A 57,671-nucleotide genomic window follows, 5' to 3' on the forward strand; every position below is an offset into this window, starting at 1 on the left:
AACGCCTGAAAGGCGCAAACCAATAGGGGGTCAGTTCCTCATGTCGCCGAGGGGTCAGTTCCGAATGTCGCTGGACACTGCCGATCGCGCCACAGGGCAAAGAACGCCTTCGCGTCGGCCTCGCTCAGCGACAGACGCGCCGCGACCCGGGGTGCGATGCTCCCGGCGATATCGAACAATGCGCTATAGAGATCGAATGTTACGAGCTTTTTCACGGTCGCTTGTCCCGAAGCTGCCAACTCAACGTGTGGAGCAGGATGCCCGCATCCGCACAATGGGGGAGCGTCTCAACGCATTCAAAGAACCGTTCGACGCGATTCTCGTCAAGGAGACCTTCGGCGCAATTGCGAAACTTGCCGCGAACCTCTTCGTCGCTCAACGGGTTGTGTGGACTGCCCCGATAAGCCTCGTTCGCCCAACGATTGAAGCGCCGGCCGTCTTTGGTGAAGAGTTCGACGCGCGAGCGGATGCGGTCCCAGCCCATGTCCTCGATCGCCTGATCAAAGCGGGTTTCGATCCTTTCCTGCATGGCTTGGCACTCCGCCGATAGAACGAATTCGTCGGTGAATTCGGCCTTGCCGGCCGCGCGCCGCAAAATGATCGCCGATAGCAGGAACGCGAAGGAGAACTTCCCCTCGAGCTCGCTCCTGGCGATGCGGTAGCGGATCGGCCCCAGGACGTTCTGGCCGGCATGCAGCGTCACCGCTTCCACGTCCTCGGCCGCGATGTCGTTTTCCGAAAGGAGCACGAGCATGGCGTCCATGCTCGGATGGGTCAGGACGCCGGATGGATAGGGTTTGATCGAGAGGCCGGGATCGACCATCGAGAATGGCTTGCCCAGGCGATCACGCACCAGCGAGGCATCGCCGCCGCGGCCGGCGACCGCCAGATAGCCCCACTTTCCGTCGAGCGCTTCCTCGTTGCCGGTGAATCCCTCGCGGGCTAGCAGCGCGGCGGTAACACCATTTTCCGCGGCGCGTCCCACATGCAGCGGCTTGGTCATCGTTCCGAAGCCAGCCCGCACGCCCGATGCCATCGAGGCTGCGATGCCGATCGCCTGCGCTAGGCGCACCGCGTCAAGTTCGAGGAGTTTCCCGGCGGTCACCACGGCCGCAAAGGTGCCGATGGTGCCGGAGGTGTGGAAGCCCTTCATGTAATGGTCCGGGTTGATCGCCTCGGCGATCTTGCAGGCGACCTCGAAGCCAGCGTTGAATGCGGTCAGGAAGCGGCGTCCATCGACGGGCTCTCCGGTCTCTTCGCGAACCAGGTCGCTGACGGAGAGCGCCGTGGCGAGCGGCGGCACCGTGGGGTGCATCAACAGGCCATAGGGGCGGCCGGGGCCCTCCGCCAGCTGCGTGTCGTCCCAGTCCATCGCATGACCGGCCGTGCCGTGCCAAAGGGCGGCTCTCGGAGCCGGGACGCGGACCGATGCATCGCCTAACAGCCGACTTTGTCCGGGCCCGCCTTGCGAGGCAATGAATCGCCCCAGCGGCGTCATGATCGGCTGCTCGCTGCCAGCGAGCATGACCCCACAGCCGTCAATCAGGCAACGCTTGGACAGACGCACGGCCTCATCCGGAAGGTCGGCGAAACGCAATCGTTGAACGAAGTTTACACAGGCCGTCGTCAGGCCGGTAAGATCGTCATCATCCGCCGTCATCGCTTCCATGACCGTCATGGGAATACTCTCCTCCAAAGTCTTTCACGATGTCGGTCGATCGCGAGGACATCGGTCGCCTGGCCGTTTCAGGAATAGCGGGCCCGCAGCTGAGGGTCGCGGTTGCGACGTGATCCGGCCATCACGTCGCGGTTTTGTCCTGAGGCGCTCGGTCGCCGTCGCCCGGCTCTTCCAGTGTCGACAGGAAGCGCAGCTTGGCGCGCTGAACGTGACGGAAAAATGCCTCATGCGCTCGGCTCAAATTGCCGGATGCGAGCGCATCGACCATCTCGCGATGCTCATAATTCGAGACCGAAAGCCCCTTTGCCTGTACCAGGGTGCGAGTGCGGCAAAGATGCAGACGGTCGACAAAGCTCTGATACTCGCGCACCAGCGTACGGTTGCCGGTCGAGGTGACGAGAAACGCGTGGAACGCCAGATTGACCGGGTAGTAGGCGTCGAAGTCGCCGTTCGCGGCATGCTCGTCCATCGTTTTCAGGAAGCCTTTCAGCTTCGATAGCATCTCGTCGGTCAGCTTGTCCGCCAGCAAGCGACCAGCCAGGCCGAAGATCGCGGAGCGCAGATCGTAGATTTCCAGCGCCTCGTCGACCGGAATTTCTCGCACGAATACACCCCGATTGCGGACGACGTCGACGAGCCCCTTGGCGTTGAGGCTTCGCATCGCCTCCCGCAATGGTCCACGGCTCATGCCGAAGCGGTTGGCGAGCTGGAACTCGTTAAGCCGTTCGCCGGGTCGCAACTTGCCGCCGAGGATCAGGCGTTCGATCTCCTTCTCAACGACGCTGGTCAGGGACGACGTCTTCAGGGTCACGAGTTCGCTGCTCTCGCCTGGATCTTCGGTTACCGACATGGCTTCAACTTCCCTGATTGTCTTCGCTTCGCCGCCTTCTACGCGAAATCAACGCGACTTCACAAAGAATCGGCGACTTTAAGCGGACAATTGCCGACAATTTCTGCCGTATCGGCTCGGTCCAAGCGCTGCGTGAAATTTCACGAGGCGGCCGCTTTTGCCTGGATGGTGGCGATTATGGCATCGATCATTTCGCGCTGCGTTCCTGTGCCCCGGATATCCCGCGTGCGGGTCGGCGGGGCCGACAGGGCATGGTCGATGCCTTGCTTCATCAACGCCGCCGCTGCGATGGCGGCCGGAATGTCGCGGCGCCGGCCGAGCCAGTCCAACAGCATCCGTGTCGATTCGATCATGGCGAAGGGGTTGGCGATTCCCTTCCCGGCGATGTCGGGTGCCGAGCCGTGGGTCGCCTGTGCCATCGCGATCGAGCCTCGGCCAATGCAAAGGCCAGGGGCCATGCCGAGACCGCCGACCAGACCCGCCGCCTCGTCGGTCAAGATATCGCCAAACATGTTGGTGGTGACGACGACATCGAAACTCTGCGGATCGCGAACGAGACGCATCGCCATGGTGTCGACGATGACCTCGTCGACCGCGACGTCGGGGTATTCCTCGGCGACTTCATAGCAACTGTCGACGAACATGCCGCAGCCGAGCTTGAAGACCGTGTTCTTGTGCACCAGCGTCAGGCGCTTCTTGCGGGATCGGGCGATCTCCAGCGCCGCCCGCGCCACCTTGCGGCTCCCCTCCTTGCTGATCACCCGAACGGAGATCGTCAGATCCTCCGTGGGGCGGAACTCGCCCGACCCCATGACGACGTTGCGGTCCGGCTGAAACCCCTCGTTGTTCTCGCGCACGATGACGAGGTCGATGTCGTCGCGGAGGCACCCGATATCGGGAAAGGAGCGGGTCGGGCGCACGTTGGCGAAGAGATCGAAGTGCTTGCGCAGGATCGGATGCGGATTGATGGCCTCGGGCACCTTCGGATAGTCGCGGTGACCGATCGGGCCGAGGATCCAGCCATCAAGCCCGCCTAGCGTTTCCAGTGTCCCTTCGGGCATGGTGTGACCGCACGTGTCGAGCGCGCGCCGGCCGATCGGCACAGCGGTCCAGTTGATGGGGAGGCCGGCAGCTTCGGCTGCGGCGCGGGCACCCTCGACGGCGGCGGGCACGATTTCGTGGCCGATGTCGTCGCCTTCGAGGATGCCGATCTTGAGGGTCTGGCCCATGGCAAACAACTCCTCGGTTACTCGGCGGCCGAGCGAACCGGACCGACGGCGGCCCGGCGGGCGACATCGGCCGCGTCGGCCAGGGTTTCGATCCGCCAGGCGGCATCGAGGATTTCGCCGGTTTTCGCCTCGCCGACGACCAGTTCCGACTGACGCGTGAACTTGTCGTTGAGCTGCTCGTCCGTCAGGGGGACGTCGCGGCTACCGATGGCGCGCTGGATGTGTTTGCGCAGGGTCGAACCGTCCTCGAAGGTCACATCAATGACAACGGACGCCTCGTGGATGCTCGGATCCGAAGCGGCCTTCACCTTGTCGCGAAGGGCAATGATGTCGGCACGGTTGACCAAGGCGTCGGTGAAAGCCGTCGGCGAACCGTCACGCTCAATAAGAGCGCTGGCGGCGGCGTGGTAGACGCTGAACTTGCTCTCGAGCCCGGTCTTCGGGCTTGTCTTGCCGGTCAGCTCCAGCACGAGGGGATGCGTCGTCAGTTGCACCGAGCGAATAGCGCCGACCTTGTCGCCGATCTCGTCGCGGATCTGCTGGCAGCCGTCGATGGTCGGGTGGATGACGATGCCGCATGCGAACGGCTTGTAGCTGTTGAGCGCGGCCTCCCACCGGGTGCCAAGGTCATCGAGAATCTCGCCGTAGTCCTGCTTGTCGGACAGGACATTGGCGAAACCGCGCGGCGCCTCGATCCCCTGCAACGAACTGTCGAAGCCGGCTTCGGCCAGAAACGCGGACATTGCGCCATTTTGCGCTGCCCGGCCCGGATGGAAGCTCTTGGTCATCGTGCCGAACATCTCGCGCAGCCCCGAAGACTGTGTCGCCGCCAAGCCCAAGGCCCACTGCATCTGCGTCGTATTCAGGCCGATGGCATGTCCGACCGCCGCCGCGGCGCCGAAGACGCCAGTCGTTCCGGTAATATGCCAGCCGCGGTCATAATGCTGCGGGTAGACGCAGTTGCCGATGCGGCATTCGACCTCGATGCCCACGAGCATCGAGGTGATCAGTTCACGTCCGCCCATCGGCCGCGTCTCGGCCAACGCGAGGAGGGCGGAGGCTACCGGGCCAGCGGGGTGGATGATGGTTTTCAGGTGGGTATCATCATAATCGAGGACGTGCGAGGAGATGCCATTCACCAGCGCGGCATGGAGGACGTCGAGCCTTTCCTCGCGCCCTAGGACGCCCGAGGTGCGCGGACCCGAGAACGCATCGACCGCCTTCAGCGCGGCGTCGACGGTCTCGTGCCGGGCGCCTCCGACGGCGCAGCCGACCCAATTGACGAAGGTTCGCACACCCTCTCGGCGTACCTCCTCGGGAATATCGTCATCTTGGACGGCCACGATCCATTCGGCCAGGATGCTGGTGACTTTGGGTGCGGTCATTGCTTCGGTCTCCGTAAGAATGCTTGCCGGCGGCGTTTGGACGTCCGGCGATGTGAGTGACTTTAGAGCAGCCCTTTGGCGATGCCGCCGTCGACATTGATGGCTTGTCCGGTGACATAGGAGGCGAGGGGGCTGGCGAGCCATGTGACCATGATCGCGACCTCGTCTGGATCCGCAAAGCGGCCGAGCGGAATCTCGTCGGAAAATTCTTTCAGGATCGTCGCCCGATCGGTTCCGCGCTCGGTGGCCATCTTGTCGGCCCGCTTCGTCCAGAGCGGCGTCAAGGTGCGGCCGGGCGCGACGCAATTGATGCGAATGCCGATGTCTGCGAATTCGCTGGCGAGCGTTTTGGTTAGGCCGAGAAGCCCTGCCTTGTGGACGTTCGAGACGATTTGGTGCGCATAGGGCATCTTCGAGGCGGCGGCGCCGAGCGTCACGATCGCGGGTTTGTCGCCAGCCGCGATCAGTGGACGCAATGCGCGGATTGCGCGGACCGTGGAGAGGATGTTGAAACTGTAGTTCTGCAGCCAGTCCTCGTCGGTGAGATCGGCGAAAGGCGAGCGGATGCTGCCGCCGACCGCGGTCACGAGAACGTCGACTGCCGGCCAGAGTGAGCTGGCGGCCTGGGCGATGATCTCGCCGGCCTCCGGTTCGGTGACGTCGACCGCGACGGTTTCGGCGCGCCGTCCGGAGCGCGCCTCGATTGCGCTGGCCGCTTCCGCCAGATTGTCGGCGCTGCGCGAGGCGATCAGGACATGTGCGCCTTCCGCCGCCATCTGCGTCGCGGCCGCACGACCAATTCCATAGGTGCCGCCGACCACCACGACGCGGCGGCCTTTAAAGCCGAGGTTCATGCTTGCTCCCCGTGAATTTCATGTAAAATCCGAAAACCGTGAGAATGGTCGAGGAGACGATGGCGATCCGCATGATGTGGAAGCCGGTAACCAATTCGGCGTCGAGATGCATGTATTGCGCGGTCAGCACCATCTCGGTCACCGCCGCCGGCGCCAGAGCCAGGAATCCGGTGGTGTAGGGAAGTCCCGTTGACGCGGACAGCGCCAGCGCGCCCAGCGCCGCGGCCGCGATCATGAAGAGCGACACCACAAATCCCGCCGCCGCGACCCTCGGAAGCCTCACGAGAATTTCGCGCTTGAACTGGCAGCCCAGCCAGGTCCCGATGGCGATCTGCGCCAGGACGATCAGTAATGGCGGTATCGCGAGGCTGAGGACACCGGACGCGCTGAGGATAAGGCCGAGGAAGATGGGGCCGACAAGCCAGGGATTGGGAAGCGGTGTCCGCTTGAGCGCGCGAGCGACCAGATAGCCCGCGCCGAGCATGGCGAGGACGAGTGGCAGGCTGTGGGTCATTTCGTCCGCTTGCGCTGCGAGAGTGCCCTGCGAACCGAACATGACCGCGAGGATCGGAACGAGGGATACGACACTCGACACACGCAGCGCGTGGACGATGGCGACCGCGTTCGGATTGCCGCCCTTTTCCTGCGCGACGACGGCCATATCCGCGACGCCCCCGGCCGCCGTGGCGAAGAACGCAGTGGTCGTGTCGACCGCCGCGAGGCGCTGGAAGATCACCGCCGCCACCATGGTGAAGACGACCACATAAAGCGTCGCGAGTACCATCGCGGGCAGTAGCGTAAGCAATGCCGCGAGGATCACGGGCGTGAACCGCATGCCGACGGAGATGCCAATCGCCACCTGGCCGATTTCCCTTCCCATCGGAACGAACGCCAGACGTACGCCTGCCGCCGAGATTGCCCCGCACACGAAGAACGGCCCGAGCATCCAAGGCAACGGTAGGTGGACAAGGACGGCGAAATACCCCGCGACCGCTGCGAGGATATAGGTGACGAGTATCCGAAGCCAGCTCCCGCCGGCCCGCCAGGGCGCACCCAACCACTTGCGAGGATGACTGCGAAACGAAACCCTGCTGGGCTGTTCGTCAAGTTTCACGAGGTCATTCACCGCGGGCTCAATCCAGTCGTATCGGACCGAAAGTTTGACCATCTTGTGCTTGCATGAGCCGCGCCGGCACCGAGACCGGACAGGATCCTAAAATCTGCCGGAGAAAGAAACCAGTCATCTGATGAATGCACATCAGTCGTCCTGTCGTTTGCGCCGCGAACCAGGACACCTCGCGCCTCATAGGCAAATCGGCGTCCTTGGAAATCCCATAGAAAGGCGCTGACAAAAATTGTCAACAGATTGCAGGATGGAGACGGGAGCGGATTCCCGCCCGTTTCTCCGTTTATTGCCGGACTTTTCAACAGAAATACAGATTCAGAGGATTATCGGAATTTCCATATGTGTCGACCCATCGGGATATTGTTGACAGTTCGTTCGGATGCCCCGTAAAGATAGAGGGACGCTGGCATTCGGCGTCGACCTTTTGGGACCGCTCAGGGAGGAGTCATGTCCACCAAATTCACACGTCGCGATACGCTGCGTCTGGCCGCTGGAGGGGCCATCGCAACAACCGCGCTCGCCGCACCGGCTATCGTCAGGGCGCAGTCGTCCTATCCCGATCAGCCGATCAACGTCGTCGTGCCATTCGACACCGGCGGCTACAATGACCGGCTGGCTCGCGCCTTCACCCCGTTCCTGCAGGAGCGTCTGGGCCAACCGCTGGTCGTCGTGAATCGTGGCGGCGCGGGCGCGCTGCTCGGACACACCTATTTTCTGCAGCAGCCCGACGATGGCTACAGCATCCTTTGCACCTCGGCAGCGCCCTACATACCGCTGAACATCCTGATCCAGGACGCACCCTTCAAGGTGTCGGACTTCCAGATGATCAACCTGCCGTCGCGCGACTACACGTTGATGGCGACGGAGGCGGGCAGCGATCTCGACTCCGTCGAAACCGTCATTGAAAAACTGAAGGCGGATCCGGGCAGCCTCAGCATCGGCGTCCAGCCGGCGTCGGCCGACTTCGTCAACCTGATGCTGTTCGCGGACGCCAATGGCATCGACCGCGAAGGTCTGCGCACCGTGACTTACGACGGTGGTGGCCCGGCCCGCAACGCGACCGCCGGAGGCGTCGTCGATATTGGGCTCGTTGGCGGGCAGGGTTTCCTGCCGCTCGCGGAAAAAATCCGTCCGCTGATGGTCTTCGACGACGAGAAGCGCGATGCGTGGGACGCACCGGCCTCGGCCGAGAAGGGGATGAGCGAGCACGTCGCCGGTTCGCAGCGGGGCTGGGCGGTTCAGTCCAGCATGACCGAAAGCCATCCCGATCGCTATCAGGTGCTCGTCGACGCGATCGAGGAAACATCCAAGGACCCGAAGGTCATTGAGACGCTGAAGAACCAGCAACTCGCCTGGGAGTGGTTCGGTCCCGAGGCATCGCAGGAAGCTCTGCGGCGGACCGCCGAAGTGATGGAGACGCATGTCGAGTTGCTGAAGGGCAGCTAAGAGGCCCTGCGACATAATCGGGCCGCAGCCGCTTCGGTGGTTGCGGCCGTTCTTTCACTTGAAAGCAGGGAGAGCGCGCGATGCGCAACGGCGCAACACGACGCGTCGTCGATTGGGGCCATCTCGGCTTTCTGGCTTTTATCGGCGGCGTCGTCCTCACCTATCTGTTCGACGCCAGGGCGGTTTCGCTAAAAATCAACAATCTCCTGCTTGTTCAGCCGGCGGCGATCATTGCGCTGGTATTGATTGCCTGCGTTCTGCCCCAGTGCTTCAAACGGCGATCCCTCGACGATGGTCGGATGACCTCCGATGCTAGAGCGCGGGAGAACGATCCGGCCATCGATCCGGATGCCGCCGGGCAACGGCGCGGCCTGATCAAAGTGGCCGCTCTGGCGGCACTACTGGGCATCTTCACCTATTTTCTCGAGGCGATCGGTTTCGACGTCGCGACCTTCCTGTTCATGGCTTTCGGCCTGGTGCTTTGCGGTGAACGCAAGTGGTGGGTGGTACTGCTGTTCAGCGCGGCATTCACGCTGTTCGTCGTCTACGGCTACAGCACCCTCGTGCCGTACCCGTTCCCAATGCGAATTCTTTGAGGCCGGCCGATGCTTGAGATGGATGCTCTGCAGTCGGCATTCGTTATCCTGACCTCGTCGTGGTCGGCGTGGGGGTGGCTCCTGCCGGGACTCTTGATCGGCCTGTTCTTCGGGGCGATGCCGGGGATCTCGATCACCATGGCCATGGCGATCTTCCTGCCCTTGACGCTCTACATGGATTTTCTGCCGGCGATCATCTTCCTGACCTCGATCTATACCGGGGCCGGCTTCGGGGGGTCGGTGCCGGCCATTCTGATGAACATTCCCGGCACATCCTCGGCGGTCGCGACGACTTTCGACGGCTATCCGATGGCGCGCCAGGGACGCCACAACGAGGCGCTGGGCGTGGCGCTTGCCGCGTCGGTCATCGGGACATTGTCGAGCTATGTCCTGCTCGCCTTCCTGATCGCGCCGGTTTCCATGCTGGTTCTCAAGATGGGCCCGCTGGAGATGTTCGTCGTCGCCGTCTGGGGGATGTTGCTGCTTGGATCGCTGGCCGGAACCTCGATCGCCCGCGGACTTCTGGCGGGCGTTTTCGGCGTTCTTCTGGGCACGATCGGCATGAACACCGCCGGCTTCATCCGCGGCACAATGGGGGTTCCCTGGCTACTCGACGGCATTCCGACCATCCCGGCAATGATGGGGCTGTTGGCGGCGAGCCAGCTCCTCAACCTCGTCAACGTGCACTATCTGATCGAGGACGAGGGCGCTCGCACGATCAGCTTCGCCCGCATCATCGCCGGCGTGAAGCTCGCGTTGCGCTACCCGACCATCATCGGCCGCGGCGCTACGATCGGCGTCCTCGTCGGTGCCGTGCCCGGCGTGGGTTCCTCGATCTCGAACCTGATTTCCTATTCCGAGACCAAGCGGAATGCCTCGGATGGCGATACGTTCGGCAAGGGCAACCCCAAAGGCGTGATCGCCGCAGAAGCCGCCAACTCGAGCTCCGAGGGTGGCGCGATGGCGACGATGCTGGCGCTTGGGATCCCGGGCGGCGGCGCCACGGCGATCCTTCTGGCCGCGTTCGCGATGCACAACATCGTCGGGGGGCCGAGCTTCATCGGCCAGAACAAGGATATCGTGTACGCGATCATCTTCTCGAACTTCGCCCAGGCAGTCCTGCTTCTCTTCGTCGGTCTCGGCTTCGTCTATCTCGCCAGCTCGATCGTCCGCGTGCCGTTACGCTTTCTGATCCCCAGCGTGCTGGTCGTTTCCGTCTTCGGCAGCTACGCGCTCACCGGTTCGTCGTCCGGGCCGATCACCCTGTTCTTGTTCGCCGTCATCGGCTGGGTCATGCTGCGCTATGATTACCCGGTCGCTGCGACGGTGGTGGGTCTGCTGCTCGGCCGGCTTTTGGAGACAAACCTCCTGCGCTCGTGGCAGATCAGTGGCGGTGACCCCGCCTATGTCCTTGAGCGTCCGGGCGCGGCGATAATTCTGGCGCTGATGCTGCTGTCGATCGGGCTAACGGGGCTGACGCGGTTCCGCCGCCGGCGCACGGCGGCGGTCACGCCGGAGGTCGGTTCCTGACACGGTCGGGGTCCGCGAGCCGAAACTCACGACGCTCGGCTTCGTCGAGTTGCGCGACGAGGCCCATCTCCCAGGCCAGATATTGGCGGGATGCATCGAGATTGCCGTCGTGTCGATCGTGGACGAAGCGGAGGAAGTCGATCGCCTCGTCGTCGCTGGGGATGGAAGGCGATGCCACCTCTCGCGCGCCCGCATCTAGGAGGGCCTGGTGGCCGCCGCCGACCACCGCTGAATCCGCGCGACCGAAGCCGGTGAGATCCCGGGCGGCTCCGGCGAGGACGGCGTCGTCGTCGGCGACCAGAAAAATCCGTCGTCTATCCTCTGCGATCGCCTGTTCCAGCCGCGCCCGCATCGCCCAGATGGCGCCCTCGACGTGGCTTTCGCGATAGGCTCGCGACTCCCGGAGGTCGATCAGCCGCGCAGTGCCGGAGTGGATCGTGTCGAGCGCTGCGCGGGCGTCCACAGCGGTTGGCGCGAACGCCGGCGACGGTTTTGGCGCGTGCCGATTTTCTACCGCGCGCAGCCCGGAATCGATCAGCGCGACCAGTGGCTCGTAGCCGAGCTGGCGCAGCCAGAACGCGGCGAGCCCGGCGCGGGCGCCGAGATCGTCGCAGAGCAGCAGCCTGGCGTGCCGGACGCCGACATACTGGTCGGTCGCCTGGACGAGCTGGCCGCTCGGCGCGTGCGACGCGAAGGCGAGCGGGTCGGCGACCGCCTCCGCCTCGGACCGCACGTCGAAGGCGAACGTCGTCCGCGCCGGATCAGCGAGGAGGTCCCGCACTTGGTCAGACGAGACCACGGGAATGCTCCACCGGTCGAGAAAGCCTGCTGCCAGCTGCCGGCTGGCGGTCCGCGATGCCTCGTCGAGCGGAACGAACGGCTCCGCCGCTACGCCGCGCTCCAGATCGAACCCTGCCAGCGCCCAGCCCTGGGTGCCGTTCTCGAGCGCGTAGACCGGTCCGGCGTGACCCATCAACTTCAACCCGATTGCGCCGACGATGCCGCGCGTTCGTCCGGCGCAGCCGACGACGATCGGCTTGTCGTCGGGCAGGCCAAGCGCCGCCAGACGATGGGCCAATTCGCCATTCGGGAGGCAGATGGCGCCCGGGACGTGCATTTTTGCGAACTCGCCCGGAGGTCTGGCGTCGAACAGCGACACGGCGTCCGCGTCGGTCCACTCAACCAGCCTTTCCGGTGCAACGACGTCCGGGCGCCATTGGTGCTCGGCCAGTTCGCCCAGTGTCTTGGAGGGCACATTGACGCCCTTGAACAGAGTGAAGCCGGCCCTGCGCCAGCCGGGCGCTCCGCCCGCCACGATCGCGATGTCGACGTAGCCGAGACCGGCAAGCCGGTCGGCGGCCGTTTTCGCGATGCCATCGCCGTCATCAATCAGGAGCAAGGGCACGTCCGTCTGCGGCACCAGACGGACCACTTCCTGCTCGAGACGGCTATAGTGACAGGGGACGGCGAAAAGCGGATGCCCCTCGCCGAACTGTCCCGCTTCGCGGATGTCGAGAAAGGCCATTTCCTTACCGGAATGGACAAGAGCTTTCGCGGCTTGAGGGTCAATAGTGCGGATCATTCGGCGTAGGGCTCCGGCTCATTGCCCTGAAAAAACGCACGGAAGGCTGGCTCGACAAGATCGGGGCGGTGCTCGGCCGGGTAATGGCCGGTCGGGATACTGTGGCCGCGAAGATCGTCGCACCACTCGCCCCAGGCTTCCAGCGGCCGGAAGTGGCGGCCGCAATGGCTGTTCGACCCCCAGAGAACGAGGACGGGACAGGCGATCTTGCGTTTGCCGTGCTCGCTCGTGTCCAACGGAAAATCGACCCCGATGGTGGCGCGATAGTCCTCGCAGACCGCGTGGATCTGTTCGGCTGTCGCACAGCGCTTGTATTCGGCGATGGCTTCCGGCGCGAAGATCGACAGCCCGACACCCTTCTTGTTGAGTTTGTAATCCATGTAGTAGCCGAGGTCGGCCGACAGCAGCTTTTCGGGGAAGGGCGCCTTCTGCGCCATGAAGAACCAGTGATAGCTCTCCATCCCCCAGCCCAGCGAGACCTTGGAGAGGACGTTGTAGGTCGGAACGATGTCGAGCGCCGCGAGCCGCGTGATCCGCTCGGGCCGGTCGAGCGCCATGCGGAAGCCGACGCGGGCACCGCGATCGTGGCCGGCGACGGCGAACGTTTCGTGGCCGAGCGCATCCATCACCTCGAAGACGTCTTCTCCCATGGCGCGGAAGCCGTAGGCCGCGTGGTCTTCGCCTCCGTCCGGCTTGGAGCTGTCGCCATACCCGCGCAGATCGAGGGCGACGACGGTGAAATCACGCGCGAGCGACCCGGCTATCCGGTGCCAGCTGAAGTGGGTGAGGGGGTTGCCATGCAGGAGGACGAGCGGCGGACCTTCGCCCGCGGTTGCGACGTTGATCTCGGCGCCCCGCGTTGCGACCCGCATATAGGAAAAGCCAGCGAGCGGGCCGTCCCTTTCCGCGTTTGCGACTGGAGGATTGGGCTCTTGCATGCAGACAAACTCCATTGTCGACAATATCGCTCGTATCAGGCCGAAGCCGCTTGCCACGAAGAGAAGTTCCGGCGACTAACTTCCTCTGAAGTCTATCGATAAGGCTATACGGCAGCTGGTGCAATTGTCGACACTTGACAATAACGAGCCGCCCGCGAATGGTGTCGATGGGAGATCGACTGGACTTGCTCCGCTCGACGAACAGGGAGGATGATGATGATCGTGAATTTGAGAGCAGCCGTGTTCGCTGCGGGCCTTGCCATGACCGTGGGCCATGCGTCGGCGCAGGACTATCCCGTTGATACGGTGACGCTGGTCACCCATTCGAGCGTCGGCGGAGGCAGTGATGTCTTCCTCCGCGAACTCGCCAAATATCTCGGTCCCGCGCTTGGGGCCAATGTCGTGGTCGACAACGTCAAGGGTGGCTCCGGCGCCAACGCGATGGCGCATTTGGCCGCGTCGCCCGCCGATGGATCGGTGCTTTACGCCACGACGCCGACCTTCATCTATACGTCGCTGCTGTCCAATCCCGAGGCGACCTACAAGGATCTGGAGCCGCTGGTGAACGTCTTCTCCGATCCCGAGGTTATCTACACGTCCGCCGACAGCGAATTTCAAAACCTCGGCGACGTGATTGCCAAGGCCAAGGACAGTCGTGGAACCTGGGGCGCGGCCAATCCCGCGTCGCTCGAGCGGCAGTTGCTGGAGCGGCTCAAGACAGCGGCCGGCGTCGATGCCGCCGTGGTGACTCACGAGGGCGGCGGCGACATGATGATCAACGTTCTCAACGGCACGCTCGACATCGGCGTCGGCGAGGTGCAGGAACTCAGCTCGCAGTTGGAGGCCGGCCAGGTTCGTATTCTCGCGACCTTCACGGAAAATCGGCTGGACAGCTATCCGGATGTGGAGACCGTCTCCGAGGCGGGTTACGATATCGTTGCCCGCAAGTTCCGCGGACTCGCCGGGCCGAAAGGCCTGCCCGACGACGTGATCGCCGCGTGGGAGAAGGCGATCCCGCAGCTTCTGGAGGACCCTGAGTACAAGGCCGCCTACAGCAAGGCCAGCCTGCGGCCGGAATACATTCCCCATGCCGACTATGTCGAATTCATCCAGACCTTCGCCAATGAGACGGAGGCCTTCCTGAAGGAATCCGGCGTCATCCAGTAACAAGACCGGTCGAGGTGGCGCTCCGCGCCGCCTCGGGCCCGCGGGCCAGGAGATTGTCTTGAATTCACGGGATTTCGTTGGCGGGATCGCGGCGATCGTGATCGGGTCCGGTTACCTGATGATGACGCTGGATATCCGGGCGAGTGCGCTCGACGATACGGTCGGACCGGCAGGGTTGCCGCGAACCCTGGCCATATTGATGATCGCGCTCGGCGTGGTTCTCTGCCTGAATGCGATCATCGTCGACCGCCGCTGGCGAAAGGCCGGCCCGGTCTCCGATGAAGGCGCTACGGCGGAGGCCGGGGGAATCGGCATCGGCGGCGTCCTCAAGGCCGGCGGACTACTTGTCATTGCCGCTGGCTATCTCGTCGCCGTACGCCCGCTTGGTTATCTGCCGAGCGTTTTCGCGCTGATCGTGGCCGCGTCGCTGTATGGCGGCGTGAGGTTGAGCTGGCGCGTTTTCGCGATCGCCGCGGGCGGCGCGATTTTCTACTGGCTGTTGTTCGTATTTGCGCTCGGTATTCCCCTTCCTGCTGGCCAATTATGGTTGCAGCTTCGCCAGTCGGTGTTGTGATGGATGTTCTTTCGCAATCGCTCGACGTGCTGCTGACGACGCCGGCTGGATTGTTCGCAATCATAGGCGTCGCATGGGGGATCCTCGGCGGCGCGCTTCCGGGCCTGTCGCCGTCGATCACCATGGCGCTGCTTTTGCCGTTCACCTACAGTCTTGACCCGGCTTCGGCGATCGTGCTGCTCGCCTCCACGTATATCGGGGCTGAATATGGCGGCTCGATACCGGCCATCCTGATCCGCACGCCCGGGACCAACGCCGCGGCGGCCACCGTCATCGACGGCTTCGAGATGAACCGCCAGGGCAAGGCTGGGCTGGCGCTTGGCATCTCACTCTATTCGGGCGTTCTGGGGAGCCTTGTCGGTCTGGTTATGCTCGTCGTGCTCAGCGAGCCACTGTCGAGTGTGGCGCTGTCATTCCGCCCACCGTCCTATTTCGCGCTCGGCATCCTCGGGCTCAGCGTCATTGCCTCGCTGTCGGGCGGTTCGCTGGTCAAGGGCCTGATCGCCGGAATCTTGGGCATGATGGTCGCAACCATCGGGACCGATCCGGTTACCGGCGGCAACCGCTTCACTTTTGGCACCGCTGATCTTCTCGGCGGCATCGAGCCGGTGCTCATCATGGTCGGGCTCTTCGCGGTGAGCGAGCTTCTGGTCCAGACGGCGCAAAGAGGCGAAAATCTGCGGGTCGAAAGTCGCGCGCGGATTCAGTTTCCCGGCCGCAAGCTCGCCGCCCGGCTCATCCCCTCGCAAATGATTGGCAGCGTCATCGGAACCTTCGAGGGCGTCATGCCGGGCGCGGGGGGAACCGTCGCCTCGTTCATGTCCTACAACGAGGCCCGGCGCTGGTCGCGGCACAAGGACGAATTCGGCAACGGCTCCCCGGAAGGCATCGCCGCGCCCGAGGCCGCCAACAACACCGTGGCGGCGACGGCGATCATCCCTCTACTGTCCTTTGGCATACCCGGATCAAACTCGACGGCGATCCTGCTCGGCGGATTCCTGATTCACGGGATCACCGTCGGACCGATGATCTTCATCAAGTCGGCGAGCACCGTCTATGGACTGTATGGCGGGATGTTCATCGCGTCCGTTTCGCTGCTGTTCATCGGCATGGCGATGATGGGGCCGTGCATCTGGCTGGTGAACAGGCCGCGCGCCTATCTCAATGCCTTCATCCTGGCGCTGATCTTCTCCGGCGTCTTCTCGATCCACCAGAGCCTTTTCGACCTCGTGATCGTGCGGGAGGCGGGCGTCGTCGGCTTCGCGATGCGCCTTCTCAAATTTCCCTTCCTGCCAACGGTGCTGGGGCTCGTCCTCGGTTATCTGGTCGAAAGCAATTATCGCCGTTCCCTCGTCCTGTCGGGTGGCGATCACGCGATCTTCCTGACCGATCCGATCTCGCTCGGCTTTCTCGTCGTCGCGGCGATCTTCATCGTCGGGTCGCTGATCAGGCCGCTGATTACATCGTGGGCCGGCCGTCGCGCGAGCGCAACGTAAGCGAGGTGGCACAGGCAGATGGTCCTTATCGAACGGAGTATGCCATGACGGACGCCACCATTTCGGAGCGTCTCGCGAACTGGGGGGCCGGGCTGTCTCTCGCCGACGTTTCCCCCACGATGATCGCGACAACCGAGGCGATTCTCGTCGACGTGGTCGGTTTGTGCCTTGCCGCGCGACGGTCGGACTACATTGGCGCGGTTTTGACATCGGCGGAGCAGGGCGATCATGTCGCCATCGGCCATGCCGGTCGCTACACCGCCGCCGATGCGGCGCTGATCAACGGGACCGCCGCCCATGGTGAGGATTTTGACGATACCTTCGAGGGGGGGCCTGTGCATTCGGGCGCTGTCATCGTCCCGGCGATCCTCGCCGTCGCGGAACGTGAGGCGCTGTCCGGTGACCAGGTCCTGCTGGGCATGGCGGCCGGAATCGAGCTGCTGTGCCGACTCGGCCTCGCGGCGCCGAAGGCGATCCATCGGGCCGGCTTCCATCCGACCGCCGTCCTCGGCTCGCTCGCCGCGGCGTTCGCGGTGGGCGTCGCGACACGGACGGACGAGGCTGGTCTTCGCAATGCGCTCGGCATTGCCGGCTCGACCGCCTCAGGGATCATCGAATATCTCGGCGACGGAAGTTGGACGAAGCGCATGCATGCCGGCTGGGCGGCACAGTCCGGCATGCGAGCAGCATCGCTTGGCCGGGCGGGGTTCGTCGGACCGCGTGCCGTGATCGAGGGAGAACACGGGTTCTTCAAGGCGTTCGCGCCGTCGATCGATCCGCTCTACGACAAGATGATGGATCAGATAGGCGAGCGCTGGGTGGCCGAGAGGATCACCTTCAAGCCATATCCCTGCGGGACGATGGTGCAGCCTTATATCGATTGCGCCATCAAGCTGCGCGAGCAAGGCGTGCCCGTCGAGCGCATCGCCAAGATCCACTGTCTGACGTCCGACGGCTATGTGCACCGGCTCTGGGAGCCGCTCGATCTGAAGCGCCGGCCGCCGACCGACTACGCGGCCAAGTTCAGTCTGCCTTTCGGTGTAGCACTCGGGCTCCAGCGCGGTCGCGCCGGCCTCGAGGACTTTTCGGAGCAGGCGATCCGGGACGAGTCGCTGCTTCGTCTCAGCCGCCTCGTAACCTACGAGATTGATCCGGAAGACCCCTATCCGGCGCGGTTCACCGGCCATGTCCGCGTCGAAACCGAGGACGGGGCGGTTTTCGAGGCAAGACAGGATCACATCCGGGGAGGCGCGGAGGCGCCGCTGAGCCGCGACGAGATCGAGGCCAAGTTCCTGGTCAATGCCCGCTATGGCGGAATGGAGGGAGCGGAGGCGATCCTTGCACATTGCGCCAACATTCTCCGGGCCACCCACAGTGCGACCGCGATCGCGCGGCTTGCCGACGTATGAGGATCAATCGACGGGGGATCAGATATGAGTGAGCGCAAGCTGGCGGGCAAAGTGGCCCTGGTGACGGGGGCATCGCGCAATATCGGCCGGGAGATCGCCGTGGCGCTCGGCCAGGCGGGCGCGTCGGTCGTCATCCACGCCGCGCGGGACCGCGCGGCTGTCGACGAGACGGTCGCCGCCGTCGAGGCCGCGGGGGGCAGGGCGACGGGGGTGACCGCCGACCTTTGCGACCCGGCGAGCGCCGCGACGATCGTCGCGGCGGCGCAGACCGCGTTCGGACGACTGGACATTCTCGTCAACAACGCGGCGATCCGGCCCGAGGCCAGGATCGACGACCTGACTTACGAGAACTGGCGACAGGTGATGGCGGTCAATCTCGACAGTGCCTTCCTGATGACCAAGGCCGCGCTGCCGCTGCTGCGTTCGAGCGATGCCGGCGTCATCTGCAATATTGGGGGGCTCACCGCCCATACGGGTGCGCCGCATCGAGCCCACGTCATCGCGGCCAAGGCCGGGCTCGTCGGTCTGACCAAGGCGCTGGCGCACGAATTGTCGCCCGAGGGCATCACCGTGAATTGCGTGTCGCCGGGCCTCATCGCGACCCAGCGGGCGGCGAGTGGCGGCGGGACGCCGAAGCATCACGAGACGCGGACCAATCTCGTCGGCCGACGGGGCCTGCCTGAAGAGATCGCCGCGGCGGTGCTTTATCTTTGCGGACCCGACGCGCGCTACGTGACGGGCGAGACCCTCCACGTCAACGGCGGCGCCTACCTTTCGTGACCATCCGTTCGTCGCTGGTCGTCGCCGGCGGCTTCGCGGCCTCCGCGGCGATGGGGTGGATCTTTCACTGGCTCGGTCTGCCGCTTGCCTGGATCTTCGGATCGATGCTGGGCGCTGCGATCTATGCCAACAGCGTGCCGGGCATCGGCCGCACGCAGCTCGTCCGGCGTGGCGGACAATTGCTGATCGGCTCGTCGGTCGCCTCCGTCCTCGACGTCGCGACGATCTACGACGTGGCGAGACTGCTGCCGGTGATGATGGGGGCGGCGCTGGCGGCGAACCTGGTGGCTGTCGCGATTTCCTTGCCGCTCGCGCGTTTTGCCGGAGTCGATCGACTGAGTGCACTGCTCGCCGCGCTGCCCGCCGGCATGGCGGAGATGTCTTCGCTCGCCGCCGACCTCAACGCCCGCGCCGACTTCGTCATGGTCGCGCACAGCCTGCGGGTGGTTCTGGTCGTGGTCACCGTGCCTCTTCTCATCGGCCTCGACGTCGATGCGGTCACCGCGGTCGCGCCGCCGGTCGGGGGAAGCAACGTGGCGCTGGCGGTCTGCTTCGTCCTGGGCGTTGGGGCGGCGTTGCTCGCGAGCCGCCTCGATCTTCTCAACCCCTGGATCATCATGCCGATGTCGGTCGGCGTCGCTTTGGTGCTGGCCGGCTACGCGCTGGCCCCGATGCCGCGGCCGCTGCTGATCCTGGCGCAGATCGCCATCGGTTTCTCGCTGGGAATGCGTCTCAGGCGGGAGGATCTGTACCGGCTGCCGCGGGCGACCCTTGCCGGGCTTGGCGCAAGCCTGACACTGGTCGTCGCCATGATGATATTGGCGGCGTTCGCCCTGCCGGTGTTCGCTGAGCTCTCGTTTCCGACGCTCGCGCTGGGCGTCGCGCCCGGCGGCCTTGGGGAGATGATCGCCACGGCGAAGGCGCTGGGCCTGGCCTCCGCGACGGTCGCCAGCTTCCAGTTCGTTCGCTCCTTCATGACCAACCTCTTGGCGCCGTTGATCATCGTGCGGCTGATGCGACGCGACGGCAGCCGCAAGTAGCCGCCACCGTCCGGATTTTGTGATCGCTTCCGCGAAAAGGGGGCAGGCGGCAGCCGGTGCGTCCTTCGTCAGGCCGCGAGCGCGGCCGCCAGCTTGCCCATGTCGGTCGCCTTTTCCAAGGTCGCGACCATGTCGATAATGGCCTCGCTCTTGTCTTGCGGCCAACGGGCGAACTCGGTGCAGCCGCGGAACTTGTCCGCCACCTCGTCGTAGCTCATCGGATTGGCCGGCGAGCCCTTGCCGAAATCGGCGCGGCCGGAAATCTTGCGTCCGTCCTTCATCTGGATGTCGAGGATCGTCGTCATCTTGGCGTAGCCGGCGGCTTCCGCATCCGGGTGATTGTGAAAATTGACACGTTCGATCATGGCCTGAACGTCGTCACGCAGCACCGTCTCGTCGGTGAATTCGGGAAGGTTCGCGCGGCCGTCCAGCAGCAGGATCGCCATGCAGAACTCCATCGAGAATTTCGCCTGCAGTTCGTTCCGCGGGCGGTGATGGATCAGGGCGTTCAGCATGTTGTGGTTGGTGCCGACGTCGACCCGCTCGACATCCTCGGCCTTGATGCCGTGCTCGGCGATCAGCGACAGCATCTCGGTCATGCCGGGATGGGTGAGCGAGCCCGACGGGTGCGGTTTGATCGAAATGCCCGGATCGGCGAAGCTCCAGGGTGCGCCGAGCTTGCCCCGAATGGCGTTAATGTCGTAGCCGCCGCCATGCGCCTGGAAGAAGCCGCGCGGCGCCTCGAGGATCTTGTCGGTCGCGCTCCAGCCCATGCCGGCGAGATCGCAGGCGACGATGCCGGATTCGGACGATCGACCGGCATGGAACGGCTTCGTCATCGTGCCGAAATTCTCGCGCAGGCCGGCGCTTTGACTGCCGGCGATGGATAGTGCGCGCTGCAGGGTTTCTTGGTCGAAGCCCCGCAGCTTGCCGGCGGCCGAGGCGGCGGCAAAGGTTCCGCAGGTGGCGGTCGCATGGAAGCCATGCTGGTAATGCCTCGGCGAGATCGCCTCGGCGATCTTGCACTCGACATCGACGCCGACCAGGTAGGCGGCGAGGAGATCGCGGCCGCTAAGAGACCGCAGTTCCGTTTCCGCGAAGGCCGCCGGCAGGCAAGGCGCCGTCGGATGGGTCAGCAGGCCATAGACGCGATCCTCGGCGACGGCGAGCTGGGTATCGTCGTAATCGTCGGCATGGATGCCGACGCCGTTGGCGAAGGCCGCGAAGCGCGACGGCACCTTGATTCCGGTGCCGATGACCGTCGCTTTTCCAGCCCCGGCAACGTCTGAGACATGCTGCTGCACATATCGACCCGACATCGCGACCGAGCCGGAAAGCGCCAGCCCGAACCCGTCGAGAATCGATTTCTTACCGAGTTCCACCACGTCGGACGGAATGGCGTCGTAATCGGTGGCGAGAACGAAAGCGGCCACTTCAGCCGTCAGCCCTTCGCCGACCGACGGATCGTTTTGCGGCGTGAAGTGGGTGGGTGTGCGCTGGTCCATGCAAATGACTCTCGGTTGGAATTCCGTGGCGATGACTTGCCTTCCCAGGGGATGGTGGGCTCCCGTCTGGCCGGCCCGGGTGGTTCGAGAAAGACGCTGGCTTCAGCTACCAAGCGCTTCTGCATATTGTCAACAATATTAGGGCAACTTCGCATACCCTGCGAAGAGGGTGGCCTGTTCGGGCTGTGCGACGTTGCCGCCAACGCGGAAATCCCCGAGAAGCAGGTGGTCAGGCGGCGGCGACGGGATTGTACTATTGTTAACAGTCCCGAGATGGGCTAACGGCCAAAGCAATGGTTAACTCGATGGGGGCGCGCGACGATGCGTCGGGCGCCGACGGAAATGGTCAAAGGTGTGAAGGCGATGAAGCACTACAGGATTGCGGCCATTCCGGGCGACGGCATCGGGGCCGAGGTGATCGGGGCCGGGATCGAAGTGCTAAAGGCGCTCGCCCGGCGTGACGGTGGTTTCGCTATGGAGTTCGAAAGCTTCGACTGGGGTTCGGACTATTATCACCAGCACGGCGTGATGATGCCGGCCGACGGTCTGGAACAGGTCGCCGATTTCGATGCGCTCTATTTCGGCGCGGTCGGCGCGCCGGACGTCCCCGATCACGTCACCCTCTGGGGCCTGCGTCTGGCGATCTGCCAGTCCTTCGACCAATACGCAAATGTGCGTCCCACGCGAATCCTGCCGGGGATCGAAGGTCCGCTGCGCGGCGTCGGACCGGACCGGCTCGACTGGGTCATCGTGCGCGAGAATTCCGAGGGCGAGTATGCGGGGCAGGGCGGCCGCTCGCATCGTGGCCTGCCGGAGGAGGTGGCGACCGAGGTCGCGATCTTTACCCGATCGGGCGTTACGCGGATCATGCGCTTCGCTTTCGAGCTGGCGCGCTCGCGGCCCCGCAAGAAGCTGACCGTCGTCACCAAGTCCAACGCCCAGCGGCACGGCATGGTGATGTGGGACGAGATCGCTGCCGAGGTGGCGGCGGAATATCCCGACGTCGAATGGGGCAAGGAGCTCGTCGACGCGATGACCATGCGCATGACGCTGCGGCCGGAGACGCTCGACACCATCGTCGCCACCAACCTTCATGCCGACATCCTATCGGATCTGGCGGCGGCGCTGGCCGGATCGCTCGGCATCGCCCCCACTTCCAACCTCAATCCCGAGCGGCGGTTTCCCTCGATGTTCGAGCCGATCCACGGCTCGGCCTTCGACATCACCGGCAAGGGGATCGCCAATCCGATCGGGACGTTCTGGACGGGGACCCTGATGCTCGACCATCTCGGTGAGCCGGAGGCGGCCACTCGATTGATGCGGGCGGTCGAACGGGTGACGGCCGACCATGCGTTCCATACGCCGGATCTTGGCGGCGAGGCGACGACGCGCAAGGTCACCGACGCGGTGGTCGCCGCTATCGATGGTGACAACGAATAGGCCGAGCGTCGCGCCGCCATCACTTTCGAAGAGAGAAAACCGATGACCAACCGCGATGACGAACGCCCGCTGATTGCCTTGGTGCCGGGCGACTGCACCGGGATCGGCCCTGAACAGACTGCCCGTATCCTGAGCGACGGCCGGATGGCGGACGTGGCGCGGCTGTTGGTTGTCGGCGACCGCCGGGTGGTCGAGCGCGGCGCCCGCCAGGCCGGCGTGACACTTGCTTTCGCCGAAGTCGATTCCCCGTCAAGGGCTCGGTTCGATCGCGGCGCGATCCCGATCGTCGATCTGAAGAACACCGACCCCGATGTGCTGCCGACCGGCGAGATGAGTCCCGAAGCCGGCCGCCTGACCGGCGAGACACTCGCCCGGGCCGTCGATTTCGCCAAGGCGGGGGAGGTCGACGCGATCAGCTTCGCACCGCTCAACAAGCAGGCCATGTACAAGGGTGGCTGGAAATTTCCCGACGAGCACAAGATGTTCGCGCATCTTCTCGCGCATGTCGGCCCATTCTCAGAGATGAATGTGCTGGAGGGGCAATGGATGACCCGCGTCACCTCGCACGTCTCGCTCCGGGAGGCGATCGACCAGATCGGCTTCGACTCGATCTGCCGGGCGCTACGGCTGGCCGACGCCACGATGCGACATGCCGGGATCGCGAAGCCCCGGATCGCCGTCGCGGCACTCAACCCGCATGCGGGTGAAGGCGGTCTGTTCGGGCGCGAGGAGATCGAAATCATCGCGCCGGCGGTGAAGGCCATGCAGGCCGAGGGCATCGACTGCAAGGGGCCTTACCCCTCGGACACCGTCTATCTGAAGGCTTTTGCCGGCGAGTTCGACAGCGTCACGGCGATGTATCACGATCAGGGCCAGATCGCGACGAAGCTGAAGGGCTTCAACAAGGGTGTCACGGTGACGGCGGGCCTGGCGACGGTCTTCACTACCCCGGCACATGGGACCGCCTATGATATCGTCGGCAAGGGTATCGCCGACGTCGGCGCTTTCGAGAGCGCGATCTCACTCGCCGCCATGCTGGCGTGTCGCCAAAAGGAAATGGGGTCGCCGGACAGGTGGTGAGTGATTTTTTTCCAGAAGATCAGCTATCGAAGGAAGGTAGCTGGTACGCCCAACGGGACGCCGCGCGGCATACAAATGCAGCTTAAAAAACAATAACTTACTCCGCTCCTGTCGCGCATTGTTATACACGATGTTATGCACATGCAAGGTCGTGAAAAGGCAATTCCGGCTGCCGCGGGTTTCTGCTCTATTCGACCCAGAATCGATAGGGGGGGTGCCGGCCGCGCATACGGCCCTGCAAAGCTTCTGTTTCGCGAAGTGGGGCGTCCGGAGCCAAGGTAGGGCGATTCGGAAAGCCGAAACTTCTTCCTTTAAGGAAAGAACCTATCGACGCAATTGCCGTTCCAAATAGCGACGTTGGAGCGAAGCTCCCGCTGCGCCAGTGCACCCGGCAAGCACCTCGCTTATCGATCCAGAGCAGACCGCTCGCACAGGCCCGTCCATTCCAGCCCGATAGTGACTCGTTCGGCTCGATTCCTGTGCCTACCAGGCAACACAAAGCGGGCCGCGAATGCGCTCACTGGCTAAGTTCCTTGCATATTCGATGGATTTCCGGTTGGTAAGGTGCGATTAGAAGGAGAATCCCATGGCGCGCCTCTCGACCGGCCTGTTGCTTTCGATTTCCATGGTTTCCGTGTCGCCGGCCTTTGCCGGGGATCTTGTCTACACGCCGATCAATCCGTCCTTCGGCGGCAGCCCGTTGAACTCCTCGCATCTCTTCGCAGTGGCGAACGCCCAGCGGGAGGCGACCGCCAGCGACGCCGATGATGATCTCACCGGGGGTGGCGGACTGACGGATCCGGGGACCGCGCGCAACGACGACGCCGACCTCTTCGTGCGACAGCTCCAGGGCCGTTTGCTGTCCGCTCTTGCCGGACAGGTGACCGACGCGATCTTCGGCGACAACCCGCAGGATCAGGGAACAGTACAGTTCGGCAGCACCACCGTCACATTCTCGCGCTCGCTGGACTCCATCCGACTGACGATTTTCGATGCGATCGACGGAACCACGACGGAGATCGTCGTTCCACAGCTTGTGACAAGTTCGAACTGATCTACAGGGGCGGATCGGTTTTCGAGGGGGATTTGATGATTGCAGAATATCCGGGGCGCGCCCGCCTCGCGCGGAGATTCGCTCTGACGCTTTGCATCGCGCCGCTCGCGGGCTGTGTGACGACGGAGTCCTACATCGACACGCTACCGGTGGTGGCGCCGGTCAGCTACCCCAACGACGCGTTGCGACGCTTGCCGCCCCCCGCCAAGAAGACCGCGGTCGCCGTCTACGATCTCGAAGATCTGACCGGCCAGTTCAAGGAGCGCGAAAACGTCCAGACGCTGTCGAGAGCGGTCACCCAGGGCGGCGCCGCGATCCTGATCAAGGCGCTGCAGGACGCCGGCGAGCGGCGCTGGTTCACCGTCCTCGAGCGCAAGGAGCTCGACGACCTCCTCAAGGAACGCCAGATCATCACCGAAATGCGGCGCCTGTATCGCGGCGAGGAGAAGATCAACGCGGATGTCCTGCCACCGCTGCTGCATGCCGGCATCATGATCCAGGGCGGCATCATCGGATACGATACCAACATCGTGACCGGCGGCGCCGGCGCCAATTTCCTCGGCATCGGCGGCGACGCTAAATACATTCAGGACGTCGTGACGGTCACCCTGCGCGCGGTCTCGACCAAGACCGGCGAAGTCCTGACCAGCGTGACGACGCGCAAGGCCGTCGCCTCCTATTCGCTGCAGGGCGGCGCGTTCCGTTATGTGAAGCTCGACGAGCTGCTGCAGGCCGAGGCCGGCACCACCTACAACGAGCCCAAGCAGATCGCCGTGCAGTCGGCGGTGGAAAAGGCGGTCGAGGCGATGATCGTCGAGGGCGCCGAGCTGGGCGTCTGGTCTTTCGCGGACCCGGCGGTCGGCCAGGCCTATATCGCCGCCTACCATGACGAAAAATACGGTTTCAGGCTGACCGCCGGCGCGGTCTCTCCGTCGCGACCACAAACCGCGAATGCCGGCGATGTTGTCGATACGGTGCCGGCGCGGCCGGTGCGGGTGACGCAGCGAACGGTGCGCCGCGCGCCGGCGCGGGCGGCGCCGGTGGTCACGCGCACGGTGACGCAGCCGCAGGCCCAGCCCGCGGTCCGGCGGATTCCTCAGAGCGATGCGCAGCCGGTGCAGCGCCGGCCCGAAGACGAGGCGCCGCGCGATTTGCCGCCGGCACCGACGCCGGACGAGCCCGCGGTCGGCTCGAACGACAGCGGCGAGCGAGACGCGCCGCGCACGCTGATCGGCATGCTGTTCCGCTAGGAGCGGCCGCGGCCCGACGCAATCTCGTCGCGTCGCGCTCGTGCGGCGGCGTCCGCCGCTTCTCAGCCTGCACGTGTCCGCCCCTGTGGACGCGCCGTGCGCGGTCGTCCGTCCTCCCTCCCTTTCAAAAACCGACATCCGTCTCTGACGAGAGTAGCGTCTTCGGCCGCATGGCCCAAGAGCCGAGGCCCGGTGCGGAGGCCAAACCCCGATCGTGTCAATTTGAGACAAAGCCGAGCATTAATTATCAATGCGTTAGGTAATATAATAAGCGTCGAGGCGATTGACGCTGTGTAAGACTGAGGTATAGTCCGTACGTCTCGTTAACGGTTCGTTGACCACGGTGGCGAAACCGGAACGTGCGTGGCTGGGGGAATCTCAACCACTTCCGAGAAACTGTTCGAACGCGGACGGCCGGATACGGCATCCGCATCGACGGAATTCTTTTGCCCGAGAGTGCCGGCCTATGTCCGGGCTGCCAGGGCTTTGCGGTGGGGGCGCCGCCTCGAAAGCGGGCTTGGCACGCGCTGTGCCGGGCGTGGAAAAGTGTGCCCGTAAAGCGGGTGGACGGGCCTCTCCCCCGCCGGGGATGAGAAGCGACTATGCAACCGCAAGCTTGCCCGAGGCTGCAATCTCGACGGACAAGTGATCAACAGGGAGAATTTACAATGGCATCTGTTAAGAAAATCCTAATGGCCGCAACCGCGCTGACATTTATGTCGGGCGTGGCGTATTCGGCCGATGGCAACGAGCAATACAGCGACCAGAGCGGTACCAATAACTCTATCATTGTTGAACAGAGCGGCTCTAATAACCAGGCAGGCTCGTCTACGACTGAGATGACGCAGCAGGGGTTCCGCAATCAGCTAAGCATCACGCAATCTGGCGATAACAATGACATCGGCCTAAATAGCAACGCGAACGGCGGTGCCGCCGGCATCTTCCAGAATTCGAACAGAACGGGTGCTGATGCCAACCAGATCACCATCGAGCAATCCTCGGATGGTAACGTGGTTGGCGCGATTTCGCAGAACTCGGGCGGCACTAACACCTTCTTAGGTCGAAATATCGTGGATATTACCCAGGGCGGAGCAGGCGCTAACACGATCGGCAGCATGACACAGAGCAGAGGTTCCAGTTCAGGTAATACCGCAGATATCACCCAGACCGGAACATTGAACAATATTGCTCGTGTGTATCAGCGCACGACTCAGGGTGGGAATCAGACGAACCGCCTAACGGTCAACATGTCCGGCGACAATAACGGGAACGGCGTGCTTTCAGGCGCGGCGTCCGTATCCGGGGCACAATCGTCAACGCTAATTCAGGGCGATTTGACGGGCCAAGCCCGGGACAGCTTTGCGGACCTGTCCATCAGCGGCGACAACAATCAGTTCGGCGTCAGCCAATATGGGCAGTCCAATACGGTGGGCAATCTTGTCATTTCTGGCAACGCAAATCAGTTGGGTGTGAACCAGAATGGGTCCCGCAACGCCCTAGCCTTGTCAACAATTAGCGGGAACAACAACAACATCGGTCTCGATCAAGACGGCCAGGATAACATGGCCACCATCAATATAAGTGGTGACTTTAATGGCGGCGGTACACTCGCGGGAGCAGCCGGAACGCTTGCTGCGGCCAATGGACTGGTAAGCGGATTGATTAAACAGGATGGATTGAACAATCAGTCCAGCCTTGCAATCACCTCCAGCGATAATAACCAGTTCGCGTTTCTCCAGGATGGTAATGATAACGTCATTGTGGGCAATGTGAGTGGAGCGGGCAGCAATAGCGCGACGATGGTCCAGATCGGCGGCAATAACACATCGAATTTCAGCCAGTCGGGCGCCGGGAACATGGTTTCCGTTAACCAGTAAGGGACGGGTGGTAGGTTGATCTACCCGCTACCTAAAACGCGGTCGGAGCAGGTACCTGCTCCGACCGCGTTCTCTTGGGTTCCTTTAGCGCTTAAGCAGCAATAAACGGCAAGGGTTTCTGCCGGAAAATTGGAGCCGAACCGTGCGACCCGCATCTTTGCTCTCCTTTCTCACGATCGCCAGCTTTCTCGCTGATTCGGGAATTGCCTTCGCTCAGACCAACGAGGTGTATGTCGGCCAGACCGGCGAGACCAACCGGATTCGCATCGACCAGAACGGCAACGGCAACGTCGTCGGCGGCAATGCCGATACACTGCGCCTCACCCAGGACGGGCTCGGCAATGTCATCGCCATCGACCAGACCGGGTTCGGCAACAAGGTCGCGACCAACAGCCGCGACGGGGTTCGCCCCAGCCTCGGGCTCATCGAGATCGGCACCGGCCAGAGCGGCAACCGCAACCAGATCATCATCGAGCAGATCAGCGAGTTCACGGACGCAGCGTCCAACGTGCTGGAGGCGGTCCGGCAAGTGGCGAGCGCAAGCTTCGGCCGATTCTCGCCCTTTCTCTCCAACAGCCTCACGCTGCGTCAGACTGTTGCTGCTGGGCCAGACGACGCCACCCAGGCGGTCGGCCAGGTGATCCAGATCAACGATTCCGCCGCGCCCTTCGCCGGCGTCACCAATGTCGTCTCGATCACGCAGGAGGGCGACGGCTCGGGCGCCGGCAACGTGCTCGTGACCGCGTTTCAGGAGGGTTCCGGCAACAGCCTGACGACCACGCAGTCGGAGGGCGGCAACCGGATCGAGACGTCGCGGCAGAACGGCACGTCCAACACCCTGACCATCGGGCAGTCGCTGGGCGACCGCAACATCGTCGTCGCCGTCGATCAGGCCGGCCACCGCAACCGGGCCGACCTGACGCAGGCCGGCACGGAGAATTTCATCGAGAATGTCGTTCAAGGTACAGCCGGAATCGCCAGCACCGGCAATCTGATCACCTTGACGCTCGCCGGCGACGGCAATGGCGGCGACGGGCGGAACGGGGCCGGGCGGTTCGCACTGGCGCCGGCCAGTTTCGGCGTCCTGCAAGCGTCGATCTCGCAGTTCGGCGACGGCAACATGATCTCCTACGTCACCGGCGCCAACAGCGATGGCAACCTGTTCGGGTTCCTGCAGGATGGCGCCGGCAACGCCATCACCGGCGTCGTCGAGGGAGCCGCCAACGAGGCGGTCGCGCGGCAGGAGGGCGAGGACAACGCGTTGGTGTTCGAGCAGTCCGGCGATCGCAATGCCCTTTCCGCGCGGTTCGACGGACGGCGCAACGCTTCGGCGTTGGGGCAGCAGGGCATTGACACCCTCGTCCGGCTGGAGATCGACGGAGACGATAATAACACGAGCCGCTCCGGCGGCTTCGGCAACGACGCCCTCGCCGTCGCGAGCGCCGTCGCCGGACTGGCTGCCGGAGAGATCCGGCAGGAGGGTACTCTCAACGGGATCGACTTCCTCGTCTCCGGCAACCGCAACGCCTTCGCGGTGTTGCAGTCGGGCGCTCGCAACTTGGTGACGGCGGTCGTCACCGGCAGCGCCAACCGGTCGGTGGTCATTCAGGACGGCAACGGCAACATCGCCGGTTTCAGCCAGACCGGCGACGGCAACCGGCTGTTGGTCCGACAATAGTCATCAGACGATGTCCGGGTTCGTATCCGGCTCGCAGATTAAGACGACATTCGAGCGATTTGGAAACGTGGATTTAAGGTATTTCTGCGATCGTCCGGAAACCGCAGCGGTTCCGGAGCCATCGCATGTTCTTCCCACGCCACGTCCTTTTCGTCACGACCCTTCTCGTCGCATCGTCGGCGACGGCCGAGAATCTCCTGGTCATCACGGACGGATCGGATGCCCGCAACGCGGTGTCCTACACGCTCGATGGGGACGACAACCGCCTGGAAGTGCTGCAGGAGGCGAGCGCCGGCGGTTCGCTGAACAACGCGATTGCCCTCAGTATCGAGGGCGACGGCAATGGCGGTCCGGCGGGCAGCGCCTTCACCGGCGCGCCGCTTGCCACGGGGCTGTTGCCCGGCCAGCTTCGCCAGCGCGGCGAGGGCAATGCCATGGAGGTCGCCATCACTGGCAGCTCCAATATGTTCGCCATGGCTCAGCTTGGCGACGGCAACGCCATGACCGTTGCCGTCAGCGGCCGCTCCAATTTGTTCGCGCTGGCCCAGAACGGCGACGGCAACGCCGTCACCGCGTCGATCCGGGGGACCGGCAATCAGGCCGCAGTTCAACAGTTCGGCAATAACAATATGGCGGTCTTTTCACAGGCGGGAAATGCGAATAGTGTGAGCATCACGCAACGTTCGTATTAGCAACGCGATTCTCGTCCAACGACGGGATGGTTCTGTGGAAAGCGATCGACATGTTCAGAGCCCTTCTTCTCTCGACGACGACGGGCTTGACGTTTGCTCTCTTGGCAGCGCAAGCCTCGGCCCAGCAGAACACGCTGACGATCGAGCAATCCGGCGACGGCAATTCGCTCTTCGTCGACCAGTCGCTGGCATCCAACAGCCGTGTCGGAGGCTTGAAGGTCGACGGCTTCGGCGATCTGCCGAATCTGGATGCCGGGGTGCCGATCTCGCTCACCGACACGGCGATCCAGTCAGGCGGCAACAATCGCGCGAGGATCACCATCCGGAACGACGGTGGCGGCGTGTTTCTCGACCAGCGCAACAATGGCGCCGGCGTCAACGAGGCGAATGTGACCTCGACCAACGGCGGCGTTGGGGTCGTGGCGCAGAACGGAACCGGCAACTTCGCCGAGCTCCAGGTGGATGGCGATCTGCCTTCAGACTTGTCGCTCCCGTTCACGCGCCCTCTGCTCGGCGGGACGACAGAGACCGGAGCGATCAATGGAGCCGTTATCCAGAATGGCGACAATAACAGTGCCAGCCTCGCCACCGGCCTTCAAACGAGTGGCGCCATCGTGCAGAACGGAAGCGGCAGCAATGCCAGCCTTGACCTCACCCTTTCAAACCCTGGCTCATCCGTCATCTACAGCCAGAACGGTAGCAACCTTCAGTCGCTCACGGATTTGCAGGTGATCACCAACGCTCTCGGCCCGGTGACGGTGACACAGACGAACTCCGCCGGCGTGACGACACGCGGCGCCGTCACCATCAACCAGACGACACCCTGACCACCATGACCTCTCCGAAGAAGAAGCGTTGGGCAGCGATTGCTGGCTTTATCTCGCTCCTGCTGGGACTCACCATGACCAATGCCGCAATGGCGCAGGGGATCGCCAAGGCCGCCGCGCTCGGCTCGATCGTGGTCACGACGAGTGAAACAGGCGTGAAACTCACAGGTCGCGCTGCCGCGCTGAGCGACGTCGAAGTCGACGCCCTGATGTCTATCGAGAAAAGCGGCGCCTCCGGACGCATGTCGACCAGCCAGGGCGGCTCGTTCTCACTGAAGGCCGGCGAGAGCGCCGACGTCGCGACGGTCGGCATCTCGCTGACGCCGGGCGACAAGCTGTCGGTGGAACTGACGCTGAAATCCAACGACAGAGAACTCTCCTCGAGCACCTTGTCGGTCGGCCAATGAGAATCATGGAACATCGGGGCGCGGAGGGTGATCTCCGGCGGACTATTGGCAATTTAAAGGATTACAGGATGCGCCGAGCGGCAATTGTCTTGTGCGTAGCACTCTCTGGCTTCGTCGGATGGAGCGGGTCGGCCCTGGCGCAGAGCGAAACTGCATTCGTAGCCGCCTTCAGCGGAACTTGGCAGACGCTGGACCCAGCCTTTTCGGGCGACGGCGCCTGCAGGATTGTGTTGTCCGGCGCTCGAAACAATGAACAGTACGCGTTGGAATCCTCGAACTGCGCCGGGCCGATGGCCTCGCTCCAAGGGTGGGCGATCGTCGACAACCAGCTCGGCCTCCTCGGCCCGGAGCGGGCCGTAATCGCTAGGCTTGGCGGCAACCAGAACCGGATGAGTGGACAGACGGCGTCGGGCTCCACGGTGGTCTTCGAGCGTATTACCGAGGAAGCGGCCGCCGCCCCGGCGCCGGTGGACGCCTCTCAGGCGACCGGCTGTGTTTTCTATGGCTATACTGCGACCTGCGCGACGCCGGAGGATCTCGCCAGGCCGACAGCCGCGAGCGAGGACGTCAAGCCAATGGCGGAGGTTCTGGTACGCCTCAACGCCCGTTCGGAGGCGCGTCCGGACGCATCGGTGGTGGCGACTATCCCACCGAACACCTGCGTCGTCATCGACGAATGCACGACCGCCTCCGATGGCAACTGGTGCAAGGCTCGCATCTCGGATGTGTCGGGTTGGATTCGTCAACAAGCCGTCCGAAAAAACCGTTGGCCAATCGTCACCTACACCGGAAAATGCGGCTAATACCAACGGGCGCTGATCAAGACCCATGCGCCCAATCTCGCATTCCGATGGAGATGATTTTCCAGGGCCGATCGACGAGCTTGTTCCAGGCAGCGCAGCAGTGGGCGACGATGTCGTCGTAGTCGGTGAAGATGCGGTTCGATAGCCAGTTGTCGCGCATGAACTGCCAGACATTCTCGACCGGGTTCAATTCCGGCGCTTTGGACGGCAGGAACATCAGCGTGATGTTGGCGGGCACCGTCAGCTTTGGCGTGGTGTGCCAGCCGGCTTGGTCGAGGATGAGCACGGCATGAGCGCCGGGATCGACGGCGAGGCTGATCTCCTTCAGATGCTTGTTCATGGCGCCTGTGTCGCAATAGGGCAGGACGAGGCCGGCGCCCTTGCCCTTCTTCGGGCAGATGGCGCCGAAAATGTAGGCCCACATGGTCCGCTGATCGCTTGGTGCCGAAGGCCTTGTGCCGCGGCGAGCCCAACGCCGGGTGATCTTGTTCTTCTGCCCTATCCGGGCTTCGTCGGCCCACCAGAGTTCGATTTCGGTGCCTTCGGGGAGCTTCCCCTGGATGGCTGCCAACTCGGTCGGAAACTCTTTTTAAAAGCGTCCAGTTCGAACTCGTTCTGCGTATGATGGCGAGGACGAACTGACAACTTGGCAAAGCCCATCGCCCGAAGTTCACGCCCGACCGTCGTCTCGTCGACCTCGATGCGGAATTCCTCCAAGAGCCAGCGTGCGAGATCCTTACGCCGCCAGCGAACCACGTCGTGGATCGCTGGGATCGGCCCTTTCTCGACGATCGCCGCCAGAGCCCGGCGCTGTTCGTCGTTCAGTTTCGGCCGGTTGCCCGGCGCCTTGCCGCTGATCAGGCCGGCGGGGCCGCGGGCGTTGAAGCGCAGAACCCAGTCGCGGATGATCTGCAAGGTGACACCGCCGATCCGAGACGCGTCACTGCGCGAGCCGCCATCGTAGATCTCGGCCAGCGCCAGCAAGCGCCGAGCCTGAGCCGCATCCTTCGTTACCTTCGCCGACCTTCTCAGCGTTGGGCCGTCGAAATCCGTGCGAAGGGGAACCGGTGCTGCCATGACAAACCTCCGTTTGCCATCATGATTCAGACTTTCCGCGATTTGGGAATCCCCGAAGAGTCAGCCTTCGCTCCCGCTGGTATAAGCTTGATCACGGGCGAAGAGATCGATTGAGATTGGTTGGAGGCATGGCCTAATCGCCATTGATTCCGACCTCCGGTGATAAGAACCCATTGGATTGGCGATTCCTCGCATCTTGACCCCGATGCACGGCGAGGAGCGGCGACGACGCGCCATACGGCGCATCGAACTGTGCGTCGCTTCTGGCTCGACGGACCCTTTCAGCGTCAACCAATAGGTCCTCACCGCTGGTTGGTTTGGTTCGCCAGGTAGCTTGACTGCGAGGCGAGCCAAGCGCTGGTGCTCGGTTACGGCGACGCGCATCGCGCTTGTGCTTTTCCATAGCGATCGATGTGATTCGCAGTCGTCTCCCCTTCTTTCAAATCCGTCGGCGTTAACCGCTGGAGGCTCCACTGCGACGGCGATGCTTCACGTTTGCCTCACGTGCTGCAGGTGTGCCACAGCCGTGCCTCATTTTATGCCACACATTTTGAGCTTCACACCCGACGCACTGAAGCTGCTCGACGGCACGCTCCGCCCAATATTCGGCTTTTGGCGCCGTCATGTGGCGCAGACCTGCAGGACCCTTCAAATTGCTTCGAGACGCTTCGAAGTGCTTCAATTTGCTCCATTCACACCTGTGCACCTGCGGCCTGCATGGTTTCGTGCGATGGCACCGCTTGTTCGCGCGCTATTGAGGGCGTGCTCCTCCGCGGCGCCCGCGTCGAGTCGTCCCCGGTAGCGATAGCGGCTGCGCGAATGTCCTTCAGAAACGGCCAGGACAGTGTCTGGATGGCTTCGTTCAGCCTGACGATGTCGACCGGCTTGGGTGCCTTTTTGGTCCCGTAGCGGCCCGTCATGCCCGTGTCGGCATGCCCCATCAGCGCCTTCTTGACCTCCTCGCCGTAGCCGGCTCGTCCGATCCGGTCCTGAAAGCCGTGCCGGAACGAATAAAGGCTCAGGCCGGGCTCCGTGATCGTCAGGTCCTTCCTCAGGATATTACCGAAGAAGGTGGACGCGTAGTTCGAAATGCGCGCCAGCGTCTTGCCGTCCTTGTCCATCGCCGGCCAGAGCCACGGCCGATCCTCGGCGCGCGCCCGCTCCACCAGATCGCGAAGACCAAGATCCAGCAGCTCGTGGCGGATGGGAACCCAGCGGCGGCGCGCCAGCGTCTTGGTGGTTCGGCCGCCGGCGTTGGTCACCGAAAAGCACAGGATCTCTGGATATTCGTCGTGCGGCAGGACGGTGTCCGGCCCGAGCTGCAAGATTTCCGAGGAGATCATGCCATGCATGCAGGCGATCAGCGGCAACCAGAACTGCAGCTCCCCGCACGCCTTCACGGACGAAGAGCGGTAACCGCTCTTGAAAATGCGGTGTGAGAAGATCGCCGTAAGCTGCGGGTCGGTGAGCGCCTCACGCGTGCCTTCGTCGCCAGGGACCCGCAAAAAGACCTTGCTGCCGATCTCCCGATCGATCCAACCGGCATTCAGTGCCGTCGACAAGAGGCTGGTAATGTAGCTGACCTTCTTGTTCACGGTCGCCGTCTTGTAGTCCGGCCGCGAATTCAATTGATCGCGGAAGGCGAGAACATGCCTGCGGGTGATCAGGCCGATGTCGCGAATACCTGTATGGGCCTCGAATGCCGCGACGGTCTTGCGCATGTCGCTGAGGTGATGGTCCCGAACGGCCTGCTTCGCCGATCGCCGGTTGCTCACCCACTTGTCGATGCAGTGCGTAAGCGTCTTGCCGGCCCATCCCGCCACGGATGCCGGCGCCGTTGGTGACAGGACCACCCCGCTCGAAGCGTCGGTAGAAGCGCCACCCTGAAAGGGTGCTGCCTCATGCGGATACGACGCTCGCCGCTGCCGCCAAGGTCCTTCGATCGCATCGGGATGCGTATTGCCGATGCCGCCCTGTCGAGACTCCCGCAGCCTGAACAGGTCGAGATAGGAAAGCTCGGCTGCATGGCAGGCAGCGATAAAGCGAAGGAAGTTCGGATCGGATCGCGTCAGGGCCACGCCAAGCCGCCGGATGTAGCTCCGCACGAAAGAGGCGCGCGTCTCGCCATACTGCGAAACCGACATCGACCGCAGCAGCTTCTCACGGTCGATGTGCTCGCGCGCTATGACATCGTCGCGCCAGGGGATGCGGGAGAAATCGGCGCCCTTCGACAGCACCGGGCCGGTCATGGTCAGAAGGCGGGCCTGCCAGTCCTCCTCGGCAAGGCTCGCCTCGAACCAGCCCGCGAGCGCTTCCCAATCCGGCCACGCCCATTCCTCCGTGCGGATCGAGGGCAGTTCGCCAGTATTGCTGACGAGACCTTTGCGCTCGCGCGCTTCGGCAAAGCGCCCATCCCACAGCCGGTCGAGGTCGAGGGCCGCCTCGCGAGCGCGCCGTTCCACTTCGGTTCGCAGGGACTTTTGAACCCGCGTGAAAGGGAAAACGTCCCGCAAATCCTCGGGCACGCGCCGGACATACTGCCAGACGCCATTGCGTCTGGTGAGATGATTCGAGATCGCCACTTCAACCGCCATGTTGCACATGATGTTATGCAGCAGCCTGACAAGCAAGCCACATTAGCGGTGGTAAGCGATTGTTTTTACAGAAAACCAGCGCTCGAAAGAGGAGAGCTGGTACGCCCAACGGGAATCGAACCCGTGTTTCCGCCGTGAAAGGGCGGCGTCCTAGACCGCTAGACGATGGGCGCGGCGTCGGGGTGTATACGGGGGTTCGCTGGGGATCGCAAGACGTCGGAACAGAGTTTTTCGTTCTTCCAGGGAGGTCATCTTACTCCGTCGGCAGGGTGAATGAAGCCGAGGCGTCCAGACAGGGATAACAGGTCTTGCTTCACTTGCTCCTGCAGCGCCAATTCCAGTCGCGCTTGGGGCCGACGTCGACGTGGATCGCTGCCGTGTGGCAGTAGGTGCCCACGCCGCCTCGCCCCGGCAGCGAGCGGACATACGCCGCGACAGCGAACCGATCGACATCCGGCACGACAATGTCGGCCGCCTTGCAACCCATATGCTGGGAGCGGCGAGCGCCGTTGACGCGACGGTTGTGTCTTGGGCTGCGGTAACCGGAAGTGACGACGATCTTCTTGCCGAAACGCCGCTCGATCGCCCGCAGGGTTCCAACCAACTTCGCGGGGAAGCAATTCGTCTGGACGCTCTCGCGCTGGACACGGAGACCATTGGGCGCGACGCGGGCAAAACCGGTGAGTGACGCCACCTGATAGCTACCGCTGGCCTCTTCGAGGATCTCTTCGTCATCCGCCGAGGCGCGCTGGCCGATCTCGAACAGCGAGGATGGATCAACCCCGGGCAGGGCATCGCCACCGCCCGAGCTTGGGGCGCCGTCTCGTTGCAGAACGACACGGCGGCTTTTGCCTTTTTCGGCGTTGGCGATGGGCGTGCGTGCGGCGGAGCGGGCAAAAAGCGAAGCGAAAAGCGAGCGGTCGGCCTCGCGGCCGCCCTGGGCTGACGTCGTCCTGTCGCCTTCGCTGACGCTGCCTCCCGCGTAAGCGGCAATCGCCTTGTCGCCGGCGTCGAGAATGCTGGGGGAAGCAGGGGGAGGGGCTTCCGCCACGCCTGCGACCGGCGCTTCCTGACTGACTGTCGAAGCGTCTACCGTGGCGCTGGCCGAAACCTCATCGTCGATGGTGGCGCTCGCCGTAACCTCGCCGTCGGCGACGACAAGGTCTGAGCCGGCCTGCTGCTCCGCACCTAGGATGTCTTCGGACGGCACCGCGCCGGCAAAGCCGAACGCCGTCGTATCGTCAAGCGCCGAAACGCATGCGCCCACCAGCGGAAGGGTCGAGAGCACCGCCGCGGCTAGAATATGCCGCCGCAGCGGCCAGCGGCGCACGGTCCGGATATTCGTCGTCAAAATTATCCACCCTCTCAACAGCGGGCCGTCATGGTCCACCTTTTCGAGCCACCGCCGACGCGGCAGACGTCGCAAGCTTCGTCGTGATATCCCCCGCCGACTGCCTGCATCAGGACGGTCGGCATCGAAGCCTGTCCAGTAAAACCTATTTTGGCGCATATGGCCAGAATACGGCAGCACGATGATCGTCGACGGCCCGTGGGCCGCCGACATCAGGTCCGGGCAATTTTACCAGCTGCCGGTGTTCTGCATCGAGGCCCACGGCGCGGCCGAAGCCTTGGCTTCGCCTTTCTGCAGAAGTTCGAACGAAATATTGTCGGGGGATTTGATGAACGCCATGTATCCGTCACGCGGTGGCCGGTTGATCGTCACGCCCTTGTCCATCAGGTCTTGGCAAGTCGCGTAAATGTCGTCGACCTCGAAGGCGAGATGGCCGAAATTGCGTCCACCGTCGTATGCCTCGGGATCCCAATTATAGGTCAGTTCCAGCAGCGGGGCCTTCGATTCTCTCGCGCCAGGGAGGTCGTCGGGCGCGGCGAGGAATATCAGCGTGAACCGTCCCTTTTCGTTCTCGATGCGACGCGTTTCCACAAGCCCCAGCTTGTTGCAGTAGAAATCGAGGGACTCGTCGATATCGCTGACGCGGACCATCGTGTGCAGATAACGCATGCGCATGTCTCCATTGATGAGGTGGCAAGGACGGTAGGGCACGGCTTCGGCCGGCCAACCCCCCGCCATCGACAAAGCCGTCCTTGCGGCAAAAAATCTCGGTTCCCCGAAGGGCAGCTTATGGCAGGACTCCGGCGGCCTGGCGGACGCCTGGATCAATCGGACGTGGCTGCGGGAGGGCCACGGGACCGGGAAACCTCGCAGGGACCCGCAAGAACGCCAAGGTGGCCGAAACCTGTGTGCAAGAGGACGCATTATCGCACAAATGCCGTAGCGGGCCTTGCTCGAAACCGGAGGGTTGATGCTATGTTCGACGGGGCCGATTCGGTTGGCGTAAGAGGCGGGACCCCCCGAATGTCGGAGAGAACCTCTGCAGACGTGCATGGTGAAGACGAATCTTCGGGCGGTAGCGACGTCCAGCTGACGGTCGTGTCCGGCCATATCAAGTGGTTCGACGTTGCCAAGGGATTCGGGTTCATCGTTCCCGACGATCAGGGCGCCGACGTGTTGTTGCATGTGACCTGTCTGCGCCGCGACGGCTATACCACCGCCATCGAAGGGGCACGTCTCGTCTGCGAGGTGCAAAAAGGCGAGCGCGGCCTTCAGGCGTTCCGAATCCTTTCCATGGATCAATCGACGGCGGTCCATCCCTCGCAATTGCCGCCGTCGCGTACCCACGTCACTGTGGTGCCGAGCAGCGATCTCGTCCGCGCCGTGGTGAAATGGTTCAATCGGACCAAGGGCTATGGATTCTTGACGCAGGGCGAGGGGACAGAGGATATTTTCATCCACATGGAAACACTGCGGCGCTACGGCATGATGGAGCTGCGCCCGGGGCAGGAAGTGCTGGTGCGGTTTGGCGACGGCGCGAAGGGTCTCATGGCCGCCGAAATCCATCCCGGGACCGGACCCGTCCAGCCATCGTCCCACTGACCGCGGGGTCCCGGCCGTCATGCTTCGCAAACCGACTCTCGTCGCCGGCTTCGCGGTCTTCGCTTTCCTTGCCGCAGCCTATTTCGCCATCGCGGCGGGCGACCTGTCGTCCGCGACGCTCGTTACCCGCTCTGGCGAGCACGAGATCGATGTCGAACTCGCACTGACGCCGAAGGACCGCGAAGTCGGCTTGATGAATCGCACTTCCATGCCAGCGGGGCAGGGCATGCTGTTCTCCTTCGATACGGTCCGCCCGGTGACCATGTGGATGAAGAACACGCTCATCCCTCTTGATATGCTGTTCCTCGACGAGGCCGGCACGGTCACCCATATCAAGACGAACGCACAGCCCCTGTCGCTCGATCTGATTCCTTCCGGCGGACCGGTCAGGTACGTGTTGGAACTGAACGGCGGCGCGGCGGCGCGCTACGGTGCGCAAGTCGGCGACCGGCTGAAGCACGAGATCATACCGGCATCGTGACCGGACCGGGTGCCGTCAATGTTTCGAACGGATGTTTTCACAGGCAGGATGGCGCCGGTTCCCCACCGAACGGGAGAGTTTGACGGATGTCCGTTGCGGCGGCCGGCGCCGCCGGCGCGACCTGATCGCGCGTCGGCCTTGACTTATTCCCGGCCACCCTGCAAACCCCCGTCCACAGGCGGATCATGGCATCCGGAGCGTAGCGCAGCCTGGTAGCGCATCTGGTTTGGGACCAGAGGGTCGCAGGTTCGAATCCTGCCGCTCCGACCATCGCGATCCGTCGGTGCATCGACGCGTATTCCGTGCTTCCGACGAGGCCATGATGGTTGCGAGAATCTACCGTCCGTCCCGAACCGCCATGCAGTCCGGCAAAGCCAAGACCCGCGACTGGGTGCTCGTCTATGAGCCGGAGGAGCCCAAGCGAATCGAGCCGCTGATGGGCTATACGTCATCGGGCGACATGAATTCTCAGCTCCGGCTCTCCTTCCCCACGAAAGAGCTGGCGATTGAATATGCGGAGCGCCACGATATTCCGTTCCGGGCCGAGGAGCCCCACCTCGCAAAGCGGTCCAGAGTGGCTTATGCCGACAACTTCCGGTACGACCGAAATCAGCCTTGGACTCATTGACGCTTCGGCGTTTCTGATCGGGGCAGTATCGGGTTGCACGACCACTCGGTCAACGCCGGCCCCGTAGCTCAGTGGATAGAGCACCGGCCTTCTAAGCCGATGGTCGCAGGTTCGAATCCTGCCGGGGTCGCCATTTTATCCGGGTACAGCCCGAAGACATAGGTGACGGACCGTACCTGAATCTCCGGGTCGGACACAATTCAGGATGGCGGAGAGGAAGGGATTCGAACCCTCGATACGGTCTCCCGTATACTCCCTTAGCAGGGGAGCGCCTTCGACCACTCGGCCACCTCTCCGGGTCCGGTCTCTATCTTCACGAGGGCTATGTTTCAAGGGCATTTCGACACTTTCATCCTTCGACTGATCGCGCCCCGAGTTACGCGCGCTGGCGAGACCAGACGCGAGCTTACGTCGTTGTCAGCCTACTTCCCGTGGAGTCTGCTCCCGTTTCGCTCCCGACGCGCAATCGGCGCCGCCATGCGCCCTCGCCAAGCTCAGGCGTGCCGAGTTTCACGTGTCTCCTTCATACGTCTGACAGCCGTCCACGGACCAGAACGTTGCGAGGGCCCGGGGGGCGCGGATTCGGCCAGCGCACCCGCAAGGTCGCCGTGATCATGGCATCGGCCTGCCTCGGCACGAAAAAATGGAAGCCCCGCTGGGTACCGGCGCTACTTCAAAGCCGCTGGATATGCCTCGTCGAGGTGGCCGGATTCGATGCCGTGGAGCGCTGCATCATCGGGATGGATGACGATATGCGGCCAGGGCCAGCGTCTCGCCAGATAGGGCTTTCGACCTCGCCCCAGCCTGCGGCGGGCAGAACGATATCGGCCAGTTAAGTATTGAGCGGATCGACCGGACAGATGTCGCTGTCGACCAGAACCATGCCACTCGAATCCACCCGCGCCTCGAAGACCTCGACAAGATGATCCTTGTCGAGGACGTTCATCAGAACGGCGGCCGTTAACAGGTCGAGAGATAAGCGCCCCTGAGAAAATGCTTCCGGGCCCTCTGGCGCTGATGCCGATTAGCCATCGACAACCCGTTCTGCGCGAGGTGGTCACCCTTGTCTCAGGTGCGATCTGTCCCCCATGTCTCCGGGCTGTACCAATTCATGGATGGCGGATGGGGTGGGATTCGAACCCACGAGACGGTCTCCCGCCTGCCGGTTTTCAAGACCGGTGCCTTCAACCGCTCGGCCACCCATCCCGCTCCGCCCGCTTAATGGCGATGGCTGCGGGAGGCAAGGCGACTCGGCGCCCGGAATGCATCCCGCTCCGCTCGGGACAGCCCGCGCCAGCCCTGTGGATATCCGCCTTGCCGGTCCGCTCGGGTTTACGGGCGAGAATTGTAACAATTCGTGACCGAATTCCGGACAAGGCGGAACCATGGCGGAAACTTGGCGAATGCAAGGCAGCCGCGGGGGGCGATTCCCGACTTCGTTCCTCCCCCCAAGGGAAAGTCGGGAGCGCCGCACACCGTTTCCGCCTGTCGGGGCAGTGTCTTACCCCTTCCACGATACGGTTCGCGCGGGCCGACGCAGGGCAATTCGCGTCCGGCCTGCTGTCATCGTGGCCGTTGCCCGGCACCCTGGCACCGGCAGGTCAGGTTCGCGGCATGGCGGCGATGTCAGGATCATTCGGCCGGAATGCGTTGATTCGCGCGTTCGGCGGTTGTTAAGTCTTTGTCTGCATGGGTGCGCGGCGCTGGGGAGCGCCTTTTCGCACCCTCGATGACAGATGCATGGAAGAGGGGGTGCCGCATGGGCTATGCCATTGCGGAGAAGAAACGAAGTGTGGTCCTGACGGCTATGCTCGTCACGGTCGGACTTCTGGTCTCGGGCTGCCAGGGGGCGCGATCTCCGGTCCAGGAAATGGCCGACATCAGCACGACCGTGAAGTTCGATTCCAAGACCTTCGGCGTTCCAGCCAGTCCGCGGGTGACGACATCGAGAAACATCCGCAAGGGCGGTGGCCGATCCCAGGTCGGCAAACCCTACAAGGTGCGCGGCAAATGGTACTATCCCAAGGATGATCCGGGTTATGTGAACACCGGTATCTCCTCCTGGTACGGACCGAACTTTCACGGGCGCCTGACCGCCAACGGCGAAGTCTACGACATGTATGGCCTGTCGGCCGCCCACAAGACCTTTCCGCTGCCATCCTATGCGATGGTCACCAATCTGGAGAACGGCAACCGCGTGATGGTGCGGGTCAACGATCGCGGACCCTACGCCCACGGCCGGGAAATCGACGTCTCGTCGCAGGCCGCCGACCTCCTCGACTTCAAGACCGCCGGCACGGCCAAGGTCAAGGTCGAATATGTCGGCCGGGCGCCGCTCGAAGGCGATGACACCCAGATGCTGATGGCCAGCTTCGAGCGCGGCGGCGGATGGGGTGCCGATGCCGAGGCCGTCATGGTGGCGGCGGCCGAACAGCCGCGCTCGGCCTTGTACCGCCCCGCGGATGTAGCCTTCGGCGCCGAACACCAACAGCTGCCCGGCGTGCGCCCGCTCGACCAGATGGCCGAGGAACAGCCCGGCCCAGCGCCTTATCTCGGCCAGTCCGTGCCGATCCCGACGTCTCCGGCCTTCACGTCGTCCTATGCATCGTCGCCGGCGGCGGCGGGCGCCGCAATGGCGCTGGAGGGAATCGCCGACACGTCCGAGCGCATCGTGATCGGTGTTGTGGATGGCCTCCTTGTGGAGCGGTTTCGTCGCCTCGGCCGTGCATACGGCCGTTTGAGCGAAGAGACGGTGCCTGAAACCGGCCTGGTTTCGATGAGCCTCGTCGTCGCACCCGGGCAGGACACCGACACCGTCCTTCGGCAGCTCTGGCAAGCCGGCGCCGACGAGGCCTTCGTCGTTCGGAACTGATCGCGGCCGGCATCCACTGGCCATCCGGCGCGAATTCTTGCGATCGAAACACCCGATAGCCTAGTTTGGGGTCGAGCGCGGCGTCGGGCGCGTTCGCGACGGCCTCCGGGGAAGATGGTGTCCATGATTCGATCAGGTTTCCTCAAGACGCGAATTCTGTTCGCCGCATGTATTCTGGCGGCGACGGTCGCATCGAATCCGGGATTTTCGCAGGAACCTGCTGCGGAATTGCGGATCGAAACGGCGGCAAAGCAGGCGCTCCTGGTCGACGGCGAAACGGGGACGGTGCTGTTTCAGAAAGATCCCGACGCGCCCTTTCCCCCCGCATCCCTCGCCAAGATGATGACGATGGAGATCGTGTTCGCGGCATTGCGTGCCGGCGAGTTGCGCCTGGATACGGAGTTTCCGATCAGCGAACACGCCTGGCGCACCGGCGGCGCCCCGTCGGGGTCTTCCACCATGTTTGCCAAGCTGAACTCCCGCGTTCCGGTCGAGGCTTTGATCCGCGGCACCATCGTCCAGTCGGCGAACGACGCGGCAATCGCCATTGCGGAGGGGATGGAGGGGTCCGAGGAGGCCTTTGCGAAGAGGATGAACGAGCGCGCCGCGGAATTGGGAATGACTGCCTCGCATTTCGTCAATCCGACCGGGCTTCCGGCTGACGGACAAGAGGTCACCGTGCGCGACCTTCTGACTTTGGCGCGCCATATCCGCGGGACATATCCCGAGTTGTACAAGATCTACGCCGAGCCCGCCTTCGAGTGGAACGGAATTTTCCAGCGCAACCGCAATCCGCTATTGGCGATGGAACTCGGCGCCGACGGCATGGAGACCGGCTATACGGAAGCGTCGGGTTATGCCCTGGTCGGCGTGACGGAGAAGGACGGGCGGGTGACCTTGCTGGCGATGAGCGGCTTGGAGAAATCCAAGGAACGCGCCGAGGAGGCCCGGCGGTTGCTGACCTGGGCAGCAGATGCCTTCGAGCCCCGCACCCTGTTCGAGAGCGGCGCGAGCATTGGCACCGCGAGCGTCTTCGGCGGCAGTTCGGGCAGCGTCCCGCTCGCCGTCCGCCAACCTGTCAAGCTGATGGTTCCGGTCGATGCGCCGGATCGTGTCTCGGCGCAAATCCGCTACAATGGACCGCTGATCGCGCCGATCGAGGCAGGCGACAGGGTTGCTTCGCTGGAAATCCGCGTCGATGAGCAGATTGTGCTGACCCAGGCACTGTATGCTGGCACATCCGTTTTCGCCGGGGACTTTGCCGACCGCGCGATGGGAGCGGTCAAGGAACTGGCCGTCGGCTGGCTCCGCGCCTTTTGATCTGAAAGATTCGGACGCCCATTGACCAGTTTTTTCATCACATTCGAAGGCGGCGAGGGCAGCGGCAAGACGACGCAGATCGCCCGTCTTGCCCGCCATCTGGAAGCCCAGGGCCGTATCGTGGTGACCACACGCGAACCCGGCGGTTCGCCCGGCGCCGACGCGATCCGGCACATCATTCTGTCGGGCGCGGCCGAGGAACTCGGGCCAGAAGTTGAGGCCATTCTGTTCGCCGCGGCGCGAGCCGATCATGTGGCGGCCGTGGTGCGACCGGCGCTCGAGCGCGGCGAAGTCGTTCTGTGCGATCGGTTTCATGATTCCACGCGCGTCTATCAATTCCTCGACTCCTCCCTCGACCGTCACCTGATGAAGCGTCTCGAACAGGCGGCGACCGCGGGGCTCTATCCGGATCTGACGATCATCCTCGACGTTCCAGCCGGCATCGGGGCGGAGCGCGCCCGCGAGCGACGAAAAGGCGACACGGCCGACCGGTTCGAGAAGGAGGACGAGGCGCTGCACGAGCGCCGGCGGGAGGCCTTCCTGGATATCGCCGCCGAGGAACCGGATCGCTGCGTCGTCGTCGATGGAACCCGTCCGGAGGGTGTGGTCGCCACGGAAATCGCCGCCATCGTCGACGACCGGCTGGAAGCGGCACGGTTTGACGCAATTTGCCAATCTCTCAACGCGGGGCAGGGCACGTCATGAACGACCTGTCGCTCGAAACGCCGGAAGCCCACGACGATCTCGACGGCGTGCCGCCGCCGCCGGCGACGCTGACACTGTCGGGCCATGAGAACGAATGGCGGGAACTCGTCGCGGCCGGGGCCAGCGGGCGTCTGCACCACGCATGGCTTTTCCAGGGGCCGCGAGGCATCGGCAAGGCGACGGCGGCCTTTGCCTTTGCGCGGCATCTGCTGGCCGGGCCGCGGCCGGGCCAGCCGGAAGCGGCCACGCCGGTGTTCTCGCCTGACGACGCGACCGTCCGTCAGATCGCTTTCGGCACGCATCCGAACCTGATCCACATCGCCCGGCCACCGATCGAAAAAGGCACAGGCTTCAGGACGCAGATCACCGTCGACGAGATTCGCAAGCTCAACCGCTTCTTTCACGCCACGGCATCGGGTTCCAATTGGCGGATCGCGTTGATCGACCCGGCGGACGACATGAACCGCAGCGCGGCCAATGCGCTTCTCAAGATCCTGGAGGAACCCCCGCCGCGGTCGCTCTTCCTGATCACCAACCACACCCCTGGCCGACTGCTCCCGACGGTCCGCTCTCGTTGCCGGCTGTTGCAGTTCAAGCCGCTGGATGAGGACACCCTTGCAGCGACGCTCGCCCATTGCCTGCCGAGCGCCGACGCTGAGGAAATTCGCGCCGCGGCAAGGATTGCCGCGGGCAGCGTCCGTGAGGCCATCTCGCTGATCGCCCACGGCGGCATCGAGATTCGCAACACGCTGGACCAGCTGCTGCAAGCCGACAGGCCCGACTGGAACGCTATCCATTCCCTGGCCGACGCCTTGACGCTCAAGGGGCGGGAATCGGCCTATGAGCTGCTTGTCGCGGCGCTGCTCTCCGCGATCGCCGAGGCGAGCGAGACATGCCTTCGGGCCGGCGACGGGGAGGGGGCGGCGGCGCTCGCCGCGCTGTGGCAGGATGAAACCACGCGGCTTCGGGAAGCCGCCGCCTATAATCTGGACCGCAAGCAGGCCCTTCTCACGCTGTTCGACGGGTTCTATCACCGGCGCGCCCGGCACCGGGCCGCCTGATAACCAGGCCTGTGTCCGTCCCGATCACGCGACGCGGCCGATTGAGCCGTTTGGCGCAATGCTCTATGTCGCGGGAACGACATTGCTTCCCGCACCGGAATTGACGAAAGCCCCGATGGCCGAACGCTTCTATCTGACCACCGCGATCTCCTATCCGAACGGTCGCCCGCATATCGGCCACGCGTATGAGTTGATCGCGACCGACGCGCTGGCGCGCTTCAAGCGGCTCGACGGCTACGATGTATTCTTCCTGACCGGCACCGACGAGCACGGCATCAAGATGCTGCAAAGCGCGCGCGACCAGGGGGTGACTCCGCGCGAACTGGCCGAGCGCAATTCCGCTGAGTTCGAGCGGATGGCCAAGGCGCTCGGCGGCACGAACGACGACTTCATCCGCACCAGCGAAAAGCGGCACGTTGCAGCGAGCCAGGCGATCTGGACGAAGATGGCTGCCGCCGGCGACATCTACAAAGGCGCCTATTCCGGCTGGTACTCGGTGCGCGACGAGGCCTATTACGGCGCCGACGAAACCACCGTCGGCGAAGACGGCAAGCGCCGCGGTCCGCAAGGCTCGCCGGTCGAGTGGGTCGAGGAGGAAAGCTATTTCTTCCGGCTCTCGAATTTCCAGGACCGTCTTCTGGCGCATTACGAGGCCAATCCGGACTTCATCGGCCCGGCCGAACGGCGCAACGAGGTGGTCTCCTTCGTTCGTTCCGGCCTCAAGGATCTGTCGGTGTCCCGCACGACCTTCGACTGGGGCATTCCGGTGCCGGACGATGAAAAGCACGTCATGTATGTGTGGGTCGACGCGCTGACGAACTATCTGACGGCGACGGGATTTCCGGGCGAGGGGGAGCGGACATCCTTCTGGCCCGCCGATCTGCATGTGATCGGCAAGGACATCGTGCGGTTTCACGCGGTCTATTGGCCGGCCTTTCTGATGTCGGCGGGGATACCGCTGCCGCGGCGCGTCTTTGCCCACGGCTTTCTGTTCAACCGCGGCGAGAAAATGTCGAAATCGGTCGGCAACGTCATCGATCCGTTCGCTCTGATCGACGCCTACGGCCTCGATCGGCTGCGCTATTTCCTCTTGCGCGAAGTGCCGTTCGGCCAGGACGGAAATTACTCGCACGACGCCATCGTCAACCGGACGAATTCCGAGCTCGCCAACGATCTGGGCAATCTGGCCCAGCGTTCGCTGTCGATGATCGCCAAGCATTGCGCCGGCACGGTGCCGACGCCGGGTCCCTTGAGCGAGGCCGACGACGCCATCCTGTCCGCCGCGAGCAACCTCTTGCCGAAGGCGCGCGAGGCGATCGACCGGCAGGAACTCCACGCGGTTCTTGCCGCGACCATTGCGGTCGTCAGCGAGGCGAACCGGTATTTTGCTGGACAAGAGCCTTGGGCGCTGCGCAAGAGCGACCCGGCGCGCATGGAGACCGTGCTCTATGTCACGGCCGAATTGCTTCGGCGCGTCGCGATCCTGCTGCAGCCCTTCGTGCCGGAGAGCGCCGCCAAGCTGCTTGACACGCTCGGCGTGGCCGACGACGAACGAAGCTTCACCGACCTGACCCCTGACGTGGCCCTGACGCCGGGCCAATCACTGCCGGCGCCGCAACCGGTCTTTCCGCGTTTTGTCGAGGCGGAGACGCCCGCGTGAAGAAGCCGTTTCTGGTCGACAGCCACTGCCACCTCGATGTCCCTGATTTTGAGGGTGAGCACGTCGAATTGCTCACCCGCGCAAAGGCCGAAGGGGTTGGTCTGTTCGTGACGATCTCGACCCATGTGGCGCGGATCGAGCGATTGAAACAGTTGACCCGCGCCCACGCGGAAATCTTTGCCTCGGTGGGGACCCATCCGCACAACGCTGCCGCAGAGCCGGACACCTCCGTCGCGGAGCTGGTACGGCTGAGCCAGGACGAAAAGATCGTGGCCATCGGCGAGGCCGGCCTCGACTATTTCTACGATAAGGCCCCGCGCGAAATTCAGGAGACCGTCTTCCGGCGCCATATCGAAGCGGCGCGCGAAACGGGTTTGCCGCTCGTCATTCACTCGCGCGATGCCGACGCCGACATGATCCGTATACTGGAGGACGAAAGCGGGAAGGGGGCCTTCCCATTCATTCTCCACTGCTTCTCCTCCGGCCGCAGGCTCGCCGAGGCCGGGCTGGCGCTCGGCGGCTATGTGTCGTTTTCCGGAATTTTGGCGTTCAAGAAATCCGAGGAGATCCGCGCGATCGCCGCCGATGTGCCGATGAACCGGCTGCTCGTCGAGACCGACGCGCCCTATCTCGCGCCGCCCCCGTATCGCGGCAAACGAAACGAGCCCGCCTACGTTCGTCATACGGCGGCGGTTCTGGCGAAAACCAAGGGCGTGGATCTCGGCGAAATCGCACAACAGACGTCGGACAATTTCTTTGCCCTGTTCAAGAAAATTCCCGATCCGCGCGGCGACTGAGCGGCGGAGGAATGCTCAGTGAGTGACATGCTGCGATTGACGGTCCTCGGCTGCGCATCCTCGCCGGGCGTGCCCCGGATCAATGGCGACTGGGGCGCCTGCAATCCGACCAACCCCAGAAATCGGCGCACCCGCAGTGCCGCTCTCATCGAACGCATTGGCGGCGCCGGTCGAACTGTGGTCGCGATCGACTGCGGACCGGATTTTCACCAGCAGATGCTCGGTGCCGCCGTTACGCGCCTTGACGCGGTCGCGCTGACGCATCCTCATGCCGATCATATTCACGGCATCGACGATCTGCGTGGCTATATGCTCGCGCAGCAGACGCGGATTCCGGTCTATGCCGACGCCGCGACTCACGATCGCGTGCTCGAGGCGTTTCACTACTGTTTCGAGACGCCGCCGGGCAGCAACTATCCGCCTGTTGCCCGGCACGTCGCCATCACCGCCGGGCGGAGCTTTGAGATCGACGGACCCGGCGGGTTGCTGAAGCTGACGCCGTTTCGGCAAGAGCATGGTTCGATCCACTCGCTCGGGTTCCGCGTCGGGCCGCTCGCTTATTGCAGCGATGTCAGTAATTTCCCTGATGAAGCGATCGCGGCGATCGCCGGGGCGCGGCACATCGTCATCGACGCACTCCAATACAAGCCGCACCCAAGCCATCTGACCGTCGCGCAGGCGCTCGAATGGATCGACCGCTTCGCTGTCGAGGGCGCGACGCTGACACACATGCACACGCCGCTCGACTACGACACGCTCTGCCGCGAACTGCCGGCGCATGTGCGGCCAGGATATGACGGCCTGGCGATCGAATTTCCGCTGGATTGAGGTCCGTGTCGATCGCCACCGATCCGGACCGTTACGCCAGCAGCCATCTTATTTGGTTCCATAATATATCTTATGCCACCTTTGGGTTGATCCAGCGGAGCCAAAGCCTGCGCCATAGCGTGGCGTCCCGGTTGACGGAACCGCCGAAGGCACGACAGCCCTTCCCCCTCGCGTTCGTCATCGCTATGCCGGGGTCAGTGTCGGGACGACATCAGCTGGGAGCCGAGGCCATGATGCCATCCAAGGATATCGCGCGTCTGATCGAGATCATGGCGGCTCTGCGCGATCCGAAAACGGGGTGTCCGTGGGATATCGAGCAGAGTTTCGCGACGATCGCCCCCTATACGGTCGAGGAAGCCTATGAAGTGTCCGACGCCATCGAGCGCGACGACATGGTCGATCTGCGCGAGGAATTGGGCGACCTGCTGTTGCAGGTCGCCTATCACGCCCAGCTCGCGGCTGAACAAGGCCTGTTCGATTTCGGCGACGTCGTCGAGACGATCACGCGAAAGATGATCCGCCGACATCCGCATGTGTTCGGTGACGCCGTCGCGCGCTCGGCCCGCTCCGCCAAGGGTCAGTGGGAAAGGATCAAGGCGGAGGAAAAGGCCGAGAGAGCAGCCTTGCGGGCGAAACTTGCAGGCGATGCAAACCCGGCGAACACGGCGAACGGCGCCGACCGGCCGCGGCATCTCGACGAAATTCCCGCCGCGCTCCCGGCTCTGACGTTGGCACTCAAGGTGCAGAAGAAGGCAGCCGACACCGGCTTCGACTGGGACCGCCCCGAGCCGATACTGGAGAAGATCGACGAGGAACTGGCCGAATTCGCGGAGGCGATCGCCAGCCGTGATCGGGACGCGAGCGAAGCGGAACTCGGCGACCTTTTGTTCAGCGTCGTCAATCTCGCCCGCTTCCACGAGATCGATCCGGAACTGGCGCTGAGGCGCTGCGTACGCAAATTCCGGGAGCGATTCGGCTATATCGAGGATCAGCTCGATACGAGCAATCGATCGCTGCATTCGGCAAGTCTCGACGAGATGGAAGCCTTGTGGGTGGCGGCAAAGCGCCGATCGGCTCCCTCGCCAGACTGAAGCGCCAGGCGACGGACGCCTTCTACTTAGCTTTGGCCGATCGCTTCGGACGTGGCGGCTTCCTGGTTGCCCGCCGCGAAGCCGCATCGGCGATAGCGATCCAACCCTCGGCTTCGTCGGAATCGTCGAGTGCCGACTTCGGAATGCGGTAATAGGACATGCTCCGGCATGCGGTAATAGGGCATGCGCGTCGGCGCCCGGCCTTCGGGCGCATAGGTCCAGCGCGTCAGATCGGCCGTCTCGCAGATGGGCGCACTGAGCGCATTGCTCTTCATAGAGTCCGCTTTCGACCGCTATGGCGACGATGCGGTCGCCGTAGTAGACCCCTGCCCGCCGAACGGCTTGCGAACGCGCAAATCCGCAAGCGAGGCGAAGAGGTCCCGCAGAAACTCCTCCTCCATCGGATTTCCCTTTAAGGTCAGCCGTGGCCGACGAGCGCCGCCAGATCCGCCTGCTTCAATTCGACCGACTCGCCGCAGCCGCAGGCCGATGTCTGATTGGGATTGCGGAAGGTGAAGCCGGAGCGCAGCACGGTCTCCTCGTAATCCATCTCGGTGCCCAGCAGGAACAGCACCGCCTCCGGGGCGATGAACACCCGTGCGCCGTCCTTTTCGATCGAATCCTCGCCGGGTTTTGCTTCCGTCGCCAGACCGACCGTGTATTCCATGCCGGCGCAGCCGCCCTTCTTGATGCCGACGCGAAGGCCTAGAGCGCCCTCGCCTTGGGCAGCCAAGAGCGCCTTGACGCGCTCGGCGGCGGTGTCGGTCATGCTCATGACGGTGAAACGGCCCATGGCGGCTTCCTTTCGACTGTCAACGTATCAGGGGGAGTCTACACCTAAGATGGGACGTCTGGCGACAGCGCGCAAGCTGAACGCAACGTCTGCATTCAAAGTGTGAAATCGACACAGTGTCTATGTCCGAGCCCATAACTCACGGGTGGCGAGTTCGGCGGCATGACCATCGGGATCGCGAAAGTACAGGCTGTGTCCCCGCCCCTTCGACCAAGTCACCTCGCTCTCTACGCCGACGCCGCAGGCAACGAGATGCGCGCGCCATTCGTCGACTGAGCCCTCCGGGATCGCCAACGCGAAATGGATCGGACCGACGCCGTCATGCGGCGGGATTTCGCCGCCGGGTGTCGTCACCGCTTCCAGCGTCGACCCACGCGCGAAAAGGATCAGAACTGTTCCGTCGGGCATGCGGAAAACGCTGATCCTGTCTTCCGCGAACAGCGGCGCCAGGCCCAGAACGCGCCCGTAGAAATCCCGCGATCGTTCCATGTCGTCGACATAGAGGCAGGTTTCCAAAAGCCCGGCGAGCGGAGGAGCCATCGGGGCGCTCGTGTCGCGGCTCAGAACCAGCCGACGGCGACCTGCGCCTCTTCGCTCATGCGCTCCGGCGTCCACGGCGGATCGAAGACCAGGTCGACCCGAACCTGCCCGACACCGGCGACGGAGCTGACGGCGTTCTCGACCCAGATCGGCATTTCACCGGCGACGGGACAGCCGGGCGCCGTCAGCGTCATCTCGACATCGACATTGCGCTCATCATCGATGTCGATCTTGTAGATCAGACCCAGTTCATAGATGTCGGCCGGAATTTCCGGATCATAGACGGTCTTCAGCGCGCCGACGATATCGTCGGTGAGGCGCGTCAGTTCTTCCGCGGGCAGCGCGGAGGCGGACGTCGCTTGGTCGGAGGTCGCGCCGCCGTTCGCATCCGGAGCGTGGTCGTTCGCCGGCGTCTTGATCTCGGCTTCGTCGGTCATGAATGGATCCTCAGGCCCGCGTGTCAGGCAAAGAAGCGCCTGGCTTTTTCGAGCGCTTCCGCGAGGCGGTCGATTTCCGCCAACGTGTTGTACATACCAAATGATGCCCGGCATGTGGAGGTCGCGCCGAACCGCTTCAAGAGCGGTTGGGCGCAATGGGTGCCGGCCCTGACCGCGACGCCCTCGCGGTCGATCACCATCGACACGTCATGGGCATGGATGCCTTCCAGGTCGAAGGAAACGATCGCCCCCTTGCCCGGCGCTTCGCCGTAGATCCGGAGCGAATTCACCGCTTTCAGCCGCTCGTGTGCGTAGTGCCTGAGGCTTTCCTCGTGAGCCGCGATCGCATCGCGCCCGACCGTGTTCATGTAGTCGATCGCGGCGCCGAGCCCGATCGCCTGGACGATCGGTGGCGTGCCGGCCTCAAAGCGGTGCGGCGGCGCATTGTAGGTCACGGTCTCCTCGGTGACCTCGACGATCATCTCGCCGCCTCCGTTGAACGGCCGCGTCCGCTCCAGCATGTCGCGCTTGCCGTAAAGGATGCCGATGCCGGTCGGCCCATAGAGTTTATGGCCAGTGAACACATAAAAATCGCAGTCGATGTCCTGCACGTCGACCGGCATGTGGACGGCCGCCTGACTGCCGTCGACGAGAACCGGAATACCCTTTGAATGGGCGAGCGCGGTCACCGCCTTCACATCGACCACCGTACCCAGCACATTCGACATATGGGTCGTCGCCACCAGCTTGGTGCGCGGTGTGATCGCCTTTTCGAACGCCTTGATGTCGATCGAACCGTCGTCTTCCACCGGAACGAAGACGAGCTTGGCGCCGTTCTTCTCGCGAATGAAGTGCCAGGGAACGATATTGGAGTGGTGTTCCATGATGGTGAGGACGATCTCGTCGCCCTCGCCGATCTCGTTCATCCCGTAGCCATAGGCGACGACGTTAATCGCCTCGGTGGCCGAGCGGGTGAAGACGATTTCCTCGCTGCTGGCGGCGTTGAGGAAGTCGCGCACCTTGTCCCGCGCGCCTTCGAATTCCTCGGTCGCCTTGTTCGACAGGAAATGCAGCCCGCGATGGACGTTGGAATAGTCCTCGCTATAGGCCTTCTGGATGGCGTCGAGAACGGCGCGCGGCTTCTGCGCCGAGGCGCCGTTATCGAGATAGACCAGCGGCTTGCCGTAGACTTGTTTCGACAGGATCGGAAATTCCCGGCGCACGGCTTCGACGTCGTAAGCCCCAATGTCAGCGGCTGTCGCTTCGGCCTTCATGGAAACGGACTCCCGTGGCGAACCCGTGGGCTCGCGAAACTAGGCTGGATCCGATCCCGGCCGCATACCCACGGCCGGATCAAGAAGCAGCGACGATCAGTGGCTCCGGTCGAGCCAGGTGTCGATGCGCTGCATCAGCGCATCCTCGGCGGCCTCATGCTCCAACTCCTCGACGATTTCGGCGACGAAAGCCTTCACCAGAAGCGCGCGGGCCGGCTGTTCGGGGATGCCGCGCGACATCAGATAGAACAGATGGTCGGCGTTGATCTCGCCGGCGGTCGCGCCGTGGCCGCACTGCACGTCGTCGGCGAAGATCTCGAGTTCCGGCTTGGCCGAGAAATCGCCGTCGTCCGACAGGAGCAGCGTGTTGCAGGCCATCTTAGCGTCGGTCTTCTGCGCTTCCTTGGCCACCTTGATCATGCCCTGGAACACGCCGTGGCCACCGGTCACGACATTGCGGAACGTCTCGGTTGCCGTCGTATTCGGAACCGTGTGCCTCAAAGTGGTCGTCACGTCGATATGCTGGCCGTTCTCGATAAGATTGACGCCGCGGATCTTGATATCGCCGCCCTCGCCCATCGTCTCGGCATGCACTTCGTAACGCACCAACGCGCCGCCGGTATTGAGCACGAACATCCGGAACGAGGCATCGGCGCCTAGTTCGACATTAAGTTGGCCGAGATGCGCGGCCGAGGCGCCCTTGGCCTGATCGACGATCCAGAGCACATCCGCGCCCGCGCCGATCGCCAGATGCCAAACCCCGGTCGAGGGAGTCGGCGATGCGGCTCCCTCGATCCGCTCGACGAATACCGCCTTCGCGCCGTCGCCGACGGTACAGCGCGCCAGGCTGTGCGAGCGATCACCCGCTTGCGAACGCAGTTCCAGCGGCGCGGTCACGTCGGTATTCGGCGCAATCTCGATAGCGACGGCCGCAGCGCCGAAGGATGCGTTCAAGAGCCGAACCGTATCCACCGGTCGGTCGAGGTGGTTCGAGGACCGGCTCCAGTCCGCCGATTCCGTGATCGCCGTCACCGCGACGCCCGCCGGCACCGCGCCACTGTCGGCAGTGCCGATCTCGATGACATGGCTGTTCGGCAGGAGCGGCGACAACAGCGTGTCGCCGGCGCCTGACGGGACCGCGTCCGCCTTGCCCGTATCCTCCAGCCGGCTCATCAGGAGGCGCAGGTCGGTGTAGTGCCAGGCCTCGATACGCCGGTTCGGCAAACCCTCGCGACGCAGGGTGGCGATGGCCGAATCCTTGGCCTCGGCAACCCCGCCCGCCTTCTCGGCTCGCTCGATCAGCGCCGTTTCCGCCGCAGTCCTGGAGGTCAATTGATGCACATTCATCAAGCCGCCTCGTCGATGATCTGGCTGTAGCCCTCGTTTTCGAGCTGCAGCGCCAGTTCCTTGTCGCCGCTCTTGATGATCCGGCCCTTGTAAAGGACATGCACCGTATCCGGCACGATGTAGTCGAGCAGGCGCTGATAGTGGGTGATTACCAGGAACGCCCGCTCTGGCGAACGCAGCGCGTTGACCCCGTCTGCGACGACCTTCAGCGCGTCGATGTCGAGCCCCGAATCGGTCTCGTCCATGACGCAGAGCTTCGGCTCCAGCAACGCCATCTGCAGGATCTCGGCGCGCTTCTTCTCGCCGCCGGAGAAGCCGACATTGAGCGGGCGCTTCAGCATGGCCGCGTCGATCTTGAGATCGGCCGCCGCCGCCTTCACCCGGCGCATCAGGTCCGGCGTCGTCAACTCGCCCTCGCCGCGCGCCTTGCGCTGGGAATTGAGCGCCGTCTTGAGAAACGTCATCGTCGCGACGCCAGGAATTTCCAGCGGATACTGGAAGGCAAGGAAAACGCCGGCGGCTGCGCGCTCGGCCGGATCCATCTCGAGGATCGACTCGTCGTTGTAGAGAATGTCGCCCTCGGTGACTTCGTAATCCTCGCGGCCGGCGAGAATGTAGGACAGGGTCGACTTGCCGGAGCCGTTCGGCCCCATGATCGCCGCCACCTCGCCGGCTTGGACCGTCAGGTCGACGCCACGCAGGATTTCGGTCTCGTCGTCCGCCACGCGGGCATGCAGGTTCTTGATTTCAAGCATCGGTCTTTTCTTCAACGTTCGGTTTTGTCGGCGACGTCGGCCGATCGGATTTCTGTCAGAAGACGATCGCGCTCGTTCTGAAGCGCTTCAAGTTCGTCGGCGACGGTCGTGTCGGTCGCATTACCCTGCGCCATCCCGATCGCCTCCTGGGCCTGCCCGATCTCGTCTTCGATGTCGCGCAGGCGCGCGTCGCGGGCGGCATCCAGCGGCGCGTTTGGGCGCGACATTATCCGACCGAGCCCTCGAGGCTAATCCCGATCAGCTTCTGCGCCTCGACGGCGAACTCCATCGGCAATTGCTGGATGACGTCGCGGACAAAGCCGTTGACGATCAGCGCCACGGCCTCCTCCTCCGGGATGCCTCGCTGCATGCAGTAGAACAGCTGGTCATCGGAGATTTTCGATGTGGTCGCCTCGTGCTCGAACTGCGCGGTGGCGTTCTTGGTCTCGATATAGGGCACCGTATGCGCGCCGCACTCGTTGCCGATCAGAAGCGAGTCGCACTGGGTAAAGTTGCGCGCGTCGGACGCCTTGCGATGGGCCGAGACCTGGCCGCGATAGGTGTTGTTCGAGCGGCCGGCGGAAATGCCCTTCGAGATAATTCGGCTGGTGGTGTTCTTGCCGAGATGCAGCATTTTCGTTCCGCTATCGATCTGCTGACGACCGTTGGAGACGGCGATCGAGTAGAATTCGCCTTGGGAGTTGTCGCCGCGCAGGATGCAGGACGGATATTTCCAGGTGATCGCCGAGCCGGTTTCGACCTGCGTCCAGGAAATCTTCGACCGCTTGCCCCGGCAGTCGCCGCGCTTGGTGACGAAATTGTAGATGCCGCCCTTGCCATCCTTGTCGCCCGGATACCAGTTCTGGACCGTCGAATATTTGATCTCAGCGTCGTCGAGGGCGATCAGTTCGACCACGGCGGCGTGGAGCTGGTTCTCGTCGCGCTGGGGCGCCGTGCAGCCCTCCAGATAGGAAACGTACGAGCCCTCATCAGCGATGATCAGCGTGCGCTCGAACTGGCCGGTGTTCTTCTCGTTGATCCGGAAATAGGTCGACAGCTCCATTGGGCAGCGAACACCCTTGGGGACGTAGACGAACGAGCCATCAGTGAAGACGGCCGAATTCATCGTGGCGAAGAAATTGTCCGAGACCGGGACCACCGAGCCCAGATATTTCTGCACCAGGTCGGGATGCTCGCGGATCGCCTCGGAGATCGGCATGAAGATCACGCCGGCCTTCTGCAGCTCTTTCTTGAAGGTGGTAGCGACCGACACCGAGTCGAACACCGCGTCGACCGCTACCCGCGACGAGCCGTTGGCGCCCGGCGGCATCAGCCCGTTCTCGTCGTACTCCGATGGCTCAGAAGGCTTGACGACGCCAGCCAGGATTTCCTGCTCGCGCAACGGTATACCGAGCTTCTCATAGGTGCGCAGAATCTCCGGATCGACCTCGTCCAGCGATGCCGGACCCGACATCGACTTGGGCGCCGCGTAATAGTGGATGTCCTGGAAATCGATCTCGGGATAGTCGAGCCGCGCCCAGGTCGGGCTCTCCATGGTCTTCCAGCGCTCGAAAGCCTGGAGACGCCAGTCCAGCATCCATTGCGGCTCGTTCTTCTTGGCCGAAATCAGCTTGATCGTGTCTTCGGTGAGGCCCTTCGGGGCGACATCCATCTCGATGAGCGTCTCGAACCCGTACTTGTACTGGTCGACGTCGATCTTTCGGACCTGATCGATGGTCTCCTGGACTGCAGGCATTCCAATTCTCCATACTCGCCGGATTCAAGGTCCGGTGGTTGGGCGTGTGCGGCCGCGATATCATCGAAGCGGCTCTTAACATAGCGACGAGGCGTCCTGCTTTTTAGGCTTCCGGAGCCGCAGTGCAAGAACGAATCCTCATGCCGCGTGGTCTTGTCGCTGCGCGTGCGCAATGCGATTGATCAATCCGGCATATTCCCGGACGAAAAGGTCGAGATCTTCGGCGCTCGTCTCATAACCGAAGCTGACGCGAATGGCCCCCTCGTCGGCCGCGATTGCGAGACCTGCTTGCACCATCGCGGCGACGACGTGACTGCGACCGACCTTGCCCGACGAACACGCCGATCCCGCCGAAATCGCAATACCGGCGAGGTCGAGAGCCATCTGCGCCGTTTCACTGCGAAGCCCT

Annotated in this window: 52 protein-coding genes and 5 tRNA genes (1 of these 57 running past the window's edge); 32 read left to right on the top strand and 25 right to left on the bottom strand. The window is 63.5% G+C overall.

Translation table 11 applies throughout. The annotated features are described in order from the left end of the window. Positions 1-211 precede the first annotated feature (211 nt). The 6 genes from MJ956_RS04590 to MJ956_RS04615 form a co-directional block, all read right to left on the bottom strand. Complete coding sequence (locus MJ956_RS04590) at positions 212-1,678, bottom strand: MmgE/PrpD family protein (RefSeq protein WP_253963302.1); 1,467 nt, start codon at positions 1,676-1,678, stop codon at positions 212-214. Between the two features lie 121 nt (positions 1,679-1,799). Beyond that, complete coding sequence (locus MJ956_RS04595) at positions 1,800-2,528, bottom strand: FCD domain-containing protein (RefSeq protein ID WP_253963303.1); 729 nt, start codon at positions 2,526-2,528, stop codon at positions 1,800-1,802. Between the two features lie 140 nt (positions 2,529-2,668). Further along, complete coding sequence (locus MJ956_RS04600) at positions 2,669-3,757, bottom strand: isocitrate/isopropylmalate dehydrogenase family protein (protein ID WP_253963304.1); 1,089 nt, start codon at positions 3,755-3,757, stop codon at positions 2,669-2,671. Positions 3,758-3,774: 17 nt separating this feature from the next. Further along, positions 3,775-5,142: an MmgE/PrpD family protein gene (locus MJ956_RS04605; RefSeq protein ID WP_253963305.1), complete on the bottom strand. Its 1,368-nt coding sequence runs from the start codon at positions 5,140-5,142 to the stop codon at positions 3,775-3,777. Between the two features lie 62 nt (positions 5,143-5,204). Next, complete coding sequence (locus tag MJ956_RS04610) at positions 5,205-5,996, bottom strand: SDR family NAD(P)-dependent oxidoreductase (RefSeq protein WP_253963306.1); 792 nt, start codon at positions 5,994-5,996, stop codon at positions 5,205-5,207. Beyond that, positions 5,980-7,053, bottom strand: a complete 1,074-nt coding sequence (locus MJ956_RS04615) for an AbrB family transcriptional regulator (RefSeq protein ID WP_253963356.1) — start codon at positions 7,051-7,053, stop codon at positions 5,980-5,982. The genes MJ956_RS04610 and MJ956_RS04615 overlap by 17 nt, the downstream gene beginning before the upstream one ends. A gap of 516 nt (positions 7,054-7,569) precedes the next feature. Here MJ956_RS04615 and MJ956_RS04620 point away from each other — a divergent pair. From MJ956_RS04620 to MJ956_RS04630, 3 genes are all read left to right on the top strand, one after another. Next, positions 7,570-8,568: a Bug family tripartite tricarboxylate transporter substrate binding protein gene (locus MJ956_RS04620; protein ID WP_253963307.1), complete on the top strand. Its 999-nt coding sequence runs from the start codon at positions 7,570-7,572 to the stop codon at positions 8,566-8,568. Between the two features lie 80 nt (positions 8,569-8,648). Beyond that, positions 8,649-9,164, top strand: coding sequence for a tripartite tricarboxylate transporter TctB family protein (locus MJ956_RS04625; protein ID WP_253963308.1), 516 nt, complete (start codon positions 8,649-8,651; stop codon positions 9,162-9,164). A gap of 18 nt (positions 9,165-9,182) precedes the next feature. After that, a complete protein-coding gene (locus tag MJ956_RS04630; RefSeq protein WP_253963309.1) occupies positions 9,183-10,694 on the top strand; it encodes a tripartite tricarboxylate transporter permease in 1,512 nt (503 codons plus the stop codon). On the opposite strand, the gene MJ956_RS04635 is transcribed toward MJ956_RS04630, so the two are convergent. Both MJ956_RS04635 and MJ956_RS04640 read right to left on the bottom strand, forming a co-directional pair. Beyond that, positions 10,672-12,276 (bottom strand): rhodanese-like domain-containing protein, encoded by a 1,605-nt coding sequence (locus MJ956_RS04635; protein WP_253963310.1) that lies wholly within the window; start codon positions 12,274-12,276, stop codon positions 10,672-10,674. The genes MJ956_RS04630 and MJ956_RS04635 overlap by 23 nt on opposite strands. After that, positions 12,273-13,214, bottom strand: coding sequence for an alpha/beta fold hydrolase (locus tag MJ956_RS04640; RefSeq protein ID WP_253963311.1), 942 nt, complete (start codon positions 13,212-13,214; stop codon positions 12,273-12,275). The genes MJ956_RS04635 and MJ956_RS04640 overlap by 4 nt, the downstream gene beginning before the upstream one ends. A 216-nt stretch (positions 13,215-13,430) precedes the next feature. Here MJ956_RS04640 and MJ956_RS04645 point away from each other — a divergent pair, with 216 nt between their 5' ends. From MJ956_RS04645 to MJ956_RS04670, 6 genes are read left to right on the top strand one after another with little or no spacing between them, the layout of a single operon-like run. Continuing rightward, on the top strand, positions 13,431-14,381 hold the full coding sequence (locus tag MJ956_RS04645; RefSeq protein WP_253963312.1) for a Bug family tripartite tricarboxylate transporter substrate binding protein: 951 nt from the start codon (positions 13,431-13,433) through the stop codon (positions 14,379-14,381). A gap of 58 nt (positions 14,382-14,439) precedes the next feature. Beyond that, on the top strand, positions 14,440-14,955 hold the full coding sequence (locus tag MJ956_RS04650) for a tripartite tricarboxylate transporter TctB family protein (protein WP_253963313.1): 516 nt from the start codon (positions 14,440-14,442) through the stop codon (positions 14,953-14,955). Continuing rightward, a complete protein-coding gene (locus MJ956_RS04655; protein WP_253963314.1) occupies positions 14,955-16,451 on the top strand; it encodes a tripartite tricarboxylate transporter permease in 1,497 nt (498 codons plus the stop codon). The genes MJ956_RS04650 and MJ956_RS04655 overlap by 1 nt, the downstream gene beginning before the upstream one ends. Before the next feature lie 44 nt (positions 16,452-16,495). After that, complete coding sequence (locus MJ956_RS04660) at positions 16,496-17,860, top strand: MmgE/PrpD family protein (protein ID WP_253963315.1); 1,365 nt, start codon at positions 16,496-16,498, stop codon at positions 17,858-17,860. A 24-nt stretch (positions 17,861-17,884) separates the two neighbouring features. Next, complete coding sequence (locus MJ956_RS04665) at positions 17,885-18,640, top strand: SDR family NAD(P)-dependent oxidoreductase (RefSeq protein ID WP_253963316.1); 756 nt, start codon at positions 17,885-17,887, stop codon at positions 18,638-18,640. Next, on the top strand, positions 18,637-19,680 hold the full coding sequence (locus tag MJ956_RS04670) for an AbrB family transcriptional regulator (protein WP_253963317.1): 1,044 nt from the start codon (positions 18,637-18,639) through the stop codon (positions 19,678-19,680). The genes MJ956_RS04665 and MJ956_RS04670 overlap by 4 nt, the downstream gene beginning before the upstream one ends. A gap of 68 nt (positions 19,681-19,748) precedes the next feature. On the opposite strand, the gene MJ956_RS04675 is transcribed toward MJ956_RS04670, so the two are convergent. Next, positions 19,749-21,185 (bottom strand): MmgE/PrpD family protein, encoded by a 1,437-nt coding sequence (locus tag MJ956_RS04675; protein ID WP_253963318.1) that lies wholly within the window; start codon positions 21,183-21,185, stop codon positions 19,749-19,751. 363 nt (positions 21,186-21,548) lie between these two features. Here MJ956_RS04675 and MJ956_RS04680 point away from each other — a divergent pair, with 363 nt between their 5' ends. From MJ956_RS04680 to MJ956_RS04725, 10 genes are all read left to right on the top strand, one after another. Then, positions 21,549-22,625 (top strand): tartrate dehydrogenase, encoded by a 1,077-nt coding sequence (locus tag MJ956_RS04680; RefSeq protein ID WP_253963319.1) that lies wholly within the window; start codon positions 21,549-21,551, stop codon positions 22,623-22,625. 42 nt (positions 22,626-22,667) lie between these two features. Then, on the top strand, positions 22,668-23,705 hold the full coding sequence (locus tag MJ956_RS04685) for a PdxA family dehydrogenase (RefSeq protein WP_253963320.1): 1,038 nt from the start codon (positions 22,668-22,670) through the stop codon (positions 23,703-23,705). A gap of 586 nt (positions 23,706-24,291) precedes the next feature. Continuing rightward, positions 24,292-24,759, top strand: a complete 468-nt coding sequence (locus MJ956_RS04690; RefSeq protein WP_253963321.1) for a curli assembly protein CsgF — start codon at positions 24,292-24,294, stop codon at positions 24,757-24,759. Between the two features lie 35 nt (positions 24,760-24,794). Next, positions 24,795-26,009, top strand: coding sequence for a CsgG/HfaB family protein (locus tag MJ956_RS04695; RefSeq protein ID WP_253963322.1), 1,215 nt, complete (start codon positions 24,795-24,797; stop codon positions 26,007-26,009). A 668-nt stretch (positions 26,010-26,677) separates the two neighbouring features. Next, a complete protein-coding gene (locus tag MJ956_RS04700; protein ID WP_253963323.1) occupies positions 26,678-27,886 on the top strand; it encodes a hypothetical protein in 1,209 nt (402 codons plus the stop codon). Positions 27,887-28,028: 142 nt separating this feature from the next. After that, positions 28,029-29,564 carry a hypothetical protein gene (locus tag MJ956_RS04705; protein WP_253963324.1) on the top strand — a complete coding sequence of 512 codons (1,536 nt, stop codon included), beginning with the start codon at positions 28,029-28,031 and terminating at the stop codon, positions 29,562-29,564. A 125-nt stretch (positions 29,565-29,689) separates the two neighbouring features. Beyond that, positions 29,690-30,256 (top strand): hypothetical protein, encoded by a 567-nt coding sequence (locus tag MJ956_RS04710; protein WP_253963325.1) that lies wholly within the window; start codon positions 29,690-29,692, stop codon positions 30,254-30,256. Positions 30,257-30,306: 50 nt separating this feature from the next. Beyond that, positions 30,307-31,083, top strand: coding sequence for a hypothetical protein (locus MJ956_RS04715; protein ID WP_253963326.1), 777 nt, complete (start codon positions 30,307-30,309; stop codon positions 31,081-31,083). 5 nt (positions 31,084-31,088) lie between these two features. Further along, positions 31,089-31,490: a curli-like amyloid fiber formation chaperone CsgH gene (gene csgH / locus MJ956_RS04720; protein ID WP_206454401.1), complete on the top strand. Its 402-nt coding sequence runs from the start codon at positions 31,089-31,091 to the stop codon at positions 31,488-31,490. Between the two features lie 5 nt (positions 31,491-31,495). Next, positions 31,496-32,293 (top strand): SH3 domain-containing protein, encoded by a 798-nt coding sequence (locus MJ956_RS04725; protein ID WP_253963327.1) that lies wholly within the window; start codon positions 31,496-31,498, stop codon positions 32,291-32,293. A gap of 16 nt (positions 32,294-32,309) precedes the next feature. Here the strand turns inward: MJ956_RS04725 and MJ956_RS04730 are convergent. From MJ956_RS04730 to MJ956_RS04750, 5 genes are all read right to left on the bottom strand, one after another. Continuing rightward, a protein-coding gene (locus tag MJ956_RS04730) for an IS630 family transposase (protein WP_253963328.1) occupies positions 32,310-33,370 on the bottom strand; the annotation gives its coding sequence in 2 pieces (ribosomal slippage) (positions 32,310-32,878 and positions 32,878-33,370; 1,062 coding nt in all). Positions 33,371-34,062: 692 nt separating this feature from the next. Continuing rightward, positions 34,063-35,952, bottom strand: coding sequence for a DUF6538 domain-containing protein (locus MJ956_RS04735; RefSeq protein ID WP_253963329.1), 1,890 nt, complete (start codon positions 35,950-35,952; stop codon positions 34,063-34,065). Positions 35,953-36,061: 109 nt separating this feature from the next. Beyond that, positions 36,062-36,137 (bottom strand) — tRNA-Glu (locus MJ956_RS04740). Between the two features lie 140 nt (positions 36,138-36,277). Further along, positions 36,278-37,315, bottom strand: a complete 1,038-nt coding sequence (locus MJ956_RS04745) for a YcbK family protein (protein WP_253963330.1) — start codon at positions 37,313-37,315, stop codon at positions 36,278-36,280. A 228-nt stretch (positions 37,316-37,543) separates the two neighbouring features. Then, positions 37,544-37,984 (bottom strand): VOC family protein, encoded by a 441-nt coding sequence (locus MJ956_RS04750; protein WP_253963331.1) that lies wholly within the window; start codon positions 37,982-37,984, stop codon positions 37,544-37,546. 354 nt (positions 37,985-38,338) lie between these two features. Here MJ956_RS04750 and MJ956_RS04755 point away from each other — a divergent pair, with 354 nt between their 5' ends. The 5 genes from MJ956_RS04755 to MJ956_RS04775 all read left to right on the top strand — a co-directional run bounded on the left by MJ956_RS04755 (position 38,339) and on the right by MJ956_RS04775 (position 40,159). Continuing rightward, the gene (locus MJ956_RS04755; protein WP_253963332.1) at positions 38,339-38,917 is read left to right on the top strand and encodes a cold-shock protein; all 579 of its coding nucleotides are present in this window, start codon (positions 38,339-38,341) and stop codon (positions 38,915-38,917) included. A 19-nt stretch (positions 38,918-38,936) separates the two neighbouring features. Beyond that, on the top strand, positions 38,937-39,398 hold the full coding sequence (locus tag MJ956_RS04760; protein ID WP_253963333.1) for a DUF192 domain-containing protein: 462 nt from the start codon (positions 38,937-38,939) through the stop codon (positions 39,396-39,398). A gap of 193 nt (positions 39,399-39,591) precedes the next feature. Continuing rightward, positions 39,592-39,668, top strand: a tRNA-Pro gene (locus MJ956_RS04765). Between the two features lie 52 nt (positions 39,669-39,720). After that, on the top strand, positions 39,721-40,026 hold the full coding sequence (locus tag MJ956_RS04770) for an ETC complex I subunit (RefSeq protein WP_253963334.1): 306 nt from the start codon (positions 39,721-39,723) through the stop codon (positions 40,024-40,026). 57 nt (positions 40,027-40,083) lie between these two features. Then, positions 40,084-40,159, top strand: a tRNA-Arg gene (locus tag MJ956_RS04775). 73 nt (positions 40,160-40,232) lie between these two features. On the opposite strand, the gene MJ956_RS04780 is transcribed toward MJ956_RS04775, so the two are convergent. Both MJ956_RS04780 and MJ956_RS04785 read right to left on the bottom strand, forming a co-directional pair. Then, positions 40,233-40,322: transfer RNA gene (locus MJ956_RS04780), tRNA-Ser, on the bottom strand. Positions 40,323-41,142: 820 nt separating this feature from the next. Next, a tRNA-Ser gene (locus tag MJ956_RS04785) sits at positions 41,143-41,232 on the bottom strand. Between the two features lie 553 nt (positions 41,233-41,785). Between MJ956_RS04785 and MJ956_RS04790 the strand changes: the two genes are divergently transcribed. The 8 genes from MJ956_RS04790 (at position 41,786) to mazG (ending at position 50,360) form a co-directional block, all read left to right on the top strand. Then, positions 41,786-42,898 (top strand): septal ring lytic transglycosylase RlpA family protein, encoded by a 1,113-nt coding sequence (locus tag MJ956_RS04790; protein ID WP_253963335.1) that lies wholly within the window; start codon positions 41,786-41,788, stop codon positions 42,896-42,898. Positions 42,899-43,021: 123 nt separating this feature from the next. After that, positions 43,022-44,218, top strand: a complete 1,197-nt coding sequence (locus tag MJ956_RS04795; RefSeq protein ID WP_253963336.1) for a D-alanyl-D-alanine carboxypeptidase family protein — start codon at positions 43,022-43,024, stop codon at positions 44,216-44,218. 21 nt (positions 44,219-44,239) lie between these two features. Then, a complete protein-coding gene (gene tmk, locus MJ956_RS04800) occupies positions 44,240-44,923 on the top strand; it encodes a dTMP kinase (protein WP_253963337.1) in 684 nt (227 codons plus the stop codon). After that, a complete protein-coding gene (locus MJ956_RS04805) occupies positions 44,920-45,984 on the top strand; it encodes a DNA polymerase III subunit delta' (RefSeq protein ID WP_253963338.1) in 1,065 nt (354 codons plus the stop codon). The genes tmk and MJ956_RS04805 overlap by 4 nt, the downstream gene beginning before the upstream one ends. A gap of 115 nt (positions 45,985-46,099) precedes the next feature. Continuing rightward, on the top strand, positions 46,100-47,644 hold the full coding sequence (gene metG / locus MJ956_RS04810) for a methionine--tRNA ligase (protein ID WP_253963339.1): 1,545 nt from the start codon (positions 46,100-46,102) through the stop codon (positions 47,642-47,644). Further along, a complete protein-coding gene (locus tag MJ956_RS04815; RefSeq protein WP_253963340.1) occupies positions 47,641-48,441 on the top strand; it encodes a TatD family hydrolase in 801 nt (266 codons plus the stop codon). Before metG ends, MJ956_RS04815 begins: the two co-directional genes overlap by 4 nt. Before the next feature lie 18 nt (positions 48,442-48,459). Continuing rightward, complete coding sequence (locus MJ956_RS04820; protein WP_253963341.1) at positions 48,460-49,269, top strand: MBL fold metallo-hydrolase; 810 nt, start codon at positions 48,460-48,462, stop codon at positions 49,267-49,269. A gap of 230 nt (positions 49,270-49,499) precedes the next feature. Then, positions 49,500-50,360, top strand: a complete 861-nt coding sequence (mazG, locus tag MJ956_RS04825; protein WP_253963342.1) for a nucleoside triphosphate pyrophosphohydrolase — start codon at positions 49,500-49,502, stop codon at positions 50,358-50,360. 418 nt (positions 50,361-50,778) lie between these two features. On the opposite strand, the gene sufA is transcribed toward mazG, so the two are convergent. The 9 genes from sufA to MJ956_RS04870 form a co-directional block, all read right to left on the bottom strand. After that, positions 50,779-51,153 carry a Fe-S cluster assembly scaffold SufA gene (sufA, locus tag MJ956_RS04830; protein ID WP_253963343.1) on the bottom strand — a complete coding sequence of 125 codons (375 nt, stop codon included), beginning with the start codon at positions 51,151-51,153 and terminating at the stop codon, positions 50,779-50,781. Between the two features lie 120 nt (positions 51,154-51,273). Further along, a complete protein-coding gene (locus tag MJ956_RS04835) occupies positions 51,274-51,693 on the bottom strand; it encodes a VOC family protein (protein ID WP_253963344.1) in 420 nt (139 codons plus the stop codon). 20 nt (positions 51,694-51,713) lie between these two features. Further along, entirely contained in the window at positions 51,714-52,130 is a 417-nt protein-coding gene (locus tag MJ956_RS04840) for an SUF system Fe-S cluster assembly protein (protein WP_253963345.1), read from the bottom strand. A gap of 23 nt (positions 52,131-52,153) precedes the next feature. Beyond that, a complete protein-coding gene (locus MJ956_RS04845; protein WP_253963346.1) occupies positions 52,154-53,404 on the bottom strand; it encodes a cysteine desulfurase in 1,251 nt (416 codons plus the stop codon). A gap of 96 nt (positions 53,405-53,500) precedes the next feature. After that, the gene (gene sufD / locus MJ956_RS04850) at positions 53,501-54,751 is read right to left on the bottom strand and encodes a Fe-S cluster assembly protein SufD (protein WP_253963347.1); all 1,251 of its coding nucleotides are present in this window, start codon (positions 54,749-54,751) and stop codon (positions 53,501-53,503) included. Further along, positions 54,751-55,506 carry a Fe-S cluster assembly ATPase SufC gene (gene sufC / locus MJ956_RS04855; RefSeq protein ID WP_253963348.1) on the bottom strand — a complete coding sequence of 252 codons (756 nt, stop codon included), beginning with the start codon at positions 55,504-55,506 and terminating at the stop codon, positions 54,751-54,753. Before sufC ends, sufD begins: the two co-directional genes overlap by 1 nt. A gap of 11 nt (positions 55,507-55,517) precedes the next feature. Continuing rightward, positions 55,518-55,733 (bottom strand): hypothetical protein, encoded by a 216-nt coding sequence (locus tag MJ956_RS04860; RefSeq protein ID WP_253963349.1) that lies wholly within the window; start codon positions 55,731-55,733, stop codon positions 55,518-55,520. After that, entirely contained in the window at positions 55,733-57,262 is a 1,530-nt protein-coding gene (gene sufB / locus MJ956_RS04865) for a Fe-S cluster assembly protein SufB (protein WP_253963350.1), read from the bottom strand. Before sufB ends, MJ956_RS04860 begins: the two co-directional genes overlap by 1 nt. 138 nt (positions 57,263-57,400) lie before the next feature. Beyond that, on the bottom strand, positions 57,401-57,671 hold the end of the coding sequence (locus MJ956_RS04870; RefSeq protein WP_253963351.1) for a cysteine desulfurase family protein. It continues 920 nt past the right edge of the window; 271 of the gene's 1,191 nt are visible here — the last part of the coding sequence; its start codon lies beyond the right edge, outside the window — the gene reads right to left on this strand; the stop codon is at positions 57,401-57,403.

The sequence above is a fragment of the Aurantimonas marianensis genome, assembly GCF_024195285.1.
In the GTDB taxonomy this organism is placed as follows: Bacteria; Pseudomonadota; Alphaproteobacteria; order Rhizobiales; family Rhizobiaceae; genus Aurantimonas; species Aurantimonas marianensis.

Excerpts from the sequence above, each read along its gene's own strand:
- MJ956_RS04590 (WP_253963302.1), bottom strand. The coding sequence starts at position 1,678 with ATGACGGTCATGGAAGCGATGACGGCGGATGATGACGATCTTACCGGC.
- MJ956_RS04595 (WP_253963303.1), bottom strand. The coding sequence starts at position 2,528 with ATGTCGGTAACCGAAGATCCAGGCGAGAGCAGCGAACTCGTGACCCTG.
- MJ956_RS04600 (WP_253963304.1), bottom strand. The coding sequence starts at position 3,757 with ATGGGCCAGACCCTCAAGATCGGCATCCTCGAAGGCGACGACATCGGC.
- MJ956_RS04605 (WP_253963305.1), bottom strand. The coding sequence starts at position 5,142 with ATGACCGCACCCAAAGTCACCAGCATCCTGGCCGAATGGATCGTGGCC.
- MJ956_RS04610 (WP_253963306.1), bottom strand. The coding sequence starts at position 5,996 with ATGAACCTCGGCTTTAAAGGCCGCCGCGTCGTGGTGGTCGGCGGCACC.
- MJ956_RS04620 (WP_253963307.1), top strand. The coding sequence starts at position 7,570 with ATGTCCACCAAATTCACACGTCGCGATACGCTGCGTCTGGCCGCTGGA.
- MJ956_RS04625 (WP_253963308.1), top strand. The coding sequence starts at position 8,649 with ATGCGCAACGGCGCAACACGACGCGTCGTCGATTGGGGCCATCTCGGC.
- MJ956_RS04630 (WP_253963309.1), top strand. The coding sequence starts at position 9,183 with ATGGATGCTCTGCAGTCGGCATTCGTTATCCTGACCTCGTCGTGGTCG.
- MJ956_RS04635 (WP_253963310.1), bottom strand. The coding sequence starts at position 12,276 with ATGATCCGCACTATTGACCCTCAAGCCGCGAAAGCTCTTGTCCATTCC.
- MJ956_RS04640 (WP_253963311.1), bottom strand. The coding sequence starts at position 13,214 with ATGCAAGAGCCCAATCCTCCAGTCGCAAACGCGGAAAGGGACGGCCCG.
- MJ956_RS04645 (WP_253963312.1), top strand. The coding sequence starts at position 13,431 with ATGATCGTGAATTTGAGAGCAGCCGTGTTCGCTGCGGGCCTTGCCATG.
- MJ956_RS04655 (WP_253963314.1), top strand. The coding sequence starts at position 14,955 with ATGGATGTTCTTTCGCAATCGCTCGACGTGCTGCTGACGACGCCGGCT.
- MJ956_RS04660 (WP_253963315.1), top strand. The coding sequence starts at position 16,496 with ATGACGGACGCCACCATTTCGGAGCGTCTCGCGAACTGGGGGGCCGGG.
- MJ956_RS04665 (WP_253963316.1), top strand. The coding sequence starts at position 17,885 with ATGAGTGAGCGCAAGCTGGCGGGCAAAGTGGCCCTGGTGACGGGGGCA.
- MJ956_RS04675 (WP_253963318.1), bottom strand. The coding sequence starts at position 21,185 with ATGGACCAGCGCACACCCACCCACTTCACGCCGCAAAACGATCCGTCG.
- MJ956_RS04680 (WP_253963319.1), top strand. The coding sequence starts at position 21,549 with ATGAAGCACTACAGGATTGCGGCCATTCCGGGCGACGGCATCGGGGCC.
- MJ956_RS04685 (WP_253963320.1), top strand. The coding sequence starts at position 22,668 with ATGACCAACCGCGATGACGAACGCCCGCTGATTGCCTTGGTGCCGGGC.
- MJ956_RS04690 (WP_253963321.1), top strand. The coding sequence starts at position 24,292 with ATGGCGCGCCTCTCGACCGGCCTGTTGCTTTCGATTTCCATGGTTTCC.
- MJ956_RS04695 (WP_253963322.1), top strand. The coding sequence starts at position 24,795 with ATGATTGCAGAATATCCGGGGCGCGCCCGCCTCGCGCGGAGATTCGCT.
- MJ956_RS04700 (WP_253963323.1), top strand. The coding sequence starts at position 26,678 with ATGGCATCTGTTAAGAAAATCCTAATGGCCGCAACCGCGCTGACATTT.
- MJ956_RS04710 (WP_253963325.1), top strand. The coding sequence starts at position 29,690 with ATGTTCTTCCCACGCCACGTCCTTTTCGTCACGACCCTTCTCGTCGCA.
- MJ956_RS04715 (WP_253963326.1), top strand. The coding sequence starts at position 30,307 with ATGTTCAGAGCCCTTCTTCTCTCGACGACGACGGGCTTGACGTTTGCT.
- csgH (WP_206454401.1), top strand. The coding sequence starts at position 31,089 with ATGACCTCTCCGAAGAAGAAGCGTTGGGCAGCGATTGCTGGCTTTATC.
- MJ956_RS04725 (WP_253963327.1), top strand. The coding sequence starts at position 31,496 with ATGGAACATCGGGGCGCGGAGGGTGATCTCCGGCGGACTATTGGCAAT.
- MJ956_RS04750 (WP_253963331.1), bottom strand. The coding sequence starts at position 37,984 with ATGCGTTATCTGCACACGATGGTCCGCGTCAGCGATATCGACGAGTCC.
- MJ956_RS04755 (WP_253963332.1), top strand. The coding sequence starts at position 38,339 with ATGTCGGAGAGAACCTCTGCAGACGTGCATGGTGAAGACGAATCTTCG.
- MJ956_RS04760 (WP_253963333.1), top strand. The coding sequence starts at position 38,937 with ATGCTTCGCAAACCGACTCTCGTCGCCGGCTTCGCGGTCTTCGCTTTC.
- MJ956_RS04770 (WP_253963334.1), top strand. The coding sequence starts at position 39,721 with ATGGTTGCGAGAATCTACCGTCCGTCCCGAACCGCCATGCAGTCCGGC.
- MJ956_RS04790 (WP_253963335.1), top strand. The coding sequence starts at position 41,786 with ATGGGCTATGCCATTGCGGAGAAGAAACGAAGTGTGGTCCTGACGGCT.
- MJ956_RS04795 (WP_253963336.1), top strand. The coding sequence starts at position 43,022 with ATGATTCGATCAGGTTTCCTCAAGACGCGAATTCTGTTCGCCGCATGT.
- MJ956_RS04805 (WP_253963338.1), top strand. The coding sequence starts at position 44,920 with ATGAACGACCTGTCGCTCGAAACGCCGGAAGCCCACGACGATCTCGAC.
- metG (WP_253963339.1), top strand. The coding sequence starts at position 46,100 with ATGGCCGAACGCTTCTATCTGACCACCGCGATCTCCTATCCGAACGGT.
- mazG (WP_253963342.1), top strand. The coding sequence starts at position 49,500 with ATGATGCCATCCAAGGATATCGCGCGTCTGATCGAGATCATGGCGGCT.
- sufA (WP_253963343.1), bottom strand. The coding sequence starts at position 51,153 with ATGGGCCGTTTCACCGTCATGAGCATGACCGACACCGCCGCCGAGCGC.
- MJ956_RS04835 (WP_253963344.1), bottom strand. The coding sequence starts at position 51,693 with ATGGCTCCTCCGCTCGCCGGGCTTTTGGAAACCTGCCTCTATGTCGAC.
- MJ956_RS04840 (WP_253963345.1), bottom strand. The coding sequence starts at position 52,130 with ATGACCGACGAAGCCGAGATCAAGACGCCGGCGAACGACCACGCTCCG.
- MJ956_RS04845 (WP_253963346.1), bottom strand. The coding sequence starts at position 53,404 with ATGAAGGCCGAAGCGACAGCCGCTGACATTGGGGCTTACGACGTCGAA.
- sufD (WP_253963347.1), bottom strand. The coding sequence starts at position 54,751 with ATGAATGTGCATCAATTGACCTCCAGGACTGCGGCGGAAACGGCGCTG.
- sufC (WP_253963348.1), bottom strand. The coding sequence starts at position 55,506 with ATGCTTGAAATCAAGAACCTGCATGCCCGCGTGGCGGACGACGAGACC.
- MJ956_RS04860 (WP_253963349.1), bottom strand. The coding sequence starts at position 55,733 with ATGTCGCGCCCAAACGCGCCGCTGGATGCCGCCCGCGACGCGCGCCTG.
- sufB (WP_253963350.1), bottom strand. The coding sequence starts at position 57,262 with ATGCCTGCAGTCCAGGAGACCATCGATCAGGTCCGAAAGATCGACGTC.